The sequence below is a fragment of the Rubellimicrobium arenae genome (assembly GCF_017916275.1).
Taxonomy (GTDB): domain Bacteria; phylum Pseudomonadota; class Alphaproteobacteria; order Rhodobacterales; family Rhodobacteraceae; genus Rubellimicrobium; species Rubellimicrobium arenae.
The window spans coordinates 115344-169002 of record NZ_JAFMST010000002.1; the positions used below are offsets into that span (position 1 = coordinate 115344).

A 53659-nucleotide genomic window follows, 5' to 3' on the forward strand; every position below is an offset into this window, starting at 1 on the left:
ACTTCATGCAGGAGAACGCCGTCGGCCAGCCCTTCTTCAAGGCGACCCGCCGCATCAACGACGAGCACCAGATCGAGCAGGTCGGTGAGAAGCTGCGCGCCATGATGCCCTGGATTTCCAAGGGCAAGATGGTTGACCGTTCGCGGAACTGATCCAGATCCGGCCACGGGAGCAATCGCCCGTGGCCGTTTTCCACGCAAGGGACGGCGAATGCCGCCCTGTTGATGCCTGCCGCATTGACCCTTCCTCCCGAAGGGTCACATTCGCCGTCACGGCTTTCGACGTGGGGGCGCAATGCGGCTGACGATCCTGGACGGCTTCAGGGGATATTTCCTCTTCTTCATGGCCGTCGTCCACATCAACGGCATCGTCCACGTCACCCTGGGAGAGATTAACCACCACTCGCTGGGCTGGGTCGAGGACGCGCAGGGCTTCGTCTTCATCTCGGGCTTCGTGGTCGGCCTCGTCTATGGCGGCATCTATGTCCGCAAGTCCTACGAGGCGATGCGGCGCGGCATCCTCGACCGGATGCGGACCATCTACACCTACCACGCCGGCCTCGTCCTGCTGATCTGCGCGGCGGCGCTCCTGCTGGGGCTGGTGGGGGTCGAATCCAACATCGTCCATCCCTACCAGGCCGAGCCGGTGCTGTTCACCCTGCTCTCCCTGGCGATCCTGTCGGCCAGCGCGTTCATGGGCATCCTCCCCATGTATCTCTGGTTCATGGCCGTCACCCCCTGGGCGCTGAGGGCCTTCCGCAACGACCGCACCCTGGCGGTGCTGGTCCTTTCGGTCGGCCTCTGGCTCTTTGCGCAGACCCGGCTGATGGACTACCTGATCCTCCAGCTCGGCGGCGTCCTGGACGCCTGGGGTCACCCGATGGACCTGGGGCTCGGCTTCAACATCCTGGCCTGGCAGGTGATCTTCTTCTCGGGGCTGTGGCTGGGGCTGCGTCAGGCCGAGGGACGGCTGGACCTGTCGTTCCTCAAGACGCCCCAGATGCAGGGCGCCTTCGTGATGGCGATGGCGCTGGTCGGGGGACTGGCGGTCTTCGACTGGATCGTCCAGTTCCAGCTCGTGTCGCCGGACTACAGCGGGCTGGCCTGGTCCCATGTGGACCGCAACACCCTGTCCGCGATCTACTTCGTCGCCTTCTTCCTCGACCTGTTCGTGATCAGCTGGCTCCTGGTGGCCGGGCCGACCTCCACGGTGCGCTGGGCGCCAGCGGCGGCGCGCGTCATCGAGGCGGTCTTCACCTGGCGGCCGCTGGTCTTCCTGGGCCAGCATTCCCTGCAGGTCTTCGCCTGGCACGTCGCGACGGCCTATCTCATCGACTTCGTCGTGAACGGCCGCGACCTGGGCGAATTCTACGGAACCCTCGTCCTGGTCGCCGGGACGGCGTCGATCTTTATCCCGGCCTGGCTCCACGCCCGCTCGGTCGCGGCACGCAAGGCCTTGCGTGCCGCGCCGGGCCGCGCCGCCGCCTGACCAGCCCCGCCGCGACTTCCCTTTTCCGAGGTCTCTGCCAAGGTCCCGGCAGGCAACAGGGGGACTGACATGGGCCGACTCGCGGGCAAGGTGGCGATCATCTCGGGGGGTGCGACGGGGATGGGAGGAGCCGCCTCATCGCTGTTCGCCGCCGAAGGGGCCAAGGTCGCGATCATCGACCGGAACCTCGAGGCGGCCAGCACCCGCGCCGCCACGATCCGCGCCGCCGGTGGAACCGCCATCGCCCTTGCCGCGGATGTGGCCCAGGCGGACCAGGTCGAGGCCGCCGTCCGCCAGGCCGAGGAGGCGCATGGCCCAGCCAATGTCCTGTTCAACCATGCGGGCACCATCGTCATCAAACCCTTCCTCGAGACCACCGAGGAGGAGTGGGACTGGCTCCACGCCGTCAACGTGAAATCCATGTTCCTGATGACCCGGGCGGTCCTGCCCGGGATGCTGGCGCAGGGCGGCGGGTCGATCGTGTGCACCTCCTCGATCTCGGCCGTCGCGGGCACGCCGATGGAGGTGCTTTACGGCACGACCAAGGGCGCCGTGCACATGTTCGCCCGCGCCATCGCGGTCGAGTTCCGCGACCGCAACATCCGCTGCAACGCCGTCTGCCCCGGCTTCATCCGCACGCCTCATGGCCTGCGCGAGGTGGCCGACCTCCAAGCCTTGGGGGTGGACGTCTCCGAGGCGGCGCTGATCGCCGCGCAGGGCCGCATCGGAGAACCCGAGGAGGTGGCCCGCGCCGCGCTGTTCCTCGCCTCGGACGAGTCGAGCTTCGTCAACGGCACCCACCTGTTCGTTGACAACGCCTTCACCGCCATCTGAGGGAGCCCCCCATGAGCGACACCGAAAGCGCTGCCATGGCGGCCGTCTACGCGGCCCGGACCGTGGGCGAGCTTGCGGCGGGCTACGCCGACTGGGCCGAACGCTACGACGCCGAGACCGCCGCCTCGGGCTATCGCCTGCCTCATCTTTGCGCCGCCTTCCTCGCGCGGCATCTGCCCGCCGAGGCCCGCCCGATCCTCGATGCCGGGTGCGGCACCGGCCTCGTGGGCGACGATCTCCGGGCGCTGGGTTACGACGGGATCACCGGCATCGACCTGTCCGAGCCGATGCTGGCGCGCGCCGCCGGGCGCGGCGTCTATGCGGTCCTCCGGCAGATGACGCTGGGCGAGCCGCTCGACCTGCCGGACGCCGGCTTTGCCGCCGTCATCTCGAGCGGCGTGTTCACCGCCGGCCACGCCCCCGCCTCGAGCCTCGACGAGCTGCTGCGCGTGACCCGGCCGGGCGGGGTGCTGGTGTTCAGCGTCCGCGACGACATCCACCGGACGCAGGGCTTCCGCGAGCGCCAGGACGCGCTGGAGGCGCAGGGACGCTGGCGGTTGCGCGAACGGAGCGAGCCCGTCCGCGCTTTCACCGTCAGGGAGCCGCATGTGCTGGCGCGGGTCTTCGTCTATGAGGCCGCCTGAGGACGGCCCGTCGCACGACCCGAACCGGCCTATTCGGCGGCGTGGGCCATGGCCGCGTGCTCCACGGCCAGGACGATCTCGCCCACGACCTCGGCGAGCATGGCCTCATCCTCGCATTCGGCCATGACGCGGATCAGCGGCTCGGTCCCCGACTTGCGGATCAGAAGGCGACCGCGTCCATCGAGCCGGGCCTTGGCGCCCTCGATCACCGCCTGCACCGCGGGGGAGGACAGCGGCTGCTGGCCCGCCGCGTAGCGGACATTGCGGAGAAGCTGCGGCACGGTGTCGAACTGCTGGAGGAGGCGCGACGCCGGCTCTCCGGTTTCGATCATGGCGGCCAGCACCTGCAGCGCCGCCAGCAGACCGTCCCCGGTGGTGGCGTAATCGGTCATGACGATGTGGCCCGACTGTTCGCCCCCCAAGTTCCAGTCGCCCTGGCGCATGGCCTCGACCACGTAGCGGTCGCCCACGGCGGTCCGCTCCAGCCGCAGGCCGCGCCCGTCCAGGAACCGCTCCAGCCCCAGGTTCGACATCACGGTCGCGACGAGCGTGCCGTTGCGCAGGCGCCCCTGCTCGGCCCAGCGCGCGGCCATGAGCGCCATGAGCTGGTCCCCGTCGGCGATCTGCCCGTTCTCGTCGATCAGGATCACCCGGTCGGCGTCGCCATCCAGGCAGATGCCCAGGTCGGCGCCATGGGTCACGACCATCTCGGCCGCCGCGCGCGGCGAGGTCGACCCGCAGCCGTCGTTGATGTTGTACCCGTTGGGCGTGGTCCCGACCGGGACGACCGTCGCGCCCAGTTCCCAGAGCACTTCGGGCGCAACCTTGTAGGCGGCCCCGTTCGCGCAATCGATCACGACCTTGAGCCCATCGAGCCGCCGCCCATGCGGGAAGGTGCTCTTGAGCCGCTCCATGTAGCGGAAGCGGCCATCGTCGATCCGCTTGGCGCGGCCGATGTTGTTGGCGCCGGTGGGCTCCACGCCCGCCTCGACCAGCGCCTCGATCTCGGCCTCGGCCTCGTCGGACAGCTTGAAGCCGTCGGGGCCGAAGAACTTGATGCCGTTGTCTTGGTGCGGGTTGTGCGAGGCGGAGATCATGATCCCCACATCGGCGCGCATCGAGGTGGTCAGCAGGCCCACGGCCGGCGTCGGCACCGGTCCCAGCAGCAGCACGTTCATGCCGGTGGAGGTCAGGCCCGCGGTCAGCGCATTCTCGAACATGTAGCCCGACAGGCGGGTGTCCTTGCCGATCACCACGCGATGGCCGTTCGACCCGTCGTTCCGGAAGTAGCGCCCGGCGGCCGCGCCCAGGCGCAGAGCCAACTCGGCCGTCATGGGCCAGGCATTGGCCGTGCCGCGCACGCCGTCCGTCCCGAAAAGTTTCCTCGTCATGCTGTCCCGCCTACTGCTTGCTGCAGGCTCAAGGCCTGTCTTGTTTCACCCACGTCGTGCACCCGCACCATCTGCGCGCCCTGCCGGACGGCATGGAGCGCCACCGACACCGAACCGGGCATCCGATCCTGCGCCCGCGCCGCGCCGCCCAGGGTCCCGATGAACCCCTTGCGCGAGACGCCGACCAGCATGGCGCAGCCCAGGCCATGATAAAGCGACACACGCTGGAGCAGACTCACGTTATGTTGCACTGTCTTGCCGAAGCCGATCCCCGGATCGACCAGAATGCGGCTCCGGGGCACCCCGCGGGCCTCGGCCAGGGCGATCCGCTCCTCGAGCGCGTCATAGACATCGAGGACCACGTCCTCGTAGCGCGGATTCGCCTGCATCGTCTCGGGCGTGCCCTGCGCGTGCATGAGGCAAAGCCCCCCCGCCCGCGCGGCCACTTCGCCCATTCGTGGATCGAAGCTCAGGGCCGAGACGTCGTTGACCAGATCCGCCCCGGCGGACAGGGCCGCCTCGGCCACCGCAGCCTTCCGGGTGTCGACGGACAGGGGGATCCCGCTTTCGGCGCGGATCCGCGACAGCACGGGAACGACGCGCGCGATCTCCTCGGGCTCGGGGACGAGCACCGCGCCGGGCCGCGTGCTCTCCCCGCCAAGGTCGAGCATGTCGGCCCCCTGCGCCGCCATGGCCTGCGCCTGCGCCAGGGCGGCGTCGGGCGCGTCGAAGCGGCCACCGTCCGAGAAGCTGTCCGGCGTGAGGTTCAGGATGCCCATGAGGCGCGGCGCCTCGAAGGACAGGCGCGCCAGGCGCCCGCGCGGGGCGGTCAGCCGCTCCAGCACCTCGGGCGGCGCCGCATCAATCGGGACGACTTGGGGCGGCTCGGTGCGGGATAGCCGCTCGATCCGGTCGAACCAGCACCATCCTCCGGCCAGCGTCAGGGCGCCCGGCGGACGGGCCGGATCGGTCATCGGAATCGGCCGCCAGTAGACGCTCACTTGGGGGCCTCCCAAGGGTCCTGCCTGACCGGCACCGGCACGACCAGCCCGTCCGACGCCTCGACCCCGATCAGCCGCAGTTCCCTGGCCTCCAGCACCCCCGCGAGCCAGGCCGCGAGATGCGGGCCGTCGCTCTGCGCCGGGCCGTCCACCGCGTCCAAGACGACCTTGGAGGGCGCCCAGACGCAGGCCCGCGCCTGGCGCATCGCCCAGTCGAGCTCGGTCCGGGTGCCGACCACAAGGAGCCGGGGGTCCCGCGACGCCACCGCCCAGGCATTCTGGTCGAAGGCCAGCAGATCGATGTGGCGCTGCGCGGCCTCGGATTCGGCGACGACCGGGGCCGTCGCCGGCCGGCCCACGCAAAGGACCAGGGGGATGGCCTCCTCGTGCAGCTCGTCCAGAAGGCGCGCCAGCGCGGGGGCCGTAGCCTCGGCTGCCCCAAGAAGGACGATCCGGGGGCGTGGCGCATCCGGGACGACTGCCTCGCCGCCCTCGCTGCGGCTGCGCACGATCTCCACGCCCAGATCCCCCGGGCCGCGGTCGAGCTTCTGGACCCGGACGAAGACCCGCTCGGCCTGAGGCTCGCGCAGGATGCGCGCGGCCACCCGTTCGGCCAAGGTCTCCAGAAGGTTCAGACGCTCCTGCGCAAGCTCGGCGGCCACGGCCTCGGCCAGCTTGTCATAGGACAGGATCCGGTCGACATCGTCGCCCACGTCGCCCAGGGGCCGGACCTCCACGACGATGTCGAAGCGCAGCCGTTGGCGCACCCCGCGTTCGAGCTGGAAGGCGCCGATCTCCACTTCCACGACATGGTCGCGCAGGGAGATGCGGTCGCGCGGCGCGGCGGCGGTGGCTTCGGACCGCGCGAGCGGGTGCTCGAAGGCGTGTCGGGTTTCGTCGTGCGGCATGCCCAGGATCCCTGATCGAGCCGTCTGCTACAGCGGCTCGGCGATCCCGGCAAGCGGGCCTCAGTCGGACGCGCTGGAGGCCAGGCGGATCGGCGCATCCTCGCGGTAGAACAGATGCGTGCCGATCTGGGCTGTCCGGGTGAAATCCTGGGCCCAGTAGGGCGAGACGGCCTTGTTGTGATAGAACATGGCTCCGTCCGTCAGCAGGCGCGGCGCGCCGTCCAGCATGACGCGGGCGACCCGGCCTACCTCGGCCCAGGCGACCTTGTCGGCGACGGTGTCCGACCGGCCGTCGCAGTAGTAGCTGAACTGGCAGGCGTTCCGCTGTCCGGCCCCCTGCTCGACCACGCCACAGACGGTGGACGGGTAACGGCCGCTGTCCCGGCGGTTCAGCACGACCTCGGCGACGGCGATCTGCCCCTCGAGAGCTTCGCCCCGCGCCTCATGGTAGATGGCCTCGGACAGGCAGCGCCACTGCTCATCCCCCTCGGGCGCGGCGTCTTCGATGAGCTCCTCGAGGCCGGACAGGTCGGTGACCTCGCTGATGGCGACCCCCCGGCCCTCGGGCGCGGGAAAGGGGCCGCCCTGCGCCGCCGGCGTGACCTGCGCCCCCTCCCGCTGCGCTCCCAGGAGGGAGCCGAGGCGTCCGTCGAGATCCGCCCCGGCCGCAAGGCACATACCGGCCAAGACCAGCGTCAGGCCCGAGGCCACGACCAAAGCGCGCCAGACCGCGCGCCCGAGCGAAACCATCATAGCACTGTCCCATCGTTCCAAGCGGGCGCTTCCCGCCGTCACCAAGGGACTACGAATTACTTACCTATGTGTCTACGCAGCCACAGTAGGTACGGCGGCGCCGCGCCGAGCGCGCAGGAGCATATCCGCCGATCCTCGGCCGATACGGGAAATCCGCCTGTCAATCCCCTGAAAGCGAATGGTTCTCCAAGGCAACCTGAGCGGCGGAAAGCCGCGCAGCCGGCACCCGGTAGGGCGAACAGGAGACGTAATCGAACCCTTCGCGGCGGCAGAACTCGATGGCGCGGCGAGTCCCGGCATGTTCCCCACAGATCGAAAGCATGATGTCCGGCCGACCTCGGCGTCCGCGTTCCGCCCCCATGCTCAGCAATTCCCCCACGCCATCGAGATCGAGGGTGTGGAACGGGTCCTCCTCGAAGACGTGCTGCTCCACATAGGTCCCGAGGAACCGTCCGGCGTCGTCGCGCGACAGGCCATAGGTCATCTGCGTGAGGTCGTTCGTCCCGAAGGACAGGAACGAGGCATGCTGCGCGATCTCGGCGGCGCGCAGCGCGGCACGGGGAGTCTCGACCATGACGCCCAGGCGATAGGCGAAGTCGGCCCCGGTCTCGGCGCGGACGGCCGAGGCCACGGCATCCACGCGCGCCTTGACCAGCTCGACCTCGCGCCGGGCCGACACCAGGGGGATCATCACCTCCGGCACCACGGGGTCGCCGTCGCGGCCAGCCTCCACGGCGGCTTCAAAGATCGCGCGGGCCTGCATCTCGTAGATCTCGGGCACGGTGATGCCCAGGCGGACCCCGCGCAGGCCCAGCATCGGATTGTATTCCCGCAGGGCCTCGACCCGCGCCTCGACGTCCGACAGCGCCCGCGACATCCCCTCGGCCAGGTCGCGGAGCGACTGGCGGTCCGACGGCAGGAACTCATGGAGCGGGGGGTCGAACAGGCGGATGCAGACCGGCTTGCCGGCCATGATCCGGAACAGGGCGGCAAAGTCCGCCCGCTGCATGGGCAGCAGCCGCTCCAGCACGGCGCGCCGCGCCGGGGCGCCTTCGGCGAAGATCATCTCGCGCATCATGCCGATGCGCTCGCCCTCGAAGAACATGTGCTCGGTGCGGCAAAGGCCGATGCCCTCGGCGGCAAAGCCCCGGGCGATGCCGGCGTCCTGCGGCGTGTCGGCGTTGGCGCGCACGCCCACGTCCCGGAACTCGTCCGCCCAGTCGAGAAGCGTGCGGAACGAGCCGTCAAGGGCGGCCTCGATCATCGGCGGCTGGCCCAGGAGGATGTCTCCGGTGGTGCCATCCACCGTGATGAGGTCGCCCTCGGCCAGGATGCGGCCGCCGGGCGCGATCACGATCCGGCGGCGGCGGTCGATCTCCAGCTCTGAGGCGCCCACCACGCAGGGCAGCCCCAGGCCGCGCCCAATGACCGCCGCATGGCTCGTGATCCCGCCACGGACCGTCAGCACGGCGACCGCGGCGTGCATCCCGCGGATGTCCTCGGGCGTGGTCTCGCGGCGCACAAGGATGCAGGGCTCCCCCCGCGCGGCGCTGGCCTGCGCGTCGGCGGCGGTCAGGACGATGCGCCCGCTCGCCGCGCCGGGGCTGGCGGCGATGCCGACCACGATCCGGTCGCGCGACGCCTCGGGGTCGATCTGGCGGTGCAGGAGCGTGGACAGCGCGCCCGGGTCCACCCGCAGGATCGCCTCCTCGCGCGGGATCACGCCGTCCTGCGCCAGCGCCACCGCGATGCGCACGGCCGCCCGGGCCGAACGGGGCACGCGGACCGCGTCCAGGATGCAGAGCCGCCCGTTCTCGAGCGTGAACTCGATCTGCATCTCCTCGCGCAGCCGCTCGCGGCCCTTGGCGCCGTGGGCCAGCAGCTCGCGCAGGGCAAAGGGCGCCAGATCCTCAAGCGAGGGGATCCCCTCCGTCCGGGTGAGGGGCACGGCGGCCCGCTTGTCCCGCAGCGCCTCGCGTCCCTGGCTCTGGCCCAGGTAGCGGCCGCTGACGCGGGGCTCCCCCGTTTCGCCATCGACGAACTGGATCACGCCGGACCCGCTTTCGCCGCGGCCGACGCCCAGCGCCATGGCCTGCACCACCAGCCCCAGCCCGGCGTCGGCGGGCGCGCCCTTGGCCTGGCGGAGAAGCCGCGCCGTCGTCCCGTCCCAGGCCCGCGCCATCGAGCGCAGCACCTCGGCCAGCTGCGTGGCCGGATCCTGCGGGAAGGGCTCGTCCGTCTCGGCCTCATAGGCGACGAGCATGGCGCGCAGCGCCTCGGCGGTCGGCTCGGCGGGGAGGTCGAAGGGCTCGGGGTCGAGGCGCGCCACATGGACGGCATAGCACTGGATGAACCGCATGTAGAGCGAGGTCGCCGCCCGCTCCCCCGCGGTGAGCATCAGCGCCTCGTGGCGTTCGTGGGTCATGCCGATGTTCAGGATCGCCCCCGGCCCGCCCCAGTCGGGGTCCAGCGACGACGGCCGGACGGACAGCAGCGGCGCAAAGCCGAAGGGCGCCATGATCGACGCGATGTCCGGCATCCGGCCCTTGGCGATCTCCCGAACGGCGTCAAAGGACAGGGCCACGGTCAGCGGCACGGGCATGTCCAGGCGGATCAGCCGCTGGAGGCATTTCGCCCGCCCGCCATACACCTCGGCCGACATCGGGGCGTCGGGAGTGACAAGGGTGATCTGTGGGAATGTGACGTGGCGCTGCACCGCGGCATCCTTTCCCATCGCAGCATAGTGCGCGGTGGCGGGTTCGGAAAGGGTCGGCCCCTCAGACCTTTGGATAGATCGGTCGAGCAAGTCGGACAGGAGATCGCGGGGATAGGACATGACGCCGTTGTCCCACAGGATGATTAAGGCGCCGTTAGGGCATCGGGCGTTGCGGGCCGGCGCCGGGAACTTTCCCGCCGATGCGGCACCCTGCCCGCGACAGGCCCCAGGCCGGGCGGGGACATCCCGCACGGCCTGGGGTTCTGCCTAGCCTTCGACGCGGGTCAGGTCCGCGACCTCCAGGCAAAGCCGACGGATGCGGCTCAGCAAGTTGAGGCGGTTGCGGCGGATGACCTGGTTGTCGGTGTTGATCTGCGCGACCGTGAAGAAGGCGTCGATGGGCGCGCGCAGGGCCGCGAGCGCCGACATGGCCCCCTGGAAGTCCTCGGCCGCCATGGCGGGCCGGATGCGCGCCTCGGCGGCGTCGAGCGCGGCGAAGAGCGCCCGCTCCTCGTCGTACTCGGACCATTTCGGGTCCGCGCCGAAGGAGTATTCCACGCCGTCCTTGGCCTCGGCCTGCGCCAGCAGGTTCGCCGCCCGCTTGAAGCCCTGAAGCAGGTTCTCCCCGTCCTCGGTCTTGAGGAACGCCGCCAGCGCCTCGGCCCGCCGCACGAGCAGCACGAGGTCGTCGTTCCCCGGCATGGCGAGGCAGGCGTCGATCACGTCATGCCGGATGCCCTGATCGCGGAGGTGCACCTTCAGGCGGTCGTGGAAGAATTCCAAGACACTCGCCGTGAAGTCGCCCGTCCTAGCAAACTCCCCATAAATTGGATCATGGGAGGCCATGGACGCTGGATCCGTGAGCAACGAAAGGTTCTTGCGCAGCCAGTCGACCACGAACTCGACACCTTGGAAGATGTCGCCTTTCTCGGCGTCGCCGCGGAAGAAGTCGGTCACGACCTCAGGCTGCCCCGGTTCATCAAACATTGGGGCGTGCCGCCGGAGCCGATAGCTCTTGGCCCATTCAACTGCATAAGTGTGATAGGCATCCTCGATCACGTCTTCGAGGCGCAGCCGCAGACCGTTGCCAAGGAGCAAGCGGATCACCCCCAGCGCGGCCCTTCTCAGCGCAAACGGGTCCTTACTCCCCGTGGGCTTCTCATCGATCGCCCAGAAGCCGGTCAGCGTGTCGATCTTGTCCGCGAGCGCCACGGCCACTGACACCGGCGCGGTCGGCACGGCGTCGTTGGGGCCGAGTGGCGAGTAATGCTCCTCGGCGGCCGCGGCGACCTCGGCGGGCAGCCCGGCCGCATCCGCATAGTAGCGGCCCATGAGGCCCTGAAGCTCGGGGAACTCGCCCACCATGGAGGACCGCAGGTCGAGCTTGGCGACCGTCGCGGCCTCTGCGGCGAGGTCCGGGTCCGCGCCGACATGGGGCGCGATCTCGCGGGCGAGCGCGGCGATGCGCTCGATCCGCTCCCACTGGCTCCCCAGCTTGTTATGGAAGGTGACGGACTTCAGCCTCTCCTTCCATTCCTCCATGCCAGAGGTGGCGACCCGCAGGTCGTTCTCCCAGAAGAAGCGGGCATCGGACAGGCGGGCGCGCAGCACCTTGGCGTTCCCGGCCAGGATCGTCGCGCCGTGGTCGGCGGTCTCGATATTGGCGACCGTCACGAAGCCCTCGATCCGGCCCGTTGCGGGGTTGCGGACCGAGAAGAACTTCTGGTGCTCCTTCATCGAAGTCTGCAGCACCTCGGGCGGCAGGCCCAGGAACTGCTCCTCGATGCGGCCCATCAGGGTCACGGGCCATTCGACAAGGCCCGCGACCTCGGTCAGCAGGCCCTCGTCCTCGACGATCTCCAACCCTTGCGCGAAGGCCAGCGTGGCGGCGTCGTGGCGGATGCGGTCGCGCCGCTCGTCGCTCCGCAGGACGACATGGGCGCGGGTCAGCTTCTGCTCGTAATCCTCGAAGGAGGTGACCGAGACCCCCTGTGGCGCATGGAAGCGATGGCCGCGCGTGGTGTTGGTGGCAACGAGACCGTCGATCTCGAAGGGCACGACCTCGGCGCCATCCTCCCGCACGAGGAGGCAGAGCACGCCCTGGAGCGGTCGCACCCAGCGGAGCGAGCCCGAGCCCCAGCGCATCGACTTGGGCCAGGGGAAGTCGCGGATCACCCGCTCCAGCACCTCGGCCACGATCGCGGCGGCGGCGCGGCCCGGCTTCTCGAGGACCGCGAAGTAGACCTCGGCCTTCTTGTCGGCCCGCTTCTCCAATCGGTCCAGCGTCAGGCCGGTGGCACGCAGAAAGCCCTGGATCGCCGCCTCGGGCGCGTCGGTGCGGGGCCCCTTGCGCTCCTCGCGGACGGCGCGGCTTTCCTCGGTCAGGCCCTCGACGGCCAGCGTCAGGCGGCGCGGCGTCGCGAAGGCCATCGCGTGGACGTAGGTCAACCCGGCCTCGACAAGGCCGTCGGTCATCAGCTTGCGGAGGTCCTCGGCGGCCTTGGGCTGCATCCGCGCGGGGATCTCCTCGGACAGGAGCTCGATCAGGAGGTCGGCCATCTACTCGGTTCTTTCGGGGACAGGGGGGCAGCCATCGGGCGGAGGCTCGCCGTTGAAGACGACCTCGCCGCAGGCGTTGATCTGGTTCCAGGCAAAGCCGCGGCCGTCAGGCAGGATGGCCACGATCCGGTCGATGCCGTAGCGCAGGTCCTTGATCGACAGGAAGGCGCGGGCCTGCCCGGCCTCGATCGCGTCGCCGATCTCCGGCGCGTCGAAGCAGTCGAACCAGCCGGGAGCGTTCAGCGGCTTGGGATCGTCGTAGGGCGTGTAGCGCTGCGCCAGCCTGTCCAGCGGCTCGGCCGTGGTGAAGCAGGACCGGAACCGGATGGGCGAGGAGTCGCTGTCGATGGCGCGCAGGTCGGCCACGGCGATGGGCTCGCCCTGGTCGGAGCCTTGGGGCACGAGGAGCACGGGGCCCGCCTCCTCGGCCGTCAGCTGGTCATAGAAGGCGTAGACCTGCAGGTAATACATGGCCACCCCGGTCACGAGGGCGGTGATGGCCAGCGCGATGATGAGGACGCGGCCGGTCACGCCGCCGCGCTTTCCGTGTGGCCCCCGGCCTCGGTCCGCACGAAGGCGTCGGCGCAAAGCTTGGCCAGCGCCCGGACCCGGCCGATATAGGCCTGCCGTTCGGTCACCGAGATCACGCCGCGCGCGTCGAGCAGGTTGAAGAGGTGGCTGGCCTTGATGCACTGGTCATAGGCCGGGTGCGCCATGACGATGCGCTTGCCGGTCCTGGGGTCCAGGTCCTCGTTGTCGAGCAGACGCCGGCATTCCTTCTCCGCGTCCTCGAAATGGCGGAACAGGCGTTCGGTGTCCGCCGCGTCGAAGTTGTGGCGCGAATACTCTTCCTCGGTTTGCCGGAAGATGTCGCCATAGGTCAGCGGAATGGGCGAGGACGGGTCGTTGAACGGCATGTCCATGACATGCGCGACGCCCAGCACATACATGGCGAGGCGTTCGAGGCCGTAGGTCAGCTCCCCGGACACGGGGCGGCAGTCGTGACCCCCGACCTGCTGGAAGTAGGTGAACTGCGACACCTCCATGCCGTCGCACCAGACCTCCCAGCCCAGGCCCCAGGCGCCCAGCGTGGGGCTCTCCCAGTCGTCCTCGACGAAGCGGATGTCATGGAGCGACGTATCGATGCCGATGGCTTCGAGCGAGCCCAGATACAGCTCCTGCAGGTTGGGCGGGCTCGGTTTGATGAGGACCTGATACTGGTAGTAGTGCTGGAGGCGGTTCGGGTTCTCGCCGTACCGCCCGTCGGTCGGGCGGCGCGAGGGCTGGACATAGGCCGCGGCCCAAGGGCGCGAGCCCAGCGCCCGCAGCGTGGTCGCCGGGTGGAAGGTCCCCGCCCCCACCTCCATGTCGTAGGGTTGCAGGATCGCGCAGCCCCGGGCGCCCCAGTAGGCCTGGAGGCGGAGGATGATCTCCTGGAAGGAAAGCGGAAGCTCGGCCATGGGACACCCCTGCGACAAGTCGCCTTTCCTCTAGTCGCCGCCCCCCGGCGGGGCAAGGGGGCCACGGTCGCCGCCGCACGGCCCCGGGACACGCGTTTTTGTGCTGCGGCCCCCGTGCGGGCGGGGCAAATGTCGGCGGCGATCAGGACGGGAGTCGAAGCATGTTGAGACGGACGGTGGCGGCAGCCGCGCTCTGGGCGGCCATGGCGGGAACGCTCGCGGCGCAGGACGGCCAGGTCTGGATCCAGGTGGACACCCTTCCCACGCTCGGCCGCGCCCAGCTCTCGGCCGAGGGCTACTCCGAGCAGATCCCCGACGACGTGGCGGGCTACTACCTGGGCTCGGGCTGGTACGCCGTGGCCCTCGGCCCCTACTCGCCCGAGGAAGCCGCCGCCGTGCAGGAGAACCTGATCGCCGAGGGCGTGATCCCCACCGATTCCGTGATCTCGGACGGGTCGCAGTTCCAGCAGCAGTTCTGGCCCGCGGGCGTCGGGCAGGACGACGAGATCGCCGCCTCCAGCGCGAATGTCGATCCGGCGCTGCCGGCCGCGCCGCAGGCCGATCCCACCCTGCCCGACGAGACTCCGGCCGAGGCGCAGGCCAGCGAGGCCGCCCTGAGCCCGGGCGAGAAGCAGCAGCTCCAGGCCGCCCTGCAATGGGCGGGCGTCTACGAGGGTGGCATCGACGGCGCATTCGGGCGCGGCACCCGCACCGCCATGGCCACCTGGCAGAGCACGCACGGCCACGAGCCGACCGGCGTCCTGACCGCCCGCCAGCGGTCCGAGCTGCTGGGCGCGTTCAACGCCATCCTGGACGGCATGGGCCTCGAGGAGGTGCGCGACGACCGGACGGGCATCCAGATCACCCTGCCCATGGCGCTCCTGTCGCCGCCCGCCTACGAGCCGCCCTTCGCCCGCTTCGACCCGGCGCAGGAGGGCGGGCCGCAGGTCGTCCTGATCTCCCAGCCCGGCGACGAGGGACGGCTCGCCGGGCTTTACGAGATCATGCAAACCCTCGAGATCGTCCCCGAGCAGGGGGAGCGGCAGCGGACGGACACGGCCTTCGTCATCGACGGGCAGGATTCGCGCATCCATTCGACCACCTACGCCTGGCTGGTTGACGGGCAGATCAAGGGCTTCACCCTGGTCTGGCCCGCCGGCGACGAGGATCGGCGCGCCCGGCTCGTGGAGACCATGCGGGCGAGCTTCCGGCGCCTGCCCGGCGTCCTCGACCCCGCGACGGCCGCCCCGGGCGAGGATCAGGCCGTGGACCTCGTGTCCGGGCTCCAGGTCCGCCGCCCCGAGGCCACCGCGACCGGCTTCTTCGTGGACGCGCGCGGCACCGTCGTGACCACGGCCGATGCCGTGGCCGAATGCCGCGAGGTGACGATCGACGAAGCGACGCAGGCCCGCGTCGCCTATGCGGACCGCAGCCTCAACATCGCCGTGCTCCAGCCGGCCGCCGAGCTGGCCCCCCGCGCCGTCGCGTCCTTCATCGGCGGGGCGCCCCGGATCGGGTCCGAGGTGGCGGTCGCCGGCTATCCCTATGGCGGTGCCCTGGCGCGCCCGGCGATGACCTTCGGGACGCTGGCCGACGTGCGCGGGCTGAACGGCGAGGATTGGGTGCGCCGGCTCGACATCACAACGCAGGCCGGGGACGCGGGCGGCCCCGTGCTGTCCGACGAAGGCGCGGTGGTGGGGATGCTGCTGCCGCAGCCGACCTCCGGTCCGGTCCTGCCCGACAACGTGAGCTATGCCCTGGATGCCGAGGCGATCCAGAGCACGCTGGCGCAGGCCGGGGTCGCGCCGACGCTGGCCACGACGGCCGCCCCCGCCGGCCCGGAAAAGCTGACCCGCGACGCCGCGGGGCTGGCCGTCCTGGTGAGCTGCTGGTGACGAGGCGGGCCTGACCCCCCGTCGCCGGGGGTCGGGCCCAAACGTTCAGCCGGCGTGGATCAGCGACGCGAAGAGCCGCGGGTCCAGGCTTTCGGCCTTGAAGGTCTCGCCCTCGATCAGCAGGCTCACGGCGTCGTGGCTGTGCAGGCTTTCCTGATGGCTCGCGATCACGCGGAAGTCGCCGATGCGCTCATCGCGCAGGAACTCGGCCGCGAACAGCCGCGCGGCGTCCTCCACGAAGATCGGATGCGCGGCGTTCAGCTCGGCAAAGGCCTGCTCGTCCTCGCGCTTGACCATGACCTGCGTTTCCGTGGGCACGGCGCGGCGGGCCATCTCGATCAGGTCCTCGAACCACAGGCGCTGGTGGCCGGGGACCACCTCGACCGACAGGCGCGCGACCGAGCGTTGCGCATGCGGCACGGCCAGCTGCCCGCGCGTCTGGCGGGCGTGCTCGCTCAGCTCCAGCGAGCAGGGGCACGTGGAGGCGTACACATAATCGAGGTGGAAGATCTTCTTGCGCACGCCGCCCTGGTCCACCAGTTCCAGCGCGATGTCGTAATACTGGTAACCCCAGAGGCCGGACCGCAGCGACGGCACCTTGAGCGGAAAGCGGAAGCGCATCTGGATGCGCGCGTCGCACGATCCCAGGTCGGCCTTGTAGCTGTCCAGCGCCCGCTCCATCACGTCGAAGGAGAAGGTCTCCTCGGCGTACTGGTAGAAGCTGCGCATCAGCCGGGACATGTTGATGCCCTTCTTGGCGCCGTCCAGGCTCACCGTTCCGGTGACCGAGGTTTCGAGCAGGAGGTCCGCCCCGTCACGGACGCGGAAGCGGATCGGCAGCTTGAAGCCCGAGATTCCGACGTGCTGGATCGGCGCCTTGGCGCCCCGGATCAGCGATTCCGGGCCGTTCTGCAGGTCGGGCATCGTCGCGCGGTAGAGCGCGTCGGGCGCAAAGCCGTCCGGGTAGACGCGGGTGAGGTCGGGATAGTTCGACACCTCGCGCCCCGGCAGCAGGCGGGCCACGGCGGGGTCGAGGTCGACGACCTCCTCCGGCGTGGCATGGGCCGCCCAGCGGCGCAGGGTGGCCAAGGCATCGGCGGCCTCGGCGCGGGTCAGGTCACGATCCAGATCGAGCGAATGGACGTTCATCGGCGTTCCCCCTGCGTCACGCGGCCCCGTATATGGGAACCGCGTGACAATGCCGCAACGTTTAGCTGACTTACTCGGCCGCGTCGCGGGCGGAACGCGACGCTTGCGCCGCCTCCAGCGCCCCGAGCACGTCGGCGATCAGGTCGTCGGTGTCCTCGATCCCGCAGGACAGCCGGATCAGGCCCGGCGTGATCCCCAGAGCGGCCTTCTGCTCGGTGGGCAAGCGCTGGTGCGTGGTCGAGGCCGGGTGCGTCGCGATCGACTTGGCGTCGCCCAGGTTGTTGGAGATGACGATGATCTCCAGCGCGTTCAGGAAGGCAAAGGCCGCCTCGCGGGAGCCGACGTCGAAGCTCAGCACCGTCCCGCCCGAGCCGGTCTGCGCCATGGCGACGCCGTGCTGCGGGTGCGATTCCAGCCCCGGATAGATCACGCGGGTGAGCGCCGGATGCCCCTCCAGCGCCTGCGCCATAGCCAGCGCGGTGTCCGCCTGCGCCCGGACGCGCAGGTCCATCGTCTCAAGGCCCTTGAGCATGATCCAGGACGTGAAAGGCGACATCGCCCCGCCCGTGTGCTTCATGTAGGGCTCCAGCACCTTGCGGATGTACTGCTTGGTGCCCAGCACGATGCCGCCCAGCGCGCGCCCCTGCCCGTCCACGTGCTTGGTGGTCGAATAGACCACGACGTCGGCCCCCAGCTCGATGGCGCGGGAAAAGACCGGCGTCGCGAAGACGTTGTCGGCCACGACCACGGCGCCCACGGCGTGCGCGATCTCGGCCACGGCCTTGACGTCGATGACCTCCAGCGTCGGATTCGACACCGTCTCGAAGAACACGGCCTTGGTCCCCGGCCGCACCGCCGCCCGCCACTGGTCGAGGTCGAGGCCGTCCACGAAGGTGACCTCCACGCCGTAGCGGCTCAGCACCTCCTCGAGGATGTAAAGGCAGGACCCGAACAGCGCGCGCGACGACACCACGTGGTCGCCCGCCCGCAGCATCGAGGTCAGTGCCCCGGAAACCGCCGCCATGCCCGAGGCGGTGGCGAAGGCGTCCTCCGCCCCTTCCAGCGCGGCCATGCGGCTCTCGAACATGGAGGTCGTGGGGTTGCCGTAGCGGGCGTAGATGAACTCGTCCGGGCCGGCCTGGATGAAGCGGGCCTCGGCGTCCTCGGCGGTGTCGTAGACGAAGCCCTGGGTGAGGAAGATCGCCTCGCTCACCTCGTTGTACTGGCTGCGGCGGGTGCCGGAATGCACCGCCCGGGTGCGTTTCTTCCACTGGTCCATGAGCGGATCCCCCATTCCTGTTCGGCCCAAATGGGGGAGAAGTCCCCACTTTAGCGGATTGTTTAACGTGGCCCGCAATCAGGGTCGCCCAAATCGCCACGCGTGGCGGCTTACCCCCGCCGTGCCGCCAAGGCAACCCCTTGCCCCTGCGGCACGGCGCGCCATCCTGAGGACCCGACCACCCAGGGGAGACTCGGATGCCCGCGCCCATCGTGCTGCACTACTGGCCCACGCCCAACGGCCACAAGATCACCATCGCGCTCGAGGAGATGGGCCTCCCCTACGAGGTCCGGCTCGTGAACATCGGCACCGGCGAGCAGTTCCGCCCCGAGTTCCTGGCCATCGCCCCGAACAACCGCATGCCCGCCATCGAGGACCCCGAGGGGCCGGACGGCCAGCCCATCGCCATCTTCGAATCCGGCGCGATCCTGCAATACCTCGCCCGCAAGACCGGGATGTTCGCCGGCCGGACCGAACGGGAGCGCGTCGCCGTGGAGCAATGGCTCATGTGGCAGATGGGCGGCGTGGGCCCCATGGCGGGACAGGCCAACCACTTCCTGCGCTACGCACCGACCATGGAGCCGCCGCAGGTCCTGCCCTACGCGCAGGACCGCTACCGCAACGAGGTCGGGCGGCTCTACCGCGTGCTCGATGGCCAACTCGCCCAGCGCCGCTTTGCCGCCACCGACGAGTTCACCATCGCGGACATGGCGATCTACCCCTGGGCCGCCGGCTGGGAGAGGCAGGAGCAGACGCTCGACGACAAGCCGCACTTCGCCCGCTGGCTGGAGGACTGCGCGAGCCGCCCGGCCGTGGTCCGCGGCATGGCCGTCGCCGCCGAGGCGCGGTCCAGCGCGCCCATGACCAGGGAAGAGCAGGAGATCCTGTTCGGACGGCGCTAGGTCTTGCCGGTCTTGCCGGCGTCGTCGGTCATGTAGCGTTCCAGCGCGACGATCTGGAGCCACAGGAACACCACCAGCGCCGCCGGAAAGGCGAAGGTCTCGAGCGTGACCCAAAGCTCCGTGCTCTGGGTCCGCCAGACGATCTCGTTGGCCACGGCCAGGGCGGCGAACATGAGCGCGAGGCGGCGGGTCAGGATCAGCCAGCCCTCGTGGCGCATCGGCAGAAGCTCGCCCATGACCCATTCCAGCGTGCTGCGGCCCCAAAGAAGGCCCCCGCCCAGCAGCAGCGCGAAGATGCCGTAGACGATCGTCGTCTTCATCTTGAAGAAGCTCTCGTCGTTGAACCACGCCGTGAGCCCGCCGAAGACGATGACCATGAGGGCGGTGAAGACCTGCATGCGCGACAGCTTGCCGGTCATCCACCAGAGCACGCCCATCGCGGCCAGGAGCAGCGGCACGAGCACCAGGGTCGCGACGATGAAGCCCGAATATTCGGTCCCGCCGATCTCGTAGCTCCGGTCCTTGATCCGGAAGTAGACAAGGAAGAACAGGATGGTCGGCCCCAGCTCCAGGACCTGCTTGACGATGGGATTGACCGGTCTGGGGCTCATGACACTTCTGGAACAGTTTTATGACAGCCGCCTTATCTGACGGTCGGGGCACTCTGCCGTTCCTTGAGCGGTCGCACAAGCACCCGATCGGACAACAAGGGGTAACGATGCCGGAACTGATTCTCCACGAACTGCGCGACACGTTCCGCGGGGTGCCCTTCCCCGTCGCCCTGCTGCGGATCGTGTCGGCCGTGATCCTGGCCGGGCTGATCGGGGCCGAGCGGGAATGGCGGCGCAAGCCGGCCGGCCTCAGGACCCACATGCTCGTGTCGCTGGCCGCCTGCCTTTACGTGATTGTGGGGCGCGAGCTCGTGGCCTCGGACTTCGTCGGCCACCCCGACGGGCAGATGCGCGTGGACCCGATCCACCTGATCGAGGCGGTGACGGCGGGCGTGGCCTTCCTGGTGGCGGGGATCGTCATCACCACGGGCGGCCGGGTGATGAACGTCACGACCGGCGCGTCGCTCTGGCTCGCGGGGGCGATCGGGCTCGCCTGCGGCGCGGGCCAGATCCCGCTGGCCGCGCTGACGACGGCGGTGGTGCTCCTGGTGATGATGGGGCTCGCGTCGATCGTGCAGCGCGACGACTAGGCGTCGGCCCCGGTCAGCGCGCGGGCGAACTCCTCGGGGTCGAAGGGGGCGAGGTCGTCGATCTGCTCGCCCACGCCGATGGCGTGGATCGGCAGGCCGAACCTGTCGGCGAGCGCGACCAGCACGCCGCCCTTGGCCGTCCCGTCGAGCTTGGTCATCACGAGCCCGGTCACGTCGGCGATCTTCTGGAAGATCTCCACCTGGCTCAGCGCGTTCTGCCCCGTGGTGGCGTCCAGCACCAAGAGCGTGTTGTGCGGCGCGCTGGGGTCCTTCTTGCGGATCACGCGGACGATCTTGGCCAGCTCCTCCATCAGGTCCTGCCGGTTCTGGAGCCGCCCCGCCGTATCGATCAGCAGGAGGTCCGCCCCGTCCCGCGCCGCCCGCTCCATGGCGTCGAAGGCCAGCGAGGCCGGATCGGACCCCTGCGCCGCCGTCAGCACCGGGACGCCCGCGCGCCGGCCCCAGACTTGGAGCTGCTCCACCGCCGCCGCGCGGAAGGTGTCGCCCGCCGCGATCACCACCGTCTTGCCGGCGGCGCGGAACTGGCTCGCCAGCTTGCCGATGGTCGTGGTCTTGCCGGACCCGTTCACGCCCACGACCAGCACCACCTGCGGGGTCTTGGGATACAGCGGCATCGGCCGGGCCACGCCCTCCATGATGCGCGCGACCTCCTGGGCCAGGATCTCCTTGATCTCGGGCACCGACAGCCGCCGGCCCATCCGTCCTTCGGCGAGGTTCGCCGTCACCCGCAGCGCCGTGTCCACGCCCATGTCGGAGGCGACCAGCAGGTCCTCGATCTCCTCCAGCATGGCGTCGTCGAGGGTGCGGCGCGGCACATCGGCCTCCTCGCGGCCGAACAGGCGGCCGAAGAAGCCGGGCCGGGCCCCGGCGGGCTCGGAGGGGACGGGCGCCGCGGCGGGCGGAACGGGTGCGGCGGGCGCCGGGGTCGCAAGGGTTGGCGCGGGGTCGGGCGCGGCGTCGGCGGCGGGCGCGGGCGTTCCTTCGCCCACGATGTCGGACAGCCCCTCGTCCAGCCGGGAGGAGCTCTTGAACAGCCGGTCCTTGAGCTTGCCGAAAAAGGACATGGAACCCCCGAGCGTTGCGTCACCGTCACGTAATCCTTCGCGCCCGCCTTGCAAAGGCGCAGCGTGGGCCTCGCATCGGGCGGGGCGCCGCCGGTCGCGGGGCCGGACCCCCAAGGGGCTGGCGGGCCGCCGCCCGCTCTGGCAGGCTCGGCCCATGCGCGCGCTCCTTGTCCTTCTTGCCCTCGCCGGCCCCGCCCTCGCCCAGGAGCCCATCTCGGGCGAGGAGTTCGAGGATCTCGTGGAGGGCCGCACCCTCACCTACGGAGAACCCGGGCAGGAGCCCTACGGCATCGAGCACTACTTTCCGAACCGGCGCGTGACCTGGGCCTTCACCGACAGCCAGGACTGCATCGAGGGGACCTGGTACACCGAGGGGCCCGCCGACGCGCCCGCGATCTGCTTCGTCTACAACGACGACCTGGGTCCGCAGTGCTGGCACGTCTTCCGCGAAGGCGAGGGCCTGCGCGCCGAGTTCCTGGGCGACGGCGGGCCGAGCATCCTTTACCAGCTCGAGGAGCAGAAGGGCGGGCTGGTCTGCGGCGGGGTCGGGGTGTGAGGACGCCTGACGTCAGCGCCCCCAAGCCGTCGTCCGGCGCGCCGCCCGAGGTCCCGGGCTTCGCCTGCGCCCGTCCCGGCTCCTAGAGCAGGCTGCCCTGCTCGGGCGGGGGCTCGGCGGGGCGCTTGCGGGTCGTGGCGGCGGCGGGCTTGTTGGCCACCGTGTGCCGCCCGTCGGCGAACTGGATCTCCAGCGTGGTCGCGCGGGCGGCCGCCTCGACGCTGGTGACGACCTCCCCATCGGCGCGCACCACGGCAAAGCCGCGCTTGAGCGTCTCTTCATAGCCCAGGGTCTCGCGCAGCCGATCGAGCGCCAGCAGCCCGTCGCGCAGCCGCGCGATGCGGGCCAGCGGCAGCTCGGGCCGAAGCGCCTGCGCCACGCGGGCAAAGTCCTCGACGCTTTCGGCCAGGCCGCGCCGGGCCACCGGATCGAGCCGGGGCGCCACCCGGCCCAGCACGTCGCGCCGGAACCTGAGCCGCGCCTCCTGCGCCCGGTCGAGCCGCGCCGACAGCTCGCCCAGGTCGCGCCGCGAGTCGCGCGCCGTCCGCGCCAGCGCCGGGCCCATCGCCCGCGTCGCCTCCTCGAGCCGGCGCCGTTCGGATCGCAGCGTCCGCACCAGCATCCCGGTGCCAAGCCTCAGGTCGGCCAGTTGCACCCGCCGCCGTTCCGTGACGCTCCGCAGGGCGCGGGGCAGCTGCGCCCCCAGGTAGTCGAGCCGCTGCTGCGCCTGGCCGACGATCACGTCCCCGCGCGGCAACGCGCGCGCAAGGTCGCCCAGCCGCTGGCGCCGCTGGAAGACCCCCTGCCGCAGCGCCCGCCCGCCCCGCGCGGTCAGCACGGCCACCCGCTCCAGCAGCTCGGCCCGGACGGGGACCGCCATCTCGGCGGCGGCGGTGGGCGTGGGCGCGCGCAGGTCGGCGGCATAGTCGCAGAGCGTCGTGTCCGTCTCGTGCCCCACGGCCGAGATGACCGGGATGCGGCTCGCCGCGACGGCGCGGACCACGATCTCCTCGTTGAAGCCCCAAAGGTCCTCGATCGAGCCGCCGCCCCGCGCCACGATCACCACGTCGGGGCGCGGGATCGGGCCGTCCTCGGGCAGCGCGTTGAAGCCCTTGACCGCGCGGGCCACCTCGGGGGCGCAGTTGGCCCCCTGCACGGCGACCGGCCACACGATCACCCGGCGCGGAAAGCGGTCGCGCAGCCGGTGGAGGATGTCCCGGATCACCGCGCCCGAGGGCGAGGTCACGACGCCGATCACCTCGGGCAGGTAGGGGATGGGCTTCTTGCGCGCGGGGTCGAACAGCCCCTCGCCGCCCAGCGCCTTGCGCCGCGCCTCGAGCTGGGCCATCAGCGCGCCCGCCCCGGCGGGGGCGATGTCGTCCACCGTCATCTGGTACTTGGACTGCCCCGGGAAGGTGGTGAGCCGCCCCGTCGCCACGACCTCCATCCCCTCCTCGGGCCGGGCGGTCAGCCGCGACGCCTGCCCCTTCCAGACGATCGCGGCCAGCACCGACCGTTCGTCCTTGAGGTCGAAGTAGAGGTGCCCCGACGGCGGACGCGCCACGCGCCCGACCTCGCCCCGGACGCGGACGAAGGCGAACTCGCCCTCGACCATGCGCTTCACCGCCTGCGACAGCTCGGACACCGAGAACTCGGGCGTGTTGGAACGGCGCGGCGGGGCGTCGTCGTCGTCCAGAAGGTCCATCGTCGCGTCCTTGTGCGGTGCGGTCCGTCACCTTAGAACGCCTCGCGAACAAGGCCAACCGGGAGTCGTGCCCATGAACATCCTGATCCTCGGCTCCGGGGGCCGCGAACATGCCCTGGCCTGGGCCGTCAAGCAGAACCCGAAATGCGACCGGCTCATCGCCGCGCCGGGCAATCCCGGGCTCGCGCTGATCGCCGAATGCGCCGCGCTCGACATCCTGGACGGCGATGCGGTCGCGGATTTCTGCGGCGAGAACGCGATCGACCTCGTGATCGTCGGCCCCGAGGCGCCGCTGGCCGCCGGGGTCGCCGACCGCCTGCGCGCCGCCGGGGTCCTGGCCTTCGGGCCGTCGCAGGCGGCCGCGCAGCTCGAGGCCTCGAAGGCCTTCACCAAGGACGTCTGCGACGCCAGCGGCGCCCCCACCGCCGCCTGGGCCGCCTTCTCCGACCTGGCCCAGGCCCACGCCCATGTCGAGCGGGAGGGCGCGCCCATCGTCATCAAGGCCGACGGGCTGGCCGCCGGCAAGGGCGTCACCGTGGCGCAGTCGGTCGAGGAAGCCTTGGCCGCGCTCGACGCCGTCTTTGCCGGGGGCGAGGGGCAGGTCGTCATCGAGGAATGCCTGACCGGCGAGGAGGCGTCGTTCTTCATCCTCTGCGACGGCGAGACGATGCTTCCCCTCGGCACGGCGCAGGACCACAAGCGCGTGGGCGAGGGCGACACCGGCCCCAACACCGGCGGCATGGGCGCCTATTCCCCCGCCCCGGTGCTGAGCGAGGCCGTCCAGAAGCGTGCCCTGGACGAGATCGTGGGCCCCACCCTGCACGAGATGGCGCGGCGCGGCACCCCCTACCAGGGCGTCCTTTACGCCGGCCTGATGATCCGGGACGGCGCGCCCAAGCTCATCGAATACAACGTCCGCTTCGGCGACCCCGAATGCCAGGTGCTGATGATGCGCCTGGGCGGGCAGGTCCTGGACCTGATCCAGGCCTGCGCCGAAGGGCGGCTGCGCGAGGCGCGGGTCCACTGGGCCGACGACCATGCGCTGACCGTGGTGCTGGCCGCCAACGGCTATCCCGGCACGCCCGAAAAGGGCGGGATCATCGCCGGGCTCGATTCGGTGCCCGAAACCTCCGAAGCGATGGTCTTCCATGCGGGAACCGCCGCGGCGGACGGACGGATCGTCGCGAACGGCGGCCGCGTGCTGAACGTCACGGCGCGGGGCCGCACCCTGCGCGAGGCGCGCGACCGCGCCTATGCCATGGTGGACCGGATCGAGGCGCCCGGCCTGTTCTGCCGCCGCGACATCGGCTGGCGCGCCCTGGGCGGCTGAGGGGCGAAGGCCCCTCCCGCCCCGGCCGCGAACGCAAAAGCCCCACCAGCAACGCAAAAGCCCCGCCGAAGCGGGGCCCTGCATCATCCGGATCGCGACAGGCTCAGGCCGAGACGGCGAGCTTGGCGATTTCCTTCTTGATCTTCAGCGCGTCCGAGGACAGTTCCTCGTCCTTCGCCTTGGCGAGGAACGCGTCCAGGCCGCCGCGGTGGTCGACCGAACGGAGCGCGTGGTTCGAGATCCGCAGGCGGAACGAGCGGCCCAGCGACTCGGACTCGAGGGTGACCTCCTGCAGGTTGGGCAGGAAGCGGCGCTTGGTCTTGTTGTTCGCGTGGGACACGTTGTTGCCCACCATGGGGCCCTTCCCGGTCAGTTCGCACTTGCGCGACATGGCATTCGTCCTTTGGCATAGGGCCGCGGGACCGCGGCGCGTCACGAGATGCACCCCGCCCCGGGGCGCCAGAATTGGTCCGTGGGCCATAAGGCCTTCCACGACCGAGGTCAAGCGGCTCGACCCCCGTCCGGCCCGGCCTCGTCGTCGATGCCTTCGACGACCTTGACCTCCTCGGCCTCGTCCCATCCCTCGATCCAGCCCTGACGTTCGGGGCTGTCGGCCGGATAGGGGCAGTCCGCCCGGGGAACGCCGCGTTCGCAGGCCTCCCGGCCCTCTTCATGGGAATCGCCGCCCTCGCGCGCCATGGTCCCGCCCTCTCTGGCTGTGCCACGGGAATCCTAGCGCGGCGGGGCGGGGCGTCACGCGCCGTCCAGGTCGCCGGGCCGGACCGGCAGCGCCCCGGCCCGCTCGCGGGCCCGCGCCGCCAGGTCGGGATGCCGCCGCCCGGCCACCTCGGCCAGCCGCAGCCACCAGCCCCGCGATCCCGCCCGCGCCGCCCGGTGCGCCGCCCGGATGGCCGCGCCCGTGGCCCGCCGCGCGCCCGCCTCCTCCTGCACCGCGCACAGGCCCCCGGCTCCCCGGAGCGTCCGGATCGCCGGGTGCCCGCCAAAGGCCAGCCGCACGGGACGCAGCCGCGGGAACAGCGCCCGGATCGCCGCGGCATGGGCCCGATCCTCCGCCACGAAGGGGTCGAACACGAGAAGCCCCGCCAGATCCGGCATCGCCCGGGCGCGCAGGTCGCCCAGGGCCTCGTCCCAGCCGGTCAGGCCACCGCGGTAGCGGCCGTCCCAGTCCGCCAGCGGCGAGACCTGCGGCGACACCACCACGGCCTGCGCCAGCCCCAGCGCCCGGGCCAGCCGCAGCGCCCCGTAGCCGCCCATCGAAAAGCCCAGCGCCTGCGCCCGGCCCGCCGCCACGCGCGCCAGCGCCGCCTCGAGCGCGGGCGTCTCGGCGTTCACGTACCAGTCGTTGGCCCGCGTCTTGATGGCGAGTTGCGAATAGCCCTGTCGGGCAAAGTTCGTCGAATGGCTGTCGGGCGAGAAGCCGTCCCGCCCGTCGCGGCGGTAGTCGAAGGTCACGACCATGCGGTCCGACCGCCCCCGGTACAGCACCGCGCGCAGGTGCTCTCCGTCGAACACCGTTTCGGGCGTCACGAGGCCAGCGCCCGCCGGGCCGCCTCGGGCGGGGAAAGCCGCCCCGCCTCCACCTCCGCGCGAAGCTCCGAGGTCAGGCGCGCGTCGCCGTGCAGCCGGGCCAGCGCCTGGGCCAGGAACTCCTCCTCGAACCAGCGCAGCCGCTGGTCCCGCCGCACGCGCGCAAGGTGCCCGGTGTCGCGCCGCCAGGCCCAAAGCCGCGCGATCGCGTCCCAGGCCTCGGGCAGGCCGGCCCCGGTCAGGGCCGACACGGTCAGGACGCAGGGGAACCCCTCGGGGTCCTGCGGCCGGGGCCGCATCAGGCGAAGCGCCGCCGCGTAGTCCCCCTGCGTCACCGTGGCCGCCGCCGCGTCCCGGTCGGCCTTGTTCACGAGGATCAGATCCGCGGCTTCCATGACCCCCCGCTTGACGCCCTGGAGGTCGTCGCCCCCGTGCGGGGCCAGCACCAGGGCAAAGATGTCGGTCATGTCCGCCACCAGCGTCTCGGACTGGCCGACGCCGACCGTTTCCACGATCACCACGTCGAACCCCGCCGCCTCGCAGAGCGCCACCGCCTCGCGCGTGCGGCGCGCCACCCCGCCCAGCTGCCCCCCGGCGGGCGATGGCCGGATAAAGGCCAGCGGCTCGCGCGAAAGCTGCTCCATCCGGGTCCGGTCGCCCAGGATGGACCCGCCCGACCGGGCCGAGGACGGGTCCACGGCCAGCACCGCGACCCGCGTCCCCTCCCCCACGAGCCGCATCCCGATCGCCTCGATCAGCGTGGACTTGCCGGCCCCCGGCGTTCCCGACAGCCCAAGCCGCAACGCCCCTTCGGTCGCCGGAAGGGCGGCCAGCAGGGCTTCGGCGCGCGGGCGGTGATCCTCGCGGGCGCTCTCGACCAGGGTGATGGCGCGGGCCAGCGCCCGGCGGTCGCCCGAGGCGACGCCGCGGGCCAGGGTCAGGGGGTCGGGATCCATGCCCGACATAGACACCGGGCCCGGCTCTCCTGTCCAGCGATGGCGCGCGCCTCTGCCCTACACTTCGCCGCCCCGATCCCGCATATGCGCCGCATGTCCGAGCCGCTGCCCATCGACGCCGTCCTGCCCGACCTCCTCGCCGCGCTGGCCCGCGGCGGGCAGGCCGTGCTGCAGGCGCCCCCCGGCGCGGGCAAGACGACGCGGGTGCCGCTTGCCCTCCTCGCCGCAGGCACCCCGGGCCGCATCGTCATGCTGGAGCCGCGCCGCCTCGCCGCCCGCGCGGCTGCCGAACGCATGGCGCAGACGCTGGGCGAGCCCGTGGGCCAGACCGTCGGCTACCGGATGCGGGGAGAATCCAAGGTCTCGCCCCAGACCCGGATCGAGGTGCTGACCGAGGGCATCCTGACCCGCATGATCCAGGCCGACCCCGACCTCCCGGGCGTCGGCGCGCTCCTGTTCGACGAGTTCCACGAACGCTCCCTCGCCGCCGATCTCGGGCTGGCGCTGGCGCTTGAATCCCGTGCGGCGCTGCGGCCCGACCTGCACCTGCTGGTGATGTCGGCGACGCTCGACGCGCAGCCGGTGGCCGACCTGATGGGCGCGCCGGTCGTCACCGCCGAAGGGCGCGCCTATCCCGTGGACCTGCGCTGGCTCCCCCGCCCCCTGGGCGACATGCGGATCGAGACCGCGACCGCCGCCGCCATCCGCGAGGCGCTGGAGGAGACCGAGGGCGACATCCTCGCCTTCCTCCCCGGCGAGGGAGAGATCCGGCGCACCGAGGCGCTGCTGGCCAGCCTTTCCGACGTCGCCGTCCGCCCCCTCTACTCCGCCCTCCCACCCGAGGCGCAGCGCCTCGCCCTCGCCCCCGCCGCCGCCCGCAAGGTGGTGCTGGCCACCTCCATCGCGGAAACCTCGCTCACCATTCCCGGCGTCCGTGCGGTGGTGGACGCGGGGCGGGCGCGGCGGTCGCGCTTCGACCCGGGCTCGGGCATGTCGGCGCTGGTGACGGAGCGCGTGACCCGAGCCGAGGCCACGCAGCGCGCCGGCCGCGCCGGTCGCGTCGCCCCCGGCGTAACTTACCGCCTCTGGACGCGCGGCGAGGAAGGCGGCCTGCAGCCCTTCCCCCCGCCCGAGATCCTGGCCGCCGACCTCGCGCCCCTCGCGCTCGACCTCGCGCTCTGGGGCTCGGAGGACCTGCCCTTCCTGACCCGCCCGCCCGAAGGCGCGATGGCCGAGGCGCGGCGGCTGCTGACCGACCTCGGCGCCATGCAGGACGGCCGCGTCACGACGCACGGCCGGGAGATGGCCACCCTCGCCGTCCACCCCCGCCTCGCCCACATGCTGCTGCGGGCCGGAAAGGGCGCGGCCCTGCTCGCCGCGATCCTGTCCGAAGGCGAACGTCCGCCCCCCGGCACCTCCGACCTGTCCCCGCTGCTCGACGGCAAGCTCCGCCCCGAGTCGCGCGACCGCCTGAGGCGAGAGGCGAGCCGCCTGTCCCGTCTCGCGCCCGACCGGCCCGCGCTTGACCCCGGCGCCATGGCGGCGCTGGCCTATCCCGACCGCATCGCGCTGCGCCGTCCGGGCGACGCCCCGCGCTTCCTGCTGTCGGGCGGGCGCGGCGCGGTGGCCAGCCCCGGCGATCCCCTCGGCGCGCAGCGGCTCCTCGTGGTCACCGACCTCGATGGGGCGGGCGAGGAGGCGCGCATCCGCGCCGCCCTCCCCCTGTCCGAGGCCGATCTGCGCGCCGTCCTCGGCGACCGCCTCCGCACCACCGAGGAGGCCGTCTGGTCCCCACGCGACGGCCGCGTGCAGGCCCGGCGGCAGGAACGGCTCGGCGCGCTCGTCCTGTCCGACCGCCTATGGGAGAATGCCCCGCCCGAGGCCGTTGCGACGGCCATGCTCGACGGCGTGCGGAGCCTCGGCCTGCGCCTGTCCGGGGCCGCCGAACGCTTCCGCGCCCGCATCGCCCTGGCCCGGTCGGCGGGCGGCGACCTGCCCGACCTGTCCGACGCCGCCCTTCTCGACACGCTCGGGGACTGGCTCCTCCCCTGGCTCGACGGGGTGCGCACGGAGGGCGAGTGGCGGAAGCTCGACCTCCTCCCCGCCCTTCGCGCGATGCTCTCGCACGCGCAGATGCAGGAGGTGGACCGCCTGCTGCCCGCCCATTTCACCACGCCGCTCGGCCGTCAGATCCCCATCGACTACGCCCAGGACGGCCCCGAGATCGCCGTCCGCCTGCAGGAGATGCTGGGCGTCACCGCGCATCCCATGGCCGCCGGCAAGCCGATCCGCATCACGCTCCTGTCCCCCGGCCAGAAGCCCATCGCCGTCGTCTCCGACCTTCCGGGCTTCTGGCGCGGCAGCTACCCCGAGGTCCGCAAGGAGATGCGCGGCCGCTACCCCCGCCACCCCTGGCCCGAAAGCCCCTGGGAGGCGGAGCCCACGCTCCGCGCCAAGCCCCGCGGCACCTGAATGGCGCGCGAGGACGGCCGCCCGGTCGCACGACCGGGCGCCAAGGCGTCACTTCAGCTTGGGATCGGGGTCCGCCACCTTGTCCACCACCGTGTCGGCCCAGGGCCCGTGCTGGTGGACCGCCCCGGTGTCGAGCCGCACGAAGCCGTGCCGCCCGAAGTAGTCGCGCTGCCCCTGGATCAGGTCCGTCGTGCCCCGGGCCTGCGCGAACGTATCGGCAAAGGCCAGCGCCGCCGACAGCGCGGGAACCGGATGCCCGCCCAGCACCGCCGCCGCCACCACCCGCCGCAGCGCCGGCAAGGAGGCGCGCAGGTCCGCCGCGAAGGCGGGCGCGAGGATGAGCTGCCCCTGCGGCATCTCCCCCCGGAAGCCCGCCGCGATGTCGCCCAGCAGCGCCGAGCGGATGATGCACCCCGCCCGCCACGTCTCGGCCACCCGCGCCTGATCGAGGCCCCAGCCATAGGTCTCCGAGGCCGCCGTCAGGATGCGGAAGCCCTGCGCATAGGCCACGATCCGGCCCGCGAGCAGCGCGCCCTCCAGCTCGGACTCGGACAGCTCCACCGGCTTGCGCCCGGTGCCGAGGATGCCCTCCCCGATCTCCCGCGTCGCCTTTTCCGCCGACCAGCCGCGCGCGCCGACCGCCGCCTCGATGGCCGAGGCGCTCTGGCCCAGCGCCAGCGCCTCCACGACGGTCCAGCGGCCCGTGCCCTTCTGCCCCGCCTGATCGAGGATCACGTCCACCACCGGCAGCCCGGTCGCGGTGTCCACCGCCGACAGCACGGCGGCGGTGATCTCCACGAGGTAGCTTTTCAGCCGCCCCCCATCCCACTGCCCGAAGATCGCGCCGATCTCGGCCGGAGCCTTGCCCTGGCCGTGGCGCAGCAGGCCATAGACCTCGGCGATCAGCTGCATGTCGGCGTATTCGATGCCGTTGTGCACCGTCTTGACGAAGTGCCCGGCCCCGTCCGGCCCCATCAGCGCGGCGCAGGGCTGGCCCTCGTAGGTCGCCGCGATGGCCTCGAACACCGGCTGGAGGTGCCCCCAGGCCTCGGGGCGCCCGCCCGCCATGATCGCGGGCCCGTGGCGCGCGCCCTCCTCGCCGCCGGACACGCCGACGCCCAGGAAGATCAGGCCCCACCCCTCGAGGTCGGCGGCGCGGCGGCGCGTGTCGTGGAAATCGGCGTTGCCGCAGTCCACCACCGTGTCGCCGGGCGACAGGTGCGGCAGCAGCGCCTCGATGGCCGCATCCACCGCCGGACCCGCGTCCACCATCAGGATGATCGCGCGCGGCGCGGGCATCGCGTCGGCCATGGCCGTCAGGCTCTCGTGCCCCGTGGCCTTGGCCGCCAGCGGCCCGGCGCCCTGCAGGAACGGCGGCACCTTGGCGGCCGTCCGGTTCGCCACATGCAGGGGGAACCCCTTCTCGAGGATGTTGAGCGCGAGCGCCGATCCCATCACGCCCAGGCCATAAAGCCCAAGGCTCGCCGTCATGTCCCGCATCCCATTCTCCCGTCTGCTCCGTCCCGCCTAAGTAGCGGCTTGCCCGCGCCTTGGGCAACCGCAGGATGGCCTGTGGCCCAGTCGACATAGGCTGTCGAAAAATTGTTCAAGCGAACGTAACATAGATCAGAGTAGCCATGCCCATATTCCTTATTGGTAAGGAACTACCTTCCCTGTACCGAGTTTGTTCCGCACATGACCTTGCAGCCCCTCAACATCTTTCCCACCTACCTGGCCCGCCGCTACACCGAGCCGCGCTTTGCGCAGCTGGCGGCGCTGTGCTGGCGGAAGGGAAAGAAGGGGCCCGAGATCCTGCTCGTGACCTCCTCGTCCGGGCGCTGGATCCTTCCGAAGGGCTGGCCGATCGAGGGCAAGAGCCACTCCCATGCGGCGATGACCGAAGCCTGGGAAGAGGCCGGGGTCACGCGCGGCAAGGCGTCGCGCAAGCCGGTGGGCCAGTACGTGGCCATCAAGCGCACCGCCGAAGGTGACGACGTGCCCTGCGTCCACCACGTTTATGCGATCAAGGTCCGCGAGGCCGTGGACGACTACCCCGAGGCGCATCGCCGCGACCGCGTCTGGGTCACGCCCGAGGATGCGATCCGCATGGTGGACGAGGATGGCCTCCGCGAGATCCTCCGGGACTTCCGCCGGATCGCCTGAAGCGAGCCGGGCTTGCGGCGCGCCGGCCCGCCGCCTTAAGTGGGCGGCAGGCCTTTGGGGGTGCAGATGCGTCAGGACGATCCCTTCTGGGACGAGGCCGAGGAAGCCCTCAGCTCGCCGCGACGCCGCCGGATGCGGCCCGGTCCCCCCCGCAAGAAGCTCGCCCAGATCCTCGAGGAGCTGGCCGCCGACACCTCCCGCACGCGCATCTCGCTGGCCGATCTGGTCCAGGCCATGCACGGGCGGGCCTTCGGAGCGCTGCTCCTCGTCTTCGCCTTCCCGAACGCCATCCCGGCCATTCCCGGCACCTCCAGCATCCTGGGCCTGCCGCTCCTGTTCCTGTCGGCGCAGATGATGCTGGGCAAGCAGGTCTGGCTGCCCAAGGTCATCTCGCTCCGCTCCATGTCGCGCGACGACTTCGCCAACCTCGTGGAGCGGGTGAATCCCTGGCTCGAATGGGCGGACGGCTTCACCGCGCCGCGCCTGTCCTTCCTGGGCGATCCGATGATCCAGCGTGTCATCGGCGCCTTCTGCCTGATCCTTTCGATCGTGCTGGTGATGCCGGTCCCGCTCGGCAACATGCTTCCGGGGATCGCGCTGTGCCTGATCGCGCTGGGCGTGCTGGAGCGGGACGGGCTCTGGGTCTGCGGCGGCTTCGTCGTGGGCCTCATCGCCCTGCTCATCGCCTGGGGCGTGATCTACGCCATCTTCCGGGCGACGTGGTTCCTGCTCGTCAACGCCTTTTGACGCGATCCACCCTGCCCGCTAGGCTCCGCGGGATGCCGTCCCCGAGGAGCCGCCCATGGCCGAACCGTCCTCCGGTCCCGACCTCGCCGCCGCCGTGACCCTGCTCGGGGCGGCCGTCGTGGCCGTCCCGCTCTTCCGCCGCTGGGGCCTGGGCTCCGTGCTGGGCTACCTGGCCGCCGGGCTGGCCATGGGTCCGTCCCTTCTCGGCGTCGTCGAGGACCCCGAGCAGATGCTGCACGTCGCCGAGCTGGGCGTCGTCCTGTTCCTGTTCATCATCGGCCTCGAGATGGAGCCGCGCCGCCTCTGGTCGATGCGCCGCGACATCTTCGGGCTCGGGCTCGCGCAGGTCGTCCTCTGCATGGCGCTGCTGAGCTGGGTGGGGGTCACCCTGGGCTACTCGCTTGCCACCTCGCTCATCGCGGGGACGGGCTTCGTGCTGACCTCGACCGCCATCGTCATGCAGATGCTGAACGAACGCGGCGACCTGTCGCGCGAAAAGGGCCAGCACATCGTCTCGATCCTCCTGCTCGAGGACCTGGCCATCGTCCCCCTGCTGGCGCTGGTGGCCTTCCTCGCCCCCGGCGGGTCCGAGCCCGTCACCGGGGCGGAGCGGGCGATGTCCGTGGCGGTGGGCCTTGGCGCCATCGCCGCGCTGATCCTGGCGGGGTGGTATCTCCTGAACCCGCTCTTCCGCTTCCTCGCCACCTTCGGCGGGCGCGAGGTGATGACGGCGGGGGCGCTCCTCGTGGTGCTGGGCTCCGCGCTCCTGCTGCAGGCGGGCGGGCTCTCGGCCGCGATGGGGGCCTTTTTGGCCGGGGTGCTCCTGTCCGAATCCACCTTCCGCCACCAGCTCGAAGCCGACATCGAGCCCTTCCGCGGACTTCTCCTCGGGCTCTTCTTCCTGGCCGTCGGCATGTCGCTCGACCTGTCGGTCGTGGTGGACGGCTGGTGGGTGATCCTCATCTCGGTCGTGGCCTTCACCGTGCTCAAGTCGCTGGGCATCTACGTCGTCGCCCGGCTCTTCGGCGCCTCGCACGCCGAGGCGCTGGAGCGGACCGTGCTCATGGCCCAGGGGGGCGAGTTCGCCTTCGTCCTTTACAGCTCGGCGCTGGCGGTCGGCCTTCTGGACCCGCGCGGCTCGGCCATGCTGACGGCCATCATCGTGATCTCCATGATCCTGACGCCGCTGTTCGTCACGATCCACGACCGCTGGCTGCGCCGGCCCGAAACGCGGGACGACAGCGGCGCCGAGGCGCCCGACGGCCTCAGCGCCCCGGTGCTCATCATCGGCTACGGCCGCTTCGGCCAGATCGCGAGCCAGGTGCTGCTCGCCCGTGGCTGGTCGGTGTCCATCATCGACACCGACACCGACATGATCCGGGTCGCGGGCTACATGGGCATGAAGGTCTATTTCGGCGACGGCGCGCGGCTCGACATCCTGCACGCGGCGGGCGCGCACGAAGCCCGCGCCGTCCTGATCTGCATCGACAAGCCCGCCGACGCGCTCCGCATCGCCGAGATCATGAAGGCCGAATACCCCCTGGTGCCGGTCTTCGCCCGCGCCTTCGACCGCGCCCACGCGCTGGCGCTGATCCGCGCCGGGGTGGATTTCCAGCTGCGCGAGACCTTCGAAAGCGCGCTGACCTTCGGCGGCCGCGTCCTCGACGACCTGGGCGAGTCGCCCGAGGAGGTCGAGCAGGTGCTGGAGGAGGTCCGCCGCCGCGACCAGGACCGCTTTGCCGCGCAGATCACCGGCGACCTCACGAGCGGGCGGGAGCTGCTGCTCTCGAACCTCCCCGACCACCTGAGGGACGCCGCCCGCGCCGCGGCCCCCGACGGGCTGGCCGGCAGCCTCCAGAGCGTGAGCCGCTCCTCCTGACGGTCAGCCGCCCAGGAAGTCGCGCTTGCCCAGCTCCACGCCGTTGTGGCGCAGGATGTTGTAGGCCGTGGTCATGTGGAAATAGAAGTTCGGCACCGCAAAGCTGCCCAGGTAGACCGGCGCGGGAAAGGTCAGCTCGCGCGGGCCTGCCTTGACGGTGATGGTCCGGGCCTCCGCGCCCTCGAAGGTGTGTTCGGGCACGGACTCGATGAACGCCAGCGTCCGGCCGATGCGCTCCCGCAGCTCGGGGAAGGTCGACTCGGTGTCCTCGAAGCGCGGCACCTCCTGCCCGGCCAGCCGTGCGGTTGCGCCCTTGGCGTGGTCGGTTGCGATCATGACCTGCCGCTTGAAGGGCAGCATGTCGGGGGCCAGCCGGTCGTTGACCAGCACGGAGGGGTCGATCTTCCGCGCCTCGCAATGCGCCTCGGCCTTGGCCAGGATGGCGTCGAGCGCCCGAAGCGAATGGGCAAAGGCGGGAACGGGGGATTGCATCGGCGACTCCTTGGGTTGGTCGTGCGGACCAAACCCAAGCGGGCGCCAAAGGTCAAACCCCCGTCCGACCGCAGCCCGCCCCGGCGCCCGTCCGCCTCAGAACCACACCCGCCTCAGACCCGTGAGCCCCAGAGGTCGTACTCGCCCGCCTCCTCGACCTCGACGGTCACGAGGTCGCCGGGTTTCAGCCCCTCGAAGCCCTGGTCGATGAACAGGTTGCCGTCGATCTCGGGCGCGTCGCCCTTGGTGCGGCAGGTCGCGCCGTCCTCGTCCACCTCGTCGACCAGCACCTCCATCCGGGTGCCGACCTTCTGGGCGAGCTTGGCTTCCGAGATCCCTTGGGCCTTCTCCATGAAGCGCTCCCAGCGCTCCTGCTTGACCTCGGGCGCGACGTGATCCGGCAGCGCGTTCGACCGCGCGCCCTTCACGTCCTCGTACTGGAAGCAGCCCACGCGGTCGAGCTGCGCCTCATCGAGCCACTCGAGCAGCGTCTCGAACTCGGCCTCGGTCTCGCCGGGGTAGCCGACGATGAAGGTCGACCGCAGCACGATCTCCGGGCAGATCTCCCGCCAGGCCGCGATCTCGTCCAGCGTCCGCGCCGCCGCCGCCGGCCGGGCCATGCGCTTCAGCGTGTCGGGGTGCGCGTGCTGGAACGGGATGTCGAGGTAGGGCAGCACGAGGCCATCCGCCATCAGCGGGATCAGGTCGCGCACATGTGGATAGGGATAGACATAGTGGAGCCGCACCCAGGCCCCCAGGCTCCCCAGGTCGCGCGCCAGATCGGTGATGTGCGCCCGGTGCCCCCGCTCCTCGGTGTGCTTCAGGTCGACTCCATAGGCCGAGGTGTCCTGGCTGATGACCAGCAGCTCCTTGACGCCCGCCGCGACCAGCCGCTCCGCCTCCTTCACCACGGCAAAGGCCGGACGCGACACCAGCCGCCCGCGCATGTCGGGGATGATGCAGAACTTGCACTTGTGGTTACAGCCCTCTGAAATCTTGAGGTAACTGTAATGCCGGGGCGTCAGCGACACGCCGGACGCGGGCAGCAGGTCGATGAAGGGATCGGGCGACGGCGGCACGGCGGTGTGCACCGCATCCAGCACCTGCTCGTACTGGTGCGGCCCGGTGACGGCCAGCACCTTGGGATGCGCGCCGGTGATGTATTCGGGCTCGGCCCCCAGGCAGCCCGTGACGATCACCCGCCCGTTCTGGCTCAGCGCCTCGCCGATGGCCTCCAGGCTTTCGGCCTTGGCGCTGTCGAGGAAGCCGCAGGTGTTCACGATCACCGCATCCGCGCCCTGGTAGTCCGGGCTGATCGCATAGCCCTCGGCCCGCAGCCGGGTCAGGATGCGCTCGCTGTCCACCAGCGCCTTGGGGCAGCCCAGCGACACCATGCCGATGGTCGGCTGGCCGGGACGGGCCGCCTCCGCGATCTTGAGCTTGGGCGCGAGGTCGGGGCGGAGGTTCGGCGGGTTGATGGTCATGCGGGCAGCCTCGGACGGGGGATGGGCGGACATAGCGACTCCGGGGCCGCATGAAAAGTGGGACGCCTTGCCACGCCCATGCCCCTTCCGTCACATGGCGCGCAAGGAGGCCCCCATGACCGAACGCCCGCTGATCATTTCCTGCCCGCTGCCGCGCACGCTGCCGCTGCTTTTCGCGCCCGACCTGCTGCGCGACCTGTTCGACCGCTACGACGTCGTTGAAACCACCGACGAAGGGCTGCCCGCCCTCCCCGCCGAGACGCTGGCCGAGGCGCGCTACATCATCGGACAGCCCCCCCTGTCCGAGGACCTGCTGGCGCGGATGACCTCGCTGCGCTGCATCTTCAACGTCGAATCCAACCTTCTCCCCAACATGCCCTACGAGGACGCCTTCCGGCGCGGCATCCATGTCGTCACCACCGGCGGCGTCTTTGCCGAGCCGGTGGCCGAGATCGGCCTGGGCTTCGCGCTGTCGCTGGCCCGCAACATCCATGGCGCGGACGCCGACTTCCGCGCCGGGCGCGAGCGTTGGGGCGGCGAGGGCAACCAGGCGGCGCGGCTGCTGACGGGATCGACGATCGGCATCCTCGGGATGGGCGCGCTCGGACAGGCCGTGGCGCGGCTGCTGCCCGGCTTCCGCCCGCGCCTGCTGGCCCACGATCCCTGGCAGGCGCCCTCGGTCACGCGCGGATTCGGCGCCGAACCGGTGGACCTCGACACGCTGCTGTCCTCCTGCTCCACGCTCTTCGTCACCGCCGCCGTCACGAGCGAGAACCAGGGCTTCCTGGGCGCCGAGGCCTTTGCCCGGATGCCCAGGGGGGCGTCGTTCATCCTGCTGTCCCGGGCCGGGGTGGTGGATTTCGACGCGCTCATGGAGGCCGTCCGTTCGGGCCACATCCAGGCGGCCAGCGACGTCTTCCCCGACGAGCCGCTGCCAGCCGATCACCCGGCGCGGGAACTCCCCGGCTTCCTGCTGTCGGCGCACCGCGCGGGCGCGCTGGACAGCGCGTTCAAGCACATGGGCGAAATGGTGATGGAGGATCTGGACCTGCTGGACCGGGGCCTGCCGCCCCAGGTCTGCAAGCGCGCCGAGCGCGAGACGGTGGCCCGGTTCCGCTCCAGGCCGGTCGCGGTCAACTGACCGACCCGGCCCCAAGGGGGCCTCGACGGCCCAGGGCCTGCCGGTCTCGCGGCACGGCCCTGGGTCGGGCAGGCCCTAGCGGCGCCGGTCGCGGCGCGCGCTCATGGGCTGGAAGGCCACGCCGACATGGGCCTCGCAGTAGGGCTTGCCCTGCTGGACGGGCATCCCGCAGAACCAGAAGTTCGGCGTCGCGGGGTCGCCCACCGGCCACTTGCAGGTCTTCTCGGTCAGCTCCATCAGCGTCAGCCGCTTGGCGGTCTTCTCGACGGCCAGGGCGGCGGCCTGCGCCTCGGGGCTGATCTCGTTGGCCGAGGGCTGGGGCGGCAACGGCTGGCCGGCCGGGATGATCTGGCGGCGGAAGGGCGCGGGCGCCTCGCTTTCCTCGTCCTCGGCGTCGTCAGAGGCTTCGGGCGCGGCCGGGACTTCCTCGTCGTCCTCGTCCTCCTCCTCGGGCTCCGGGGCGGGCGCCGGGGCCGAGGCGGCCGGGGCGGGCGCGGCCTCCACCAGAACCTCATCGGCCATGTCGAACCCGCCGTCCTCGGGCCGTCCGCCGGGGACCGCGCGGTTGGACAGGCCCAGGCGGTGAACCTTGCCGATCACGGCGTTGCGGGTGACCTGGCCCAGCTCCTTGGCGATCTGGCTGGCCGAGGCGCCTTCGGCCCACATCCGTTTCAGCGTCTCGACGCGCTCGTCAGTCCAGGACATCGCGTCCCCTCCGAAAACCATGACGCACCTAGCTACAGACCCGGCCGGAGGAGTTCAAGACGCCCGGCTCACTTCTTCCGGTAAAGCGCCAGCACCACGGGGGCGAGCAGCAGCGTCAGGACCGCCGGAGCGATGAGCGCGAGCCCCACCTGCCCCGCCGTGGCCGTCCCCGACAGCAGCCCGCGCAGCGCCGTCGTGACATGCGACACCGGGTTGGCCCGCACGAAGGCCTCGAGCCAGCCCGGCATCGTGCCCGGGTCCACCATGATGTTCGAGGCAAAGACCAGCGGGAAGATGAAGGTGAACCCGAAGGTCATCACCGTCATCGGCGTCCGCACCAGCAGCCCGATCACGAGAAACACCCAGCCCACGCCGAACCCCACAGCGAACAGCAGCAGGAACGCCCCCAGCACCCCCGGCAGCCCCGCCTCGGGCCGGTAGCCCAGCAGCAGCCCGATGGCGAGGATGATGCCGCCCGCGATCCCATGCCGCAGCAGGTCGCCGACCATCAGCCCCGCAAAGGGGGCGAGCGACCAGATGGGCAGGCTGCGGAAGCGGTCGAACAGCCCCTTCTGCAGGTCCGTGCAAAGCCCGACCCCGGAATAGACCGAGTTGAAGATCACCGTCTGCACCAGGATCCCCGGCAGGAAGAACTGGAGGTACTCGCCCGGGCTGCCCGCCAGCGCGCCGCCGAACACGAAGGTGAACAGCAGCGTGAACATGATCGGCGTCATCACGAGGTCGAAGAGCTGCTCGGGGACGTGCCGGAACTTGAGCACCGCGCGCCATCCGAACACCAGCGCGTTCGACAGGGCCGAGGGGCGCGGCGGCCTCTCGACCGCGAGGGGGCCGCCGCGCGCCGGACGGGCGATGGGTCCAAGGGTCATGTCGGTCATGCCTGCGCCTCCCCGGCCTGCGCCCCGGGCCGCCCCGTCAGCGCGAAGAACACCTCCTCGAGGCTCGGCTGCCCCATGCGGAAGTCGCCGATCTCGATCCCTTCCTCGACCAGGGCCGACAGGGCCCAGTTCGCCTCGACGGCATCGGCCACCGGCACCGACAGGTCCGCGCCCTCGGCCGACCGATGCACCGCCGCGCCCAGCGCCCGCCCCAGCACCGCCGCCGCCCGGTCGAGTTCCGAGCCCAGCGCCGGCGTCACCCGCAGCATCCCCGACCCGGCCTGCCGCTTCAGCTCCCGGCTGGTGCCTTCCGCGATCTTGCGGCCGTGGTCGATGACCGCGATGCGCCCGGCCAGCTGGTCGGCCTCCTCCAGGTACTGCGTCGTCAGCAGGATGGTCACGCCCCCCTGCGCCAGCCCCTTGATGAGGCTCCAGACCCCGGCGCGCGCGGTCGGGTCCAGGCCCGTCGTCGGCTCGTCCAGGAACAGCACCCCCGGCGTGACCACCAGCGAGGCCGCGATGTCGAGCCGCCGCCGCATCCCGCCCGAGTAGTCCTTCACCTGCTTGTCGCCCGCGTCCGACAGGTCGAAGGCGGCCAGAAGCGAATCGGCCCGGTCCCGCGCCGCCAGCCCGCGAAAGCCCCAAAGCCGCGCCAGCAGCCGCAGGTTCTCCCGCCCGGTCAGGTCCTCGTCCAGCGAAGCGAACTGCCCGGTCATGCTGATGACCTCGCGCACCCCGTCCGGGTCCGCCCGCAGGTCGCGGCCCATGACCCGCGCCTCGCCCCCGTCCGGCCGGAGCAGCGTGGCGAGCATCCGCAGCAGCGTCGTCTTGCCCGCTCCGTTGGGGCCGAGGATGGCGAAGATCATCCCCCTGGGCACGTCGAGGTCGATCCCCGCGACGGCCCGCGTCGTTCCGAACGTCTTGATCATCCCGCGCGCCTGGATCGCGAGGTCGTGCCCCTGGGCCATGGCTCTCACCCTTGTGACAGGATGAGAACAAAACAAGCACAAACTGACCCTAAGTCAAGCGTGAATCCGGCTCAGCTCCGGCGCAGGCGGCCCGCCGCCGTCAGCACGGCAAAGACGGCCACGGCCACGGTCACCGTCGCCGGGCCGACGCCGGAATCCGCCGTCACGGCCAGTTCCAGCCCCCCCATTGCCGCCAGCACCCCGATGGCGCAGGCGGCCAGGGCCATGCCCTCGGGCGTCCGGGCCAGGTTCCGCGCCGCCGCCGCCGGGATGATGAGGAGCGCGGTGATCAGCAGCGCGCCCACCACCTGGATGGCCACCGCGACGACACCGGCCAGCAGCAGCGACAGCAGCAGCGATCCCCGCCGCGGGTCCATCCCCTGCGCGTGCGCAAGATCGACCGACAGCGTGGAGGTGAGCAGCAGCCCCCAGTTCCACCACACCAGCACGCCCACGATCGCGACGCCGCCCCAGATGAGCGCGAGGTCGTCCCGCCCCACGGTCAGCACGTCGCCGAACAGGAAGGCCTCGAGGTTCACCCGGGGCCCCGGCGTCAGCGCCACCGCGAAAAGCCCCAGCCCCAGCGCCCCATGCGCCAGCACCCCCAGCACCGTGTCCGCCGCCAGCCCCCGGTCGGTCAGCGCAAAGACCAGGAGCCCCATCGCCCCCGCGACCGCCAGGATGCCCAGCGTCACCGGCGTCCCGAAGGCAAGGCTCAGCGCGATCCCCAGGATCGAGGCATGGGCCGTCGCGTCGCCGAAATAGGCCATCCGCCGCCAGACCACGAAGCAGCCCAGCAGCCCCGCGGCCAGCGCCACCCCCACGCCCGCCAGCGCGGCGCGGACCAGGAAGGAATCGAGCAGCATCATGCCTCTTCGTGGTGGTGATGGTGGTGCGCGGCGTGGTCCGCATGATCGTGCTCGTGCCGGTAGAGCGCCAGCGCCCCCCGAGTCCCGGTCCCGAACAGCTCCCGGTAGGCGGGCGCGGCGGAGACCACGGCCGGATGCCCTTCGCAGCAGACATGGCCGTTGAGGCAGACGACGCGGTCCGACGCGCTCATCACGACGTGGAGGTCATGGCTCACCAGCAGGATCGCGCAGCCCAGATGCGCGCGGATCGCCTCCAGGCTCTGGTAGAAGGCCGCCGCCCCCGGCTGGTCGAGCCCCTGCGTCGGCTCGTCGAGCATCAGGATGTCGGGCCGGGACAGGATCGCGCGGGCCAGCAGCACCCGCTGGAACTGCCCGCCCGACAGGTCGGCCATCTGCCGCCCCATGACATGTCCGGCCCCGGCCTCGTCCATGGCGGCCTGCGCGTCGGCGTCCCTGACCCGCACCGGCAGGTCGAGGAACCGCCGCACCGTCATGGGCAGCGTCGGGTCGATGTGCAGCTTCTGCGGCACATAGCCGATCCGCAGCCCCGGCGACTTGACCACGCGCCCGCGGGTCAGCCGCTGCGCGCCGATCAGGCAGCGCAGCAGCGTGGACTTGCCGGACCCGTTCGGGCCGACGATCGTGACGATCTCGCCCTTGGCGACGCGGAGCGAGACCCCATGCAGCACCTGCGTCGCCCCATGGCGCACGTCGATGCCGTCGGCGGCGATCAGGTCCATCACGCCCTCCCCCGGCAGGCCGGGCAAAGCCCCTGCGCTTCCACCACGGTCCGCTCGATGGCAAAGCCCTCGGCCTCGGCCTCGGGGGCCAGGGGGGCCTGGATCTCCTCCTCGGCGACCCGGCGGCAGGACCGGCACACGAGGAAGCTCGGGTCGTGCGGGCTGCCGGGCCGGGCGCAGGCGACATAGGCCGACAGGCCCTCGATCCGGTGGGCAAAGCCGTTCTCCACCAGGAAGCCCAGCGCGCGATAGGCGACCGGCGGCTTGGAGCCGAACCCCTCCGCCTCGAGCCGGGCCAGCACGTCGTAGGCCCCCAGCGCGACATGCGACTCGAGAAGGATCTCGAGCGTCCGCCGCCGCAGGGGCGTGAGCTGCATCCCGCGTCCGGCGCAGGCCGCTTCGGCCGCGGACAGGGCCGAGGCGATGCAGGTGCCGTGGTCGTGGCGGTCGAAGGCATGGGACATGGGCGAACCCCGTTACAAGGTAACGAGAGCTAGCACCTCCGCCGCCGCGCGGCAAGGCCGGACGTTACATCATAACATCGCCTCTTGTTATACTATAACATCCGCGCTAGGTGCCCGGCACCCAATCCAAGGAGCCGCCATGACCCAGATCTTCCGCGCCACCGTCGCCCTCCTGCTGCTGTCGGCCGCCCCGCTCCGGGCCGAGGTGCCGGCGGTGCTGGCCGACACCGCGCCGGTGCACAGCCTCGTGGCCATGGTGATGGGCGACCTCGGGGGCCCCGCGCTGATCGTGCCGCAGGGCACCTCGCCCCATGACGCGAGCCTGTCGCCCTCCGAGGCGCAGGCCCTGACCGAGGCCGACCTGATCGTCTGGACGGGCGACGCGCTGCTGCCTTGGCTGGGCCAGTCCATCGCGTCCCTCGCCCCGCAGGCGCAGGTGCTGGCGCTGCTCGACGCCCCCGGCTGGCAGCCCCTCCCCGCACGGGGCCGGGCGCACCTGCACGAGGGGCACGATCACGACCATGGGCATGACGACCACGCCCACGATGACGACGACCACGGCCACGCCGGGCCGGACGAGGCCGGGCACGACCACGCCGCCGGGGGCCTGGATCCGCACGCCTGGCTCGATCCGGCGGTCGCGGCGGCCTGGCTGACCCCGATCGCCGAGGCGCTGGCCGCCCAGGACCCGGACAACGCCTCCACCTACCAGGCGAACGCCGAGGCCGCCGCCGCCCGTCTGACCGCGCTGCGCGCCGACCTGACCGCCCGCCTCGCGCCCCATGCGGGGGTCGGCTACGCGGTCGGGCACGACGCCTACCAGTATCTGGAGCGCGCGGCGGGGCTTCCGGCGAACTGGACCATCGCCCATGCGGACGGCGCGGCCCCGGCGCCCTCCGACGTCGCCTCGCTCCGGGACGCGGTGGTGGCGGGCGAGGTCCGCTGCCTTCTCACCGACGCCGAGACGGATCCCGCCTGGGCCGCCACCCTGGGCGAGGGCACAAGGCTCCGGACCGCCGCCGTGGACCCGGACGGCGTGTTCCTGACGCCCGGCCCCGACCTTTACCCGGCGCTCATCGGCGCCATGGCCGAGGCGTTGGACACCTGCCTCGCCCCCTGAGGCCCCGCGCCAACGCAGGACGCCGCCGGATCGCCCCTTGGGATCCGGCGGCCATGGCCTTGGGACGCGGCCCCCATGCGGGGGCCGGACCGCGATTACTGCTGGGCCGACACCGCCGGCAGCAGCACCTTGTCGATCACATGGATCACGCCGTTCGACTGGTCCACGTCGGCGATGGTCACGGTGGCGGTGCGGCCCTGCTCGTCGGTCAGCATGACCATGCCGTTCCGCGCCGACGCCTGAAGCGTGCAGCCCCCGACGGTCTGGATCGCGTGGGTGCCGCCATCGGCCTGGATCATCCCGACGATGTCGGACGAGAAGGCCTCGGCCGGAATGACGTGGCAGGTCAGGATCTGCGCCAGGCGGTCCTTGTTCTGCGGCTCGAGAAGCGCCTCGACGGTCCCGGCCGGCAGCGCGGCGAAGGCCTCGTTGGTGGGGGCCAGGACGGTGAACGGACCCGCGCCCTGCAGCGTCTCGACAAGGCCCGCCGCCTGCACCGCCGCCACCAGCGTCGTATGGTCGGCCGAGTTCATCGCGTTGGTGACGATGTCGTTCGTGGCCGGCATCTCGGCGCCGCCCACCATGGGATTGGCCATCTGCGCCGCGGCGGGCAGGGCCAGGGCGGCGAACGCGACGGCGGAAAGGATGGTCTTCATCTCTGGGTGTCCTTCGACTGGATAAGGGAGATCGGGGGAACGGGACCGGCGCCCGGGCTCGTGGACGCCGGCCCGTCGCGTCACGACTGGGCGGGGAGGAGAACCGCGTCGATGACGTGGATGACGCCGTTCGACTGGTCGACGTCGGGGATGGTCACGTTGGCGACGGTGCCGTTCTCATCGGTGAGCGTGATGCCGTCCCCGGCGGCGTTCATCGCGGCGGTGATCGTGCAGCCGCCCAGCGTCTCGATCGGATGCGAGCCGCCGTCCGTGGCGATCATCTCGGCCAGCGCCGAGGAGAAGACTTCGGCGCCCACCACGTGGCAGGTCAGGACCTGCGTCAGCGCGTCCTTGTTCTCGGGCAGGAGGAGGTTGTCCACGGCCCCGGCGGGCAGCGCGGCAAAGGCCTCGTTGGTCGGCGCGAAGACGGTGAAGGGGCCTTCGCCCTGCAGCGTCTCGACAAGGCCCGCGGCCTGCACCGCCGCCACGAGCGTGGTGTGGTCGGCCGAGTTCACGGCGTTGGTGACGATGTCGTTGGTCGCCGGCATCTCGGCGCCCCCGACCATCGGGTTCTCCTGGGCGAAGGCGAAGCCCCCCACGAGGGTAAGGGCCGTGGCGGCAAGCAGCGTCTTCATGATGGCGTCTCCCTGAGTTCGGTCTGCGAAACCCCGGGGATCGTCCCCGGGAACGCCCGAAGCCACGAACCGCGCCGGGCCGAAGTTTCGGCGCCCAGCGAAAATTCGTCATCACGAAAACGTGAGGCTCAGGTCCGCACGATGGTCCAGGCGCCGGCGCCGATCAGGAGCGTGCCGCCCGTGCGGTTGAAGGCCCGCACGAGCCGGGGCGACGCCGCGACCCGTCCCGCCCGCGCCGCGAGCAGGCCGTAGCCCAGGGCGTTCGCGAAGGCGAGCGCAAGGAACGTCGCCTCCATGACCATCATCTGCGGGCCAAGGTCCTGCCCGGGGTCAAGGAACTGGGGCAGGAAGGCCACGAAGAAGGTGATGCTCTTGGGGTTGAGCGCGGTCACCAGCCAGGCATGGCCCACCATCCGCAGGGGCCGCGCCCCGTCCTGCCGCGGCTGCGCCCCCAGGGTGCCGCCCGCGCGCCAAAGCTGCACCCCCAGCCACAGGAGGTAGGCCGCCCCCGCCCATTTCAGCAGCGTGAACAGCAGCGCCGAGGCGTGGAGCACCGCCCCGAGCCCGAGCATCGACAGCGTCATCGCCGTGAAGTCCCCCAGCGCGACCCCCACCGCCAGCGGCGCCGCCGCCCGCATCCCCTGCCCCAGCGCATAGGACACGACCAGAAGGATCGTCGGTCCCGGGATCACCAGCAGAACCGAGGACGCGAGCACGAAGCCCGCCCAGGTGGACAGATCCATGGCCTTGCTCCCATGCGCCGGACATCACCGCCCTGGCCCCCGCGCAGCCTCCGCGCGGACGGCTGGGCAGCCCGGTTCGTCAGTAATCCGTGGGCGCCCCGCCCTCGCGCTTGCGCCGGGCCACGAACTCCACCAGCTCCTCGCGCGCGCCCGCGTCCATCGGGGGCTCCTCGAACTCCGCGAGGATCTCCTTGTAGAGCCGATGCGCCCGCTCCGGCGTCCAGACGCCACCCGCGACCTCCCAGGCCTCGTAGTTGCGCCAGTCCGACACGAAGGGCGCGTAGAAGGCCTTCGCATAGCGGTCCTGCGTGTGCTGGATGCCGAAGTAGTGCCCCGACGACCCCACCTCGCGGATCGCCTCCAGCGCGATGTCGTCGACGCCCGTGGCCCAGACCTCGGGCTCCATGTAGCGCTGGATCATCTGCAGGACCTCGCAGTCCATGACGAACTTCTCGGGGGAGGCGATCAGCCCGCCCTCCAGCCAGCCCGCCGCGTGATAGACCATGTTGGTCCGGCTCTGCACCGCCGACCACAGGCTGTTGGAGGTCTCCCACATCGCCTGCCCGTCCGGCACGTTGGCCGCGCACACGCCCGAGGCGCGCATCGGCAGCCCGTAGAACCGCGCCATCTGCCCGGTCATCTGCGTGGCGCGCATGTATTCCGGCGTGCCGAAGGCGGGCGCCCCCGACTTCATGTCCACGTTGCTGGTGAAGGTGCCGATCACGCAGGGGCAGCCGGGCGACACCCACTGGAAGAGCGCGATGGCCGACAGCGCCTCGGCGATGGACAGCGCGACCGCCCCCGCCATCGTCACCGGCGCCATGGCCCCCGCCAGCGTGAAGGGCGTCACCACCACCGCCTGCCCGCGCCGGATCATCCGCAGGCAGCCGTCGATCATCGGCTGGTCGTGCTTGAGCGGCGAGGTCGAGTTGATGTTGGTGTACATCCGGGGCGTGGCGCGGAACTCCTCCTCCGAGAGGCCGCCCGCGATCCGCACCATCTCCATGGCGTCCTCGACCCGCTCGCGGCCCAGCGAATAGGCGTGCGCGACCTTGTCGGTGATGGTCAGCTTGTCGAACAGCACGTCGAGGTGCCGGACCGACGGATGGATGTCCACCGGCTCCACCGGATAGCCGCCCGCGAAGTGGATGCAGTTGAAGTGCTGCGTCAGCCGGAACAGGTTGGCGCAATGCTCGCGGGTGCCGGGCACCTTCCGGCCGATCTCCATGTCCCAGTAGTTCGGCGGCGACGAGACGTTCCCGAACAGCAGGGCCGTGCCGCCGATGGGCAGCACGCGGTCGGGGTTGCGGGGCGTGATGGTGAAGGTCTCGGGCGCGCGGCCCACCATCTCCATGACCCAGTCGCGGCCCATGCGGATGTTGGTGCCGTTCACGGTGCAGCCCGCGGCCCGGAACAGCGCCACGGCCTCCTCGTTCAGGAACTCGATCCCGATCTCCTCGAGGATGCGCATCGCGCCGTCATGGATCGCCTGCACCCCGGCTTCGTCCAGCGGCTCGACGGGGCGGTCGTGGTTGACGGGGATGCGCCAGGGCATCTGCTCCATGACGGCGGTGCCGCGGCGGGCGGCGTTGCCCGCGCGGCCTCCCGAACGGCGCTTGCGCGCCCCTGCGGTCGCGGCCTCGGCCAGATCGTTCGGCATGGCGCCCTTCCCCCCTTGCAGTCCGGGGACAGCCTGTCAGGCCCCGCGCTCCGGGTCGGACCCCGAAGCGACAGCCTGCGTCGCTTTCGGCGCTTCCCCGCTCAGCCCTGGGCCGCGACCCAGTCCGGCAGCTCGGCGATCGAGCCCAGCACCACGTCCGCCGCCGGGGCCAGCGTCGCGCGCCCGGCGACCCCGGTCAGCACGCCCACGCCCCGCATCCCGGCGGTCCGCGCGGCCGACAGGTCGTGCAGGCTGTCCCCCACCATCGCGCATTCGGCGGGATCGAGCCCCACGGCCGCCGCGAAGGCCAGAAGCTGCCCGGCCCCGGGCTTGCCGCCCCAGCCGCTGTCGAACCCGGCGATGAAGCCGAACATCGCCTCGACCCCGGCCTCGCGCAGATGCGTCCGCGCCGGGGCCTCGGTGTCGTTGGTCGCCACGCCCAGCGCGATGTCCAGCTCCGCCAGGTGTTCCAGAACGGCGCGCAGGCGCGGCACCTCCACCTGCGGCGCGCCCGCCGCCCGCGCGTTCATGCGGGCCATCAGCTCCTCCTTGCGCGTCCAGGGTAGGAGCGGCAGCAGATGCTCGGCCACCGTCTCGGTGGTGGAGGCGATCACGATGCTCTCGGGCCGGAACAGCCCGGTCCCGAGGTCATAGCCCAGCACCTCGGCAATGCGGGCCGCCAGGTCCGGGTCGCCGCGCGATTCGGCCTCGATCATGCCCCGGCTCCAAGCCCCCCAGGTCGCCTGGAAGTCGAACAACGTGCCGTCCTTGTCGAAGACGACGCCCCTGATGCGCGCCATTCCGCGATTCCCGTTCTGTTCAGTTAATAAATGACGCAGCGTCAGCGCGACCGCGGCTCAGGGCCATTCGCTTCTCTGCTGACCCGGCAGCGCCATGAGCGCGCGCATCGGCTCCTCGTAGGCCAGGCCCTGATCGTCGCAGAACCGCCGGATCCAGCGGTCCTCCATGGTCAGGAACTCCAGAATTCCAGCAAGGAAAACAGGGTCTTGCATTCTCTCCCTCGCGTCGGCAAGGCTGGCGCCCGTGGCCCCCGCCAACTGCGGGAGCAGCTCCTCGTCGGCGGCGATCCAGGTCAGGGCCTGCAGGGCGATGGTTTCGGCGCGGTCGGGTGTCATGGGTTGGCCTCACCGGAAGTGAAAGATTTTATTAATGCTTCTGGACGACAACCGTCCCGCAGGGACCGGCAGTGGCCAGTGATGGAAGCGGGATGATGGGCGGCCATGTGCTGATTGTCGATAGGAACCCGGCCCGGCGCGCCCAGATCCGGTCCGCGCTCCAGGAGATCGGCCTCCGGGTCGAGGAGGACGACGATCCGTCGGGCCTTGCGGCGCGGCTGACCCGGCGGCCCGACCTCCTCGTCATCGCCCTCGACCGCGAGGGGGACGCCGCCCATGCCGGGATCGGCCATGCCTCGCCCGACGGCGGGAGGCCCTTTCCCACGCTGGCGCTCGTGCCGCCCGGCCGCCCGGCCCTCCGGCTCGCCGCCCTGCGCGCCGGGGCCGAGGAGGTGACCGACCACGACATCGCCGCCCGCATCCTGCAGGCCCGGGTCCGCAGCCTCCTCCGCGCCCGCGAGGCGGCGGCCGCCCTCCCCGGGCGCGAGGACGTGGCCCTGCCCATGATCGGCCTGGCCGAGGCCGCCGCGACCTTCTGGCCCTCCGGTCCCGGCGCCGCGCCCCTTGGCGCGCTGGCCCGGCCCAGGGTCTTCGTCATGTCGCCGATCGCCGGCGGCGCCGGGCTGTCCCCGGACCTGCTGGGACGCCTTCTCGGCGCCGACGTCGCCTTCGGTCCCGCCGGGCCCGAGGGGCCCCCGCCCGACCTCATCGTCATCGAGGCGACGGCCGTCCGCGGCGACCTGGACCAGGGCGCCCGGATCCTGGCGATCCTGGCCGACCTGCGCGGACGGCAGGCCACCCGCGACGCCGCCACCATGGTCCTGCTGCCCGGCCGCGCCATCGAGACCGCGGCGCTTGCGCTCGACCTCGGGGCGGGGGACGTGGTCACCGCCACCGTCCCGCCCGAGGAGATCGCCCTCCGCGCCTGTGCCCTGCTGGACCGCAAGGCAGCGGCGGAACGTCTGCGGGCCCAGGTCCGGTCGCGGCTCAGGGCGGCGGTCACCGACCCGCTCACCGGACTCTACAACCTGCACCACGCCAACCCCGCCCTGCTCCGGCTGGCCGAGGCCGCGCGGCAGTCCGGGGACGGGCTGGCGGTGATGATGCTGGACATCGACCGCTTCAAGTCGATCAACGACCGGCTGGGCCACGGCGCGGGCGACCGCGTCCTGGCCGAGGTGGCCCGCCGCCTCAAGGCGCATCTGCGCCGCAGCGACCACCTCGCCCGCGTCGGCGGCGAGGAGTTCCGCGCCGTCCTTCCGGGCGCCACCCTGACCGAGGCGCAGGCCATCGCCGAAGGGCTCCGCCGGGCTATCGCGGTCCGCCCGTTCGACCTGGACGGCCGGGGCGACGCCTCCCCCCTCCGGCACGGCGCGGCCGCCCTGACCGGCACCCCCGCGCGGGAGGCCGCGCTGCGGGAGATTTCCGTGACGATCTCGATCGGGGTCGCGGCGGCCACGGCGGACGACCTCGCGGCCGGCCTGACGGCCTCCGATCTGGTGGCCCGCGCGGACGCCGCGCTCTATGCCGCCAAGGCCGCCGGCCGCAACCGCGTCGTGCCCGAGCGTCAGCCCGCCTGAGCCCGGCGCCCCGGCCTGCCCCGCGGCGGCAGCGGATTTCACGGGACCCGAGGGACCCAAGCGGGCCGTGGCGCGTTGACTCATCATCACACGAGGCCACGACCGGACGGCGGCCCATCGCGTGGGCTGCCGCCCCCACACCCAACTGGCGCCCATGGATCGACCGCTCTCCGCCTATCCCGCCTACGCCCGCTCGGAGCGCATCGCGGACGGCGTCATCCACGCGCTTGGCGTCACCTTCGCCCTGGGCGGCGCGGCGGTCCTCACCACCGAGGCGGCGATGCACGCGGAACGCGGACGGGCGGTGGCCGTGGTGGTCTACGGGCTCGCGCTGATGGCGACCTTCCTGTCCTCGGCCTTCTACCACATGACCCCGTGGGAAGGGCTTCGCCCCACGCTGCGGCGCATCGACCACGCGGCCATCTTCCTCAAGATCGCCGGGACCTGCACGCCCCTGGCCGCGCTGGTGGGCACCACCTTCTCCTGGAGCATCCTGGCCGTGATCTGGGGCCTTGCCCTGGTCGGAGCCGTCAGCAAGATGTTCTTCTGGCGCGAACCCGGCCCGCTGGGCTTCGGGCTCTACCTGGGCCTGGGCTGGCTGGGGGTGCTGCTGTTCTGGCCCCTGGCCGCCACGCTGCCCGGCCCCGCCCTTCTCCTCACCGCGCTGGGGGGCGTCCTTTACACCCTCGGGGTGGCCTTCTTCGCCTGGGAAAGCCTCAAGTTCTCCAACGCGATCTGGCACGCCTTCGTGCTGGCGGCCTCGGGCTGCTTCTTCGCGGCCATCGCGCTCGGCACCTTCGCCTAGATCAGGCCGATCTCCCGGGCCGCCTCGTGGACGGCGGCGATCCGCTCCGCGTTGGCGGGGTGGGTGCCCAGGAACCGGTTCCCCGGATCGGGCAGGCGCAGGAAGAACTCGGCCCCATGGACCGGGTCGTACCCCGCCTCGGCGGCCACGAAGGTGCCAAGCCGGTCGGCCTCCAGCTCGAACTCCTTGGAATAGCTCCGCGCGGCGACCTCGGCCCCCAGCCGTTGCGCGTCCCGGATCGAGGCCGGGGTCGCCCCGACGGCCTGGCTCGCGATCTGGCCGAAGACCGCCGCCCCCATCGAGGCATATTCGTCCTGCCGCGCCAGATGGCCCGCGATGTGGTGGGAGGCCTCGTGGGCCACGACCAGCGCCAGTTCGTCGGGGTTCCGCACGCTCGCGATCAGCGAGGTCGTGAAGGCCAGGAGCGGCCGGCCCCTCTGGTCGATCGTCTGGAACGCGTTGGGCGGCATCCCCGGCCGGTCGTCCACGACGATGCGGAAATCGCAGTTGGCGGTGGGGTTGTGCCTGGCGCATTCCGCCTCGGCCACGGGCTCCACCCGCGTCACGACCTCGAGGAAGGTCCGGACCTGGGTCTCCGCCATGTCGGACGGCGGGCCGGGGGCCCGGGTCTCGCGGGGGGTGCCCCAGGGCGTTCCGCAGGCGGCAAGGATCAGGCAGGCCGCAAGGGCAGCAAGGGGGCGCAGGCTCATGGTTCCGGTGGGCTGGAGGGGGGTCGCGGGACCAGCCTACGCGCCGCCGCCCGCACGGACCAGCATCCACCGCCCCCCGATCACGAGATCGGCATTGCCACCCTGACTTCGCGGCCACGGTTGCGGGACCGGACGCACCGCCTTACCTCTTGCTCCATGGTTACCATCGAGCACGATTTCGACGCCACCGTCATCACCCTGGTGGATGACGGCTCCGCCCCTCTCCAGGAGGACGTGACGGTCTGCCTCTTCGAGGAATGCGTCACCGTGGAGCAGTACGACGAACGCCGGGACGAGGTGGTCAAGGTCACCCTTTCCATGGCCCAGATCCGCGACCTGCGCGCGGCGCTGAACCTGCCCGAGGGCATCTACAAGGTGCGCCCGGCCTAGGCCTCCGCCCGCAGGAACTCGCCCGCCCGCCACCCGACCAGGATCGCGGGCGCGTTGGTGTTCCCGCCGGGCAGCGTCGGAAAGGCGCTGGCGTCGGCCACCCGCAGCCCCTCGACCCCGTGCACCCGAAGCCGCGCGTCCACGACGCCCGTCGTGGCGTCCGGTCCCATCCGCGCCGTGCAGGAGGGGTGGTAGACCGTCCCCGACCGCGCGCGCAGGTCGTGGATCAGCGCCTCGTCGTCCTGCACCCCGGGGCCGGGGCGAAGCTCTTCCTCGGCCACCTCGGCGAAGGGCGCCTGCGCCGCGATCCGCCGCAGCACCTTCACCGCGGCCAGCATCTCGCGGATGTCGGACTCGGTGCCATAGGCGTTGGCGACGATGCGGGGCGGGGCAAAGGGGTCGGGCGACCGCAGCGTGATCTCGCCCCGGCTGGTCGGGCGGCAGTTCGACAGCCCCAGCGACATCCCCGGAAAGGGATCGGGGTTCAGCACGGGCCGTTCCCCCTCGCGCGGGATGAGCGTGCTGAACGCCTGCATGTAGAGCTGCATGTTGGGCCGGCTCAGCCCCGGGTCGGTGCGGAAGAATCCGCCGCCGTGGTTGATCGACAGCGACAGCGGCCCCCGCCCCGTGGTGATCCACCGCGCGCCGGCCAATGCCTTGCCCCACCAGGGCCGCAGGACGTCGTTGAAGGTGGGCTGCCTCATCCGCCAGGTGTAGTTGATGCCCTGATGGTCGCTCAGGTGCCGCCCGACATTCGGGTTGTGCATGACCACCGGAAGGCCCAGCGCCTGCAGGGCCGCCCCGTCGCCGACGCCGGACAGCATGAGGATCTGCGGCGTCCCGATCGCGCCCGCCGACAGCACCACCTCGCGCCCGGCCCGCAGGGCGATGCGCCGCCCGCCCCGCTCGACCTCGACGCCGACCGCGCGGCGGCCTTCGAACAGGACGCGCGTCGCATGCGCCCCGGTCATGACCTCGACCCGCCCCCGCGCCCGCGCCGGCCGCAGGAAGGCGCGCGCCGCGCTGTTCCGCCGCCCGCCCCGGATCGTCATCTGGTACAGGCCCGCGCCCTCCATCCGGGCGCCGTTGAAATCCGGGTTGAACGGCAGCCCGGCCAATTCGCAGGCCGCCAGGGCGCGGTGGATCAGCGGATGCACGTCCCGCGTGCCCGCGCCCACATGCAGCGGCCCGCCGGTGCCGCGCCAGTCGTCCGCGCCGGCCTCGTTGTCCTCCAGCGCCTTGAAGGCGGGCAGCACGTCGCGCCACCCCCAGCCCGGGTTCCCGGCGGCCTCCCAGTCGTCGTAGTCGCCGTGATGCCCCCGGATCCAGACCATCGCGTTGATCGAGGACGACCCGCCGACGATCTTGCCGCGCGGCCAGTGGTCCGCGACGCCGTTCAGCCCCGGGTCGGGCTCGGTCCGGTACATCCAGTTGACGCGGGCGTCGTAGAACAGCTTCCCGTAGCCCAGGGGCATATGGACAAAGAGCCGCCGGTCATGCCCCCCCGCCTCGATCACGAGCACCCGCCGCCGCGGGTCCTCCGAAAGCCGGTAGGCCAGCGCGCAGCCCGCCGAGCCCGCGCCAACGATGATGGTGTCCCAGGTGCCGTCCATGCCGCTGCCTAGCGCCGCCCGGACCGGGACGGAGCGACGGAGGCGACGCCCCGTGTCGTTTGTGATCCAGGGGCCGGACCCTCTGCCGTCGTGCGGGATCGGACTGCGCCCTTCCCACCCGGCCTCGGCGTCGCTACCTCATCCCCGACCCATCCGAAGGACCCAAGATGCCCGAAAAGAACCCCGCCGCGCTCGACTTCCTGCTGTCGCGCCGCTCGCGCCCCGCGCGGA

The 53659-nt window shown here is 71.5% G+C and carries 53 protein-coding genes and 1 riboswitch (2 of these 54 only partly in view); of the genes, 19 read left to right on the plus strand and 34 right to left on the minus strand.

The window, feature by feature from the left end:
* The 4 genes from ilvC to J3P31_RS03180 all read left to right on the plus strand — a co-directional run.
* A protein-coding gene (ilvC, locus tag J3P31_RS03165; RefSeq protein WP_210526959.1) for a ketol-acid reductoisomerase crosses the window boundary here: on the plus strand, positions 1-152 show its end. The gene continues 871 nt to the left of window position 1, outside the view; the window shows 152 of its 1023 coding nt (coding positions 872-1023); its start codon lies beyond the left edge, outside the window; it ends in the stop codon at positions 150-152.
* Positions 153-294: 142 nt separating this feature from the next.
* The gene (gene opgC, locus J3P31_RS03170; RefSeq protein ID WP_210526960.1) at positions 295-1488 is read left to right on the plus strand and encodes an OpgC domain-containing protein; all 1194 of its coding nucleotides are present in this window, start codon (positions 295-297) and stop codon (positions 1486-1488) included.
* A gap of 69 nt (positions 1489-1557) precedes the next feature.
* Positions 1558-2322: an SDR family NAD(P)-dependent oxidoreductase gene (locus J3P31_RS03175; RefSeq protein WP_210526961.1), complete on the plus strand. Its 765-nt coding sequence runs from the start codon at positions 1558-1560 to the stop codon at positions 2320-2322.
* 11 nt (positions 2323-2333) lie between these two features.
* Positions 2334-2966, plus strand: a complete 633-nt coding sequence (locus J3P31_RS03180; RefSeq protein ID WP_210526962.1) for a class I SAM-dependent DNA methyltransferase — start codon at positions 2334-2336, stop codon at positions 2964-2966.
* Between the two features lie 29 nt (positions 2967-2995).
* Here J3P31_RS03180 and glmM read toward each other — a convergent pair whose 3' ends face one another.
* The 8 genes from glmM to J3P31_RS03220 form a co-directional block, all read right to left on the minus strand.
* Positions 2996-4357: a phosphoglucosamine mutase gene (glmM, locus tag J3P31_RS03185; RefSeq protein ID WP_210526963.1), complete on the minus strand. Its 1362-nt coding sequence runs from the start codon at positions 4355-4357 to the stop codon at positions 2996-2998.
* Complete coding sequence (folP, locus tag J3P31_RS03190) at positions 4354-5331, minus strand: dihydropteroate synthase (protein ID WP_210527258.1); 978 nt, start codon at positions 5329-5331, stop codon at positions 4354-4356. The genes glmM and folP overlap by 4 nt, the downstream gene beginning before the upstream one ends.
* Positions 5332-5354: 23 nt before the next feature.
* Complete coding sequence (locus J3P31_RS03195; protein WP_210526964.1) at positions 5355-6266, minus strand: dihydroneopterin aldolase; 912 nt, start codon at positions 6264-6266, stop codon at positions 5355-5357.
* Between the two features lie 60 nt (positions 6267-6326).
* Positions 6327-7019 carry a cell wall hydrolase gene (locus J3P31_RS03200; protein ID WP_210526965.1) on the minus strand — a complete coding sequence of 231 codons (693 nt, stop codon included), beginning with the start codon at positions 7017-7019 and terminating at the stop codon, positions 6327-6329.
* 160 nt (positions 7020-7179) lie between these two features.
* The gene (locus J3P31_RS03205; protein WP_438270265.1) at positions 7180-9735 is read right to left on the minus strand and encodes a putative PEP-binding protein; all 2556 of its coding nucleotides are present in this window, start codon (positions 9733-9735) and stop codon (positions 7180-7182) included.
* A 267-nt stretch (positions 9736-10002) separates the two neighbouring features.
* Complete coding sequence (gene glyS / locus J3P31_RS03210) at positions 10003-12294, minus strand: glycine--tRNA ligase subunit beta (protein WP_210526966.1); 2292 nt, start codon at positions 12292-12294, stop codon at positions 10003-10005.
* Positions 12295-12825, minus strand: a complete 531-nt coding sequence (locus tag J3P31_RS03215) for a DUF6446 family protein (protein WP_210526967.1) — start codon at positions 12823-12825, stop codon at positions 12295-12297.
* Positions 12822-13754: a glycine--tRNA ligase subunit alpha gene (locus tag J3P31_RS03220; RefSeq protein ID WP_210526968.1), complete on the minus strand. Its 933-nt coding sequence runs from the start codon at positions 13752-13754 to the stop codon at positions 12822-12824. Before J3P31_RS03220 ends, J3P31_RS03215 begins: the two co-directional genes overlap by 4 nt.
* Before the next feature lie 161 nt (positions 13755-13915).
* Here J3P31_RS03220 and J3P31_RS03225 point away from each other — a divergent pair, with 161 nt between their 5' ends.
* Entirely contained in the window at positions 13916-15649 is a 1734-nt protein-coding gene (locus J3P31_RS03225) for a serine protease (RefSeq protein ID WP_246849250.1), read from the plus strand.
* A 45-nt stretch (positions 15650-15694) separates the two neighbouring features.
* Here the strand turns inward: J3P31_RS03225 and folE2 are convergent, their stop codons facing one another.
* Together folE2 and metZ are read right to left on the minus strand one after the other, a co-directional pair.
* Complete coding sequence (folE2, locus tag J3P31_RS03230) at positions 15695-16798, minus strand: GTP cyclohydrolase FolE2 (protein WP_210526969.1); 1104 nt, start codon at positions 16796-16798, stop codon at positions 15695-15697.
* 70 nt (positions 16799-16868) lie between these two features.
* Positions 16869-18077 (minus strand): O-succinylhomoserine sulfhydrylase, encoded by a 1209-nt coding sequence (metZ, locus tag J3P31_RS03235; protein ID WP_246849251.1) that lies wholly within the window; start codon positions 18075-18077, stop codon positions 16869-16871.
* Between the two features lie 33 nt (positions 18078-18110).
* Positions 18111-18187, minus strand: a riboswitch (SAM riboswitch).
* A gap of 87 nt (positions 18188-18274) precedes the next feature.
* On the opposite strand from metZ, the gene J3P31_RS03240 reads away from it, so the two are divergent.
* A complete protein-coding gene (locus tag J3P31_RS03240; protein ID WP_210526971.1) occupies positions 18275-18979 on the plus strand; it encodes a glutathione S-transferase N-terminal domain-containing protein in 705 nt (234 codons plus the stop codon).
* On the opposite strand, the gene J3P31_RS03245 is transcribed toward J3P31_RS03240, so the two are convergent.
* Complete coding sequence (locus tag J3P31_RS03245; protein WP_210526972.1) at positions 18976-19590, minus strand: inner membrane-spanning protein YciB; 615 nt, start codon at positions 19588-19590, stop codon at positions 18976-18978. The genes J3P31_RS03240 and J3P31_RS03245 overlap by 4 nt on opposite strands.
* Before the next feature lie 107 nt (positions 19591-19697).
* On the opposite strand from J3P31_RS03245, the gene J3P31_RS03250 reads away from it, so the two are divergent.
* Positions 19698-20180, plus strand: coding sequence for an MgtC/SapB family protein (locus J3P31_RS03250; RefSeq protein WP_210526973.1), 483 nt, complete (start codon positions 19698-19700; stop codon positions 20178-20180).
* On the opposite strand, the gene ftsY is transcribed toward J3P31_RS03250, so the two are convergent.
* On the minus strand, positions 20177-21265 hold the full coding sequence (gene ftsY / locus J3P31_RS03255) for a signal recognition particle-docking protein FtsY (RefSeq protein WP_210526974.1): 1089 nt from the start codon (positions 21263-21265) through the stop codon (positions 20177-20179). The genes J3P31_RS03250 and ftsY overlap by 4 nt on opposite strands.
* 154 nt (positions 21266-21419) lie before the next feature.
* Here ftsY and J3P31_RS03260 point away from each other — a divergent pair, with 154 nt between their 5' ends.
* Positions 21420-21821, plus strand: a complete 402-nt coding sequence (locus tag J3P31_RS03260; protein WP_210526975.1) for a hypothetical protein — start codon at positions 21420-21422, stop codon at positions 21819-21821.
* Between the two features lie 82 nt (positions 21822-21903).
* Here J3P31_RS03260 and xseA read toward each other — a convergent pair whose 3' ends face one another.
* Positions 21904-23526 (minus strand): exodeoxyribonuclease VII large subunit, encoded by a 1623-nt coding sequence (gene xseA / locus J3P31_RS03265; RefSeq protein ID WP_210526976.1) that lies wholly within the window; start codon positions 23524-23526, stop codon positions 21904-21906.
* 73 nt (positions 23527-23599) lie between these two features.
* Between xseA and purD the strand changes: the two genes are divergently transcribed.
* Positions 23600-24856 (plus strand): phosphoribosylamine--glycine ligase, encoded by a 1257-nt coding sequence (purD, locus tag J3P31_RS03270; protein ID WP_210526977.1) that lies wholly within the window; start codon positions 23600-23602, stop codon positions 24854-24856.
* 103 nt (positions 24857-24959) lie between these two features.
* On the opposite strand, the gene rpmB is transcribed toward purD, so the two are convergent.
* The 4 genes from rpmB to meaB all read right to left on the minus strand — a co-directional run bounded on the left by rpmB (position 24960) and on the right by meaB (position 27360).
* A complete protein-coding gene (rpmB, locus tag J3P31_RS03275) occupies positions 24960-25247 on the minus strand; it encodes a 50S ribosomal protein L28 (RefSeq protein WP_210526978.1) in 288 nt (95 codons plus the stop codon).
* Between the two features lie 110 nt (positions 25248-25357).
* On the minus strand, positions 25358-25555 hold the full coding sequence (locus J3P31_RS03280; protein WP_210526979.1) for a ribosome modulation factor: 198 nt from the start codon (positions 25553-25555) through the stop codon (positions 25358-25360).
* 54 nt (positions 25556-25609) lie between these two features.
* Positions 25610-26404: an alpha/beta fold hydrolase gene (locus J3P31_RS03285; protein WP_210526980.1), complete on the minus strand. Its 795-nt coding sequence runs from the start codon at positions 26402-26404 to the stop codon at positions 25610-25612.
* A complete protein-coding gene (gene meaB / locus J3P31_RS03290) occupies positions 26401-27360 on the minus strand; it encodes a methylmalonyl Co-A mutase-associated GTPase MeaB (protein ID WP_210526981.1) in 960 nt (319 codons plus the stop codon). Before meaB ends, J3P31_RS03285 begins: the two co-directional genes overlap by 4 nt.
* A 93-nt stretch (positions 27361-27453) precedes the next feature.
* On the opposite strand from meaB, the gene hrpB reads away from it, so the two are divergent.
* Positions 27454-29832 (plus strand): ATP-dependent helicase HrpB, encoded by a 2379-nt coding sequence (gene hrpB, locus J3P31_RS03295; protein WP_210527261.1) that lies wholly within the window; start codon positions 27454-27456, stop codon positions 29830-29832.
* Between the two features lie 48 nt (positions 29833-29880).
* Here the strand turns inward: hrpB and gnd are convergent, their stop codons facing one another.
* Positions 29881-31323: an NADP-dependent phosphogluconate dehydrogenase gene (gene gnd / locus J3P31_RS03300; protein WP_210526982.1), complete on the minus strand. Its 1443-nt coding sequence runs from the start codon at positions 31321-31323 to the stop codon at positions 29881-29883.
* A 204-nt stretch (positions 31324-31527) separates the two neighbouring features.
* Between gnd and J3P31_RS03305 the strand changes: the two genes are divergently transcribed.
* From J3P31_RS03305 to J3P31_RS03315, 3 genes are all read left to right on the plus strand, one after another.
* Positions 31528-31995: an NUDIX hydrolase gene (locus J3P31_RS03305; protein ID WP_210526983.1), complete on the plus strand. Its 468-nt coding sequence runs from the start codon at positions 31528-31530 to the stop codon at positions 31993-31995.
* Positions 31996-32061: 66 nt separating this feature from the next.
* Positions 32062-32742 (plus strand): exopolysaccharide biosynthesis protein, encoded by a 681-nt coding sequence (locus tag J3P31_RS03310; RefSeq protein WP_246849252.1) that lies wholly within the window; start codon positions 32062-32064, stop codon positions 32740-32742.
* A 55-nt stretch (positions 32743-32797) separates the two neighbouring features.
* Positions 32798-34621 (plus strand): monovalent cation:proton antiporter-2 (CPA2) family protein, encoded by a 1824-nt coding sequence (locus J3P31_RS03315; RefSeq protein ID WP_210526984.1) that lies wholly within the window; start codon positions 32798-32800, stop codon positions 34619-34621.
* A 3-nt stretch (positions 34622-34624) separates the two neighbouring features.
* Here J3P31_RS03315 and J3P31_RS03320 read toward each other — a convergent pair whose 3' ends face one another.
* Positions 34625-35113, minus strand: coding sequence for a DUF1993 domain-containing protein (locus tag J3P31_RS03320; RefSeq protein WP_210526985.1), 489 nt, complete (start codon positions 35111-35113; stop codon positions 34625-34627).
* Between the two features lie 113 nt (positions 35114-35226).
* Positions 35227-36597: a 30S ribosomal protein S12 methylthiotransferase RimO gene (gene rimO / locus J3P31_RS03325; protein WP_210527263.1), complete on the minus strand. Its 1371-nt coding sequence runs from the start codon at positions 36595-36597 to the stop codon at positions 35227-35229.
* Positions 36598-36712: 115 nt separating this feature from the next.
* On the opposite strand from rimO, the gene J3P31_RS03330 reads away from it, so the two are divergent.
* Positions 36713-37738: a hydroxyacid dehydrogenase gene (locus J3P31_RS03330; protein ID WP_210526986.1), complete on the plus strand. Its 1026-nt coding sequence runs from the start codon at positions 36713-36715 to the stop codon at positions 37736-37738.
* Positions 37739-37813: 75 nt separating this feature from the next.
* Here J3P31_RS03330 and J3P31_RS03335 read toward each other — a convergent pair whose 3' ends face one another.
* The 6 genes from J3P31_RS03335 to J3P31_RS03360 form a co-directional block, all read right to left on the minus strand.
* A complete protein-coding gene (locus J3P31_RS03335) occupies positions 37814-38443 on the minus strand; it encodes a GcrA family cell cycle regulator (protein ID WP_210526987.1) in 630 nt (209 codons plus the stop codon).
* Positions 38444-38511: 68 nt separating this feature from the next.
* Positions 38512-39330, minus strand: coding sequence for an ABC transporter permease (locus J3P31_RS03340; RefSeq protein WP_438270281.1), 819 nt, complete (start codon positions 39328-39330; stop codon positions 38512-38514).
* Positions 39331-39335: 5 nt separating this feature from the next.
* Complete coding sequence (locus J3P31_RS03345; RefSeq protein WP_210526989.1) at positions 39336-40307, minus strand: ATP-binding cassette domain-containing protein; 972 nt, start codon at positions 40305-40307, stop codon at positions 39336-39338.
* Positions 40308-40378: 71 nt separating this feature from the next.
* Positions 40379-41176, minus strand: coding sequence for a metal ABC transporter permease (locus J3P31_RS03350; RefSeq protein WP_210526990.1), 798 nt, complete (start codon positions 41174-41176; stop codon positions 40379-40381).
* A complete protein-coding gene (locus J3P31_RS03355) occupies positions 41173-41916 on the minus strand; it encodes an ATP-binding cassette domain-containing protein (RefSeq protein ID WP_210526991.1) in 744 nt (247 codons plus the stop codon). The genes J3P31_RS03350 and J3P31_RS03355 overlap by 4 nt, the downstream gene beginning before the upstream one ends.
* Positions 41916-42380 carry a Fur family transcriptional regulator gene (locus J3P31_RS03360; protein ID WP_210526992.1) on the minus strand — a complete coding sequence of 155 codons (465 nt, stop codon included), beginning with the start codon at positions 42378-42380 and terminating at the stop codon, positions 41916-41918. Before J3P31_RS03360 ends, J3P31_RS03355 begins: the two co-directional genes overlap by 1 nt.
* Positions 42381-42519: 139 nt before the next feature.
* On the opposite strand from J3P31_RS03360, the gene J3P31_RS03365 reads away from it, so the two are divergent.
* A complete protein-coding gene (locus tag J3P31_RS03365) occupies positions 42520-43500 on the plus strand; it encodes a zinc ABC transporter substrate-binding protein (protein ID WP_210526993.1) in 981 nt (326 codons plus the stop codon).
* 95 nt (positions 43501-43595) lie between these two features.
* Here the strand turns inward: J3P31_RS03365 and J3P31_RS03370 are convergent, their stop codons facing one another.
* The 6 genes from J3P31_RS03370 to J3P31_RS03395 form a co-directional block, all read right to left on the minus strand.
* Complete coding sequence (locus tag J3P31_RS03370) at positions 43596-44156, minus strand: fasciclin domain-containing protein (RefSeq protein ID WP_210526994.1); 561 nt, start codon at positions 44154-44156, stop codon at positions 43596-43598.
* Between the two features lie 80 nt (positions 44157-44236).
* Positions 44237-44791 (minus strand): fasciclin domain-containing protein, encoded by a 555-nt coding sequence (locus J3P31_RS03375; protein ID WP_210526995.1) that lies wholly within the window; start codon positions 44789-44791, stop codon positions 44237-44239.
* Between the two features lie 128 nt (positions 44792-44919).
* Positions 44920-45534 (minus strand): LysE family translocator, encoded by a 615-nt coding sequence (locus tag J3P31_RS03380; RefSeq protein ID WP_210526996.1) that lies wholly within the window; start codon positions 45532-45534, stop codon positions 44920-44922.
* Positions 45535-45613: 79 nt separating this feature from the next.
* Complete coding sequence (locus J3P31_RS03385; RefSeq protein ID WP_210526997.1) at positions 45614-47194, minus strand: trimethylamine methyltransferase family protein; 1581 nt, start codon at positions 47192-47194, stop codon at positions 45614-45616.
* A gap of 101 nt (positions 47195-47295) precedes the next feature.
* Complete coding sequence (locus J3P31_RS03390) at positions 47296-47994, minus strand: HAD family hydrolase (protein WP_210526998.1); 699 nt, start codon at positions 47992-47994, stop codon at positions 47296-47298.
* A 57-nt stretch (positions 47995-48051) separates the two neighbouring features.
* Positions 48052-48330 (minus strand): DUF3572 domain-containing protein, encoded by a 279-nt coding sequence (locus tag J3P31_RS03395; protein WP_210526999.1) that lies wholly within the window; start codon positions 48328-48330, stop codon positions 48052-48054.
* A gap of 71 nt (positions 48331-48401) precedes the next feature.
* Here J3P31_RS03395 and J3P31_RS21810 point away from each other — a divergent pair, with 71 nt between their 5' ends.
* Positions 48402-49910, plus strand: coding sequence for a diguanylate cyclase (locus tag J3P31_RS21810; protein WP_210527000.1), 1509 nt, complete (start codon positions 48402-48404; stop codon positions 49908-49910).
* Between the two features lie 154 nt (positions 49911-50064).
* The gene (trhA, locus tag J3P31_RS03405; protein ID WP_210527001.1) at positions 50065-50715 is read left to right on the plus strand and encodes a PAQR family membrane homeostasis protein TrhA; all 651 of its coding nucleotides are present in this window, start codon (positions 50065-50067) and stop codon (positions 50713-50715) included.
* Here trhA and J3P31_RS03410 read toward each other — a convergent pair.
* Complete coding sequence (locus J3P31_RS03410; protein WP_210527002.1) at positions 50712-51425, minus strand: M48 family metalloprotease; 714 nt, start codon at positions 51423-51425, stop codon at positions 50712-50714. The two genes, trhA and J3P31_RS03410, sit on opposite strands and share 4 nt — an antisense overlap.
* Positions 51426-51581: 156 nt before the next feature.
* On the opposite strand from J3P31_RS03410, the gene J3P31_RS03415 reads away from it, so the two are divergent.
* Positions 51582-51815, plus strand: coding sequence for a DUF8831 family protein (locus J3P31_RS03415; RefSeq protein WP_210527003.1), 234 nt, complete (start codon positions 51582-51584; stop codon positions 51813-51815).
* On the opposite strand, the gene J3P31_RS03420 is transcribed toward J3P31_RS03415, so the two are convergent.
* Complete coding sequence (locus tag J3P31_RS03420; protein WP_210527004.1) at positions 51812-53428, minus strand: GMC family oxidoreductase; 1617 nt, start codon at positions 53426-53428, stop codon at positions 51812-51814. The genes J3P31_RS03415 and J3P31_RS03420 overlap by 4 nt on opposite strands.
* 167 nt (positions 53429-53595) lie before the next feature.
* Here J3P31_RS03420 and J3P31_RS03425 point away from each other — a divergent pair, with 167 nt between their 5' ends.
* Positions 53596-53659 carry the start of a nitroreductase family protein gene (locus tag J3P31_RS03425; RefSeq protein WP_210527005.1) on the plus strand. 515 nt of this gene lie beyond the right edge of the window, so 64 of the gene's 579 nt are visible here — the first part of the coding sequence; it begins with the start codon at positions 53596-53598; its stop codon lies beyond the right edge, outside the window.

What these genes read in the sequence shown, in the direction of transcription:
- J3P31_RS03375 (WP_210526995.1), bottom strand. Translation starts at nt 44,791, where the DNA reads ATGAAGACGCTGCTTGCCGCCACGGCCCTTACCCTCGTGGGGGGCTTC.
- J3P31_RS03200 (WP_210526965.1), bottom strand. Translation starts at nt 7,019, where the DNA reads ATGATGGTTTCGCTCGGGCGCGCGGTCTGGCGCGCTTTGGTCGTGGCC.
- J3P31_RS03355 (WP_210526991.1), bottom strand. Translation starts at nt 41,916, where the DNA reads ATGGACCTGATCGCCGCCGACGGCATCGACGTGCGCCATGGGGCGACG.
- J3P31_RS03415 (WP_210527003.1), top strand. Translation starts at nt 51,582, where the DNA reads ATGGTTACCATCGAGCACGATTTCGACGCCACCGTCATCACCCTGGTG.
- hrpB (WP_210527261.1), top strand. Translation starts at nt 27,454, where the DNA reads ATGTCCGAGCCGCTGCCCATCGACGCCGTCCTGCCCGACCTCCTCGCC.
- opgC (WP_210526960.1), top strand. Translation starts at nt 295, where the DNA reads ATGCGGCTGACGATCCTGGACGGCTTCAGGGGATATTTCCTCTTCTTC.
- folP (WP_210527258.1), bottom strand. Translation starts at nt 5,331, where the DNA reads ATGACCGATCCGGCCCGTCCGCCGGGCGCCCTGACGCTGGCCGGAGGA.
- J3P31_RS03305 (WP_210526983.1), top strand. Translation starts at nt 31,528, where the DNA reads ATGACCTTGCAGCCCCTCAACATCTTTCCCACCTACCTGGCCCGCCGC.
- trhA (WP_210527001.1), top strand. Translation starts at nt 50,065, where the DNA reads ATGGATCGACCGCTCTCCGCCTATCCCGCCTACGCCCGCTCGGAGCGC.
- J3P31_RS03335 (WP_210526987.1), bottom strand. Translation starts at nt 38,443, where the DNA reads ATGTCCTGGACTGACGAGCGCGTCGAGACGCTGAAACGGATGTGGGCC.
- glyS (WP_210526966.1), bottom strand. Translation starts at nt 12,294, where the DNA reads ATGGCCGACCTCCTGATCGAGCTCCTGTCCGAGGAGATCCCCGCGCGG.
- rpmB (WP_210526978.1), bottom strand. Translation starts at nt 25,247, where the DNA reads ATGTCGCGCAAGTGCGAACTGACCGGGAAGGGCCCCATGGTGGGCAAC.
- J3P31_RS03220 (WP_210526968.1), bottom strand. Translation starts at nt 13,754, where the DNA reads ATGGCCGAGCTTCCGCTTTCCTTCCAGGAGATCATCCTCCGCCTCCAG.
- J3P31_RS03315 (WP_210526984.1), top strand. Translation starts at nt 32,798, where the DNA reads ATGGCCGAACCGTCCTCCGGTCCCGACCTCGCCGCCGCCGTGACCCTG.
- J3P31_RS03360 (WP_210526992.1), bottom strand. Translation starts at nt 42,380, where the DNA reads ATGTCCCATGCCTTCGACCGCCACGACCACGGCACCTGCATCGCCTCG.
- J3P31_RS03195 (WP_210526964.1), bottom strand. Translation starts at nt 6,266, where the DNA reads ATGCCGCACGACGAAACCCGACACGCCTTCGAGCACCCGCTCGCGCGG.
- J3P31_RS03250 (WP_210526973.1), top strand. Translation starts at nt 19,698, where the DNA reads ATGCCGGAACTGATTCTCCACGAACTGCGCGACACGTTCCGCGGGGTG.
- J3P31_RS03390 (WP_210526998.1), bottom strand. Translation starts at nt 47,994, where the DNA reads ATGGCGCGCATCAGGGGCGTCGTCTTCGACAAGGACGGCACGTTGTTC.
- rimO (WP_210527263.1), bottom strand. Translation starts at nt 36,597, where the DNA reads ATGACCATCAACCCGCCGAACCTCCGCCCCGACCTCGCGCCCAAGCTC.
- J3P31_RS03320 (WP_210526985.1), bottom strand. Translation starts at nt 35,113, where the DNA reads ATGCAATCCCCCGTTCCCGCCTTTGCCCATTCGCTTCGGGCGCTCGAC.
- J3P31_RS03380 (WP_210526996.1), bottom strand. Translation starts at nt 45,534, where the DNA reads ATGGATCTGTCCACCTGGGCGGGCTTCGTGCTCGCGTCCTCGGTTCTG.
- J3P31_RS03395 (WP_210526999.1), bottom strand. Translation starts at nt 48,330, where the DNA reads ATGACACCCGACCGCGCCGAAACCATCGCCCTGCAGGCCCTGACCTGG.
- meaB (WP_210526981.1), bottom strand. Translation starts at nt 27,360, where the DNA reads ATGGATCCCGACCCCCTGACCCTGGCCCGCGGCGTCGCCTCGGGCGAC.
- J3P31_RS03175 (WP_210526961.1), top strand. Translation starts at nt 1,558, where the DNA reads ATGGGCCGACTCGCGGGCAAGGTGGCGATCATCTCGGGGGGTGCGACG.
- J3P31_RS03340 (WP_438270281.1), bottom strand. Translation starts at nt 39,330, where the DNA reads ATGACCCTTGGACCCATCGCCCGTCCGGCGCGCGGCGGCCCCCTCGCG.
- ftsY (WP_210526974.1), bottom strand. Translation starts at nt 21,265, where the DNA reads ATGTCCTTTTTCGGCAAGCTCAAGGACCGGCTGTTCAAGAGCTCCTCC.
- J3P31_RS03350 (WP_210526990.1), bottom strand. Translation starts at nt 41,176, where the DNA reads ATGATGCTGCTCGATTCCTTCCTGGTCCGCGCCGCGCTGGCGGGCGTG.
- J3P31_RS03365 (WP_210526993.1), top strand. Translation starts at nt 42,520, where the DNA reads ATGACCCAGATCTTCCGCGCCACCGTCGCCCTCCTGCTGCTGTCGGCC.
- J3P31_RS03420 (WP_210527004.1), bottom strand. Translation starts at nt 53,428, where the DNA reads ATGGACGGCACCTGGGACACCATCATCGTTGGCGCGGGCTCGGCGGGC.
- xseA (WP_210526976.1), bottom strand. Translation starts at nt 23,526, where the DNA reads ATGGACCTTCTGGACGACGACGACGCCCCGCCGCGCCGTTCCAACACG.
- J3P31_RS03240 (WP_210526971.1), top strand. Translation starts at nt 18,275, where the DNA reads ATGCCCGCGCCCATCGTGCTGCACTACTGGCCCACGCCCAACGGCCAC.
- J3P31_RS03180 (WP_210526962.1), top strand. Translation starts at nt 2,334, where the DNA reads ATGAGCGACACCGAAAGCGCTGCCATGGCGGCCGTCTACGCGGCCCGG.
- J3P31_RS03345 (WP_210526989.1), bottom strand. Translation starts at nt 40,307, where the DNA reads ATGGCCCAGGGGCACGACCTCGCGATCCAGGCGCGCGGGATGATCAAG.
- J3P31_RS03260 (WP_210526975.1), top strand. Translation starts at nt 21,420, where the DNA reads ATGCGCGCGCTCCTTGTCCTTCTTGCCCTCGCCGGCCCCGCCCTCGCC.
- J3P31_RS03245 (WP_210526972.1), bottom strand. Translation starts at nt 19,590, where the DNA reads ATGAGCCCCAGACCGGTCAATCCCATCGTCAAGCAGGTCCTGGAGCTG.
- J3P31_RS03410 (WP_210527002.1), bottom strand. Translation starts at nt 51,425, where the DNA reads ATGAGCCTGCGCCCCCTTGCTGCCCTTGCGGCCTGCCTGATCCTTGCC.
- J3P31_RS03225 (WP_246849250.1), top strand. Translation starts at nt 13,916, where the DNA reads ATGTTGAGACGGACGGTGGCGGCAGCCGCGCTCTGGGCGGCCATGGCG.
- folE2 (WP_210526969.1), bottom strand. Translation starts at nt 16,798, where the DNA reads ATGAACGTCCATTCGCTCGATCTGGATCGTGACCTGACCCGCGCCGAG.
- J3P31_RS03310 (WP_246849252.1), top strand. Translation starts at nt 32,062, where the DNA reads ATGCGTCAGGACGATCCCTTCTGGGACGAGGCCGAGGAAGCCCTCAGC.
- metZ (WP_246849251.1), bottom strand. Translation starts at nt 18,077, where the DNA reads ATGGACCAGTGGAAGAAACGCACCCGGGCGGTGCATTCCGGCACCCGC.
- J3P31_RS03370 (WP_210526994.1), bottom strand. Translation starts at nt 44,156, where the DNA reads ATGAAGACCATCCTTTCCGCCGTCGCGTTCGCCGCCCTGGCCCTGCCC.
- J3P31_RS03330 (WP_210526986.1), top strand. Translation starts at nt 36,713, where the DNA reads ATGACCGAACGCCCGCTGATCATTTCCTGCCCGCTGCCGCGCACGCTG.
- glmM (WP_210526963.1), bottom strand. Translation starts at nt 4,357, where the DNA reads ATGACGAGGAAACTTTTCGGGACGGACGGCGTGCGCGGCACGGCCAAT.
- J3P31_RS03280 (WP_210526979.1), bottom strand. Translation starts at nt 25,555, where the DNA reads ATGGCGCGCGAGGGCGGCGATTCCCATGAAGAGGGCCGGGAGGCCTGC.
- gnd (WP_210526982.1), bottom strand. Translation starts at nt 31,323, where the DNA reads ATGACGGCGAGCCTTGGGCTTTATGGCCTGGGCGTGATGGGATCGGCG.
- purD (WP_210526977.1), top strand. Translation starts at nt 23,600, where the DNA reads ATGAACATCCTGATCCTCGGCTCCGGGGGCCGCGAACATGCCCTGGCC.
- J3P31_RS03385 (WP_210526997.1), bottom strand. Translation starts at nt 47,194, where the DNA reads ATGCCGAACGATCTGGCCGAGGCCGCGACCGCAGGGGCGCGCAAGCGC.